Annotated in this window: 39 protein-coding genes (1 of these 39 only partly in view); 30 read left to right on the top strand and 9 right to left on the bottom strand. The window is 48.9% G+C overall.

Translation table 11 applies throughout. From position 1 onward, the window contains the following. The first annotated feature begins 536 nt into the window (after window positions 1-536). Both WJT86_RS11690 and WJT86_RS11685 read left to right on the top strand, forming a co-directional pair. The gene (locus WJT86_RS11690; protein ID WP_346337757.1) at window positions 537-2,558 is read left to right on the top strand and encodes a peptidoglycan DD-metalloendopeptidase family protein; all 2,022 of its coding nucleotides are present in this window, start codon (window positions 537-539) and stop codon (window positions 2,556-2,558) included. Window positions 2,559-2,638: 80 nt separating this feature from the next. Next, window positions 2,639-3,553, top strand: a complete 915-nt coding sequence (locus tag WJT86_RS11685; protein ID WP_346337756.1) for an AEC family transporter — start codon at window positions 2,639-2,641, stop codon at window positions 3,551-3,553. 12 nt (window positions 3,554-3,565) lie between these two features. On the opposite strand, the gene gluQRS is transcribed toward WJT86_RS11685, so the two are convergent. After that, entirely contained in the window at window positions 3,566-4,441 is an 876-nt protein-coding gene (gene gluQRS / locus WJT86_RS11680) for a tRNA glutamyl-Q(34) synthetase GluQRS (protein WP_346337755.1), read from the bottom strand. A gap of 98 nt (window positions 4,442-4,539) precedes the next feature. On the opposite strand from gluQRS, the gene WJT86_RS11675 reads away from it, so the two are divergent. The 11 genes from WJT86_RS11675 to WJT86_RS11625 all read left to right on the top strand — a co-directional run bounded on the left by WJT86_RS11675 (window position 4,540) and on the right by WJT86_RS11625 (window position 13,724). Next, entirely contained in the window at window positions 4,540-5,199 is a 660-nt protein-coding gene (locus tag WJT86_RS11675; protein ID WP_346337754.1) for a DNA-3-methyladenine glycosylase family protein, read from the top strand. An 80-nt stretch (window positions 5,200-5,279) separates the two neighbouring features. Continuing rightward, entirely contained in the window at window positions 5,280-5,960 is a 681-nt protein-coding gene (locus WJT86_RS11670) for an alpha/beta hydrolase (protein WP_346337753.1), read from the top strand. Between the two features lie 182 nt (window positions 5,961-6,142). Next, window positions 6,143-6,907 (top strand): phosphoribosylaminoimidazolesuccinocarboxamide synthase, encoded by a 765-nt coding sequence (gene purC, locus WJT86_RS11665; RefSeq protein ID WP_346337752.1) that lies wholly within the window; start codon window positions 6,143-6,145, stop codon window positions 6,905-6,907. A 131-nt stretch (window positions 6,908-7,038) separates the two neighbouring features. Next, a complete protein-coding gene (locus WJT86_RS11660; protein ID WP_346337751.1) occupies window positions 7,039-7,533 on the top strand; it encodes a hypothetical protein in 495 nt (164 codons plus the stop codon). Between the two features lie 152 nt (window positions 7,534-7,685). Beyond that, window positions 7,686-7,925: a phosphoribosylformylglycinamidine synthase subunit PurS gene (gene purS, locus WJT86_RS11655; protein WP_346337749.1), complete on the top strand. Its 240-nt coding sequence runs from the start codon at window positions 7,686-7,688 to the stop codon at window positions 7,923-7,925. Between the two features lie 63 nt (window positions 7,926-7,988). Beyond that, window positions 7,989-8,690, top strand: a complete 702-nt coding sequence (gene purQ, locus WJT86_RS11650; protein ID WP_346337748.1) for a phosphoribosylformylglycinamidine synthase subunit PurQ — start codon at window positions 7,989-7,991, stop codon at window positions 8,688-8,690. Between the two features lie 49 nt (window positions 8,691-8,739). Continuing rightward, window positions 8,740-10,947: a phosphoribosylformylglycinamidine synthase subunit PurL gene (gene purL, locus WJT86_RS11645; protein ID WP_346337747.1), complete on the top strand. Its 2,208-nt coding sequence runs from the start codon at window positions 8,740-8,742 to the stop codon at window positions 10,945-10,947. Between the two features lie 47 nt (window positions 10,948-10,994). After that, on the top strand, window positions 10,995-11,231 hold the full coding sequence (locus tag WJT86_RS11640) for a BolA family protein (protein ID WP_346337746.1): 237 nt from the start codon (window positions 10,995-10,997) through the stop codon (window positions 11,229-11,231). Window positions 11,232-11,284: 53 nt separating this feature from the next. Further along, complete coding sequence (grxD, locus tag WJT86_RS11635) at window positions 11,285-11,608, top strand: Grx4 family monothiol glutaredoxin (RefSeq protein WP_346337745.1); 324 nt, start codon at window positions 11,285-11,287, stop codon at window positions 11,606-11,608. Between the two features lie 341 nt (window positions 11,609-11,949). After that, entirely contained in the window at window positions 11,950-12,954 is a 1,005-nt protein-coding gene (gene kdgT / locus WJT86_RS11630) for a 2-keto-3-deoxygluconate transporter (protein ID WP_346337744.1), read from the top strand. A 227-nt stretch (window positions 12,955-13,181) separates the two neighbouring features. Next, complete coding sequence (locus WJT86_RS11625) at window positions 13,182-13,724, top strand: hypothetical protein (protein WP_346337743.1); 543 nt, start codon at window positions 13,182-13,184, stop codon at window positions 13,722-13,724. A gap of 18 nt (window positions 13,725-13,742) precedes the next feature. On the opposite strand, the gene tlpA is transcribed toward WJT86_RS11625, so the two are convergent. Beyond that, window positions 13,743-14,393, bottom strand: a complete 651-nt coding sequence (tlpA, locus tag WJT86_RS11620; RefSeq protein WP_346337742.1) for a thiol:disulfide interchange protein TlpA — start codon at window positions 14,391-14,393, stop codon at window positions 13,743-13,745. A gap of 192 nt (window positions 14,394-14,585) precedes the next feature. Here tlpA and lptM point away from each other — a divergent pair, with 192 nt between their 5' ends. From lptM to WJT86_RS11580, 8 genes are all read left to right on the top strand, one after another. Continuing rightward, a complete protein-coding gene (gene lptM, locus WJT86_RS11615) occupies window positions 14,586-14,828 on the top strand; it encodes an LPS translocon maturation chaperone LptM (protein WP_346337741.1) in 243 nt (80 codons plus the stop codon). A gap of 46 nt (window positions 14,829-14,874) precedes the next feature. Next, entirely contained in the window at window positions 14,875-16,140 is a 1,266-nt protein-coding gene (gene lysA, locus WJT86_RS11610) for a diaminopimelate decarboxylase (protein ID WP_346337740.1), read from the top strand. 56 nt (window positions 16,141-16,196) lie between these two features. Beyond that, window positions 16,197-18,587 carry a DUF4175 domain-containing protein gene (locus WJT86_RS11605; RefSeq protein ID WP_346337739.1) on the top strand — a complete coding sequence of 797 codons (2,391 nt, stop codon included), beginning with the start codon at window positions 16,197-16,199 and terminating at the stop codon, window positions 18,585-18,587. Window positions 18,588-18,605: 18 nt separating this feature from the next. Next, window positions 18,606-18,803, top strand: coding sequence for a twin transmembrane helix small protein (locus WJT86_RS11600; protein ID WP_346337738.1), 198 nt, complete (start codon window positions 18,606-18,608; stop codon window positions 18,801-18,803). Between the two features lie 66 nt (window positions 18,804-18,869). Further along, window positions 18,870-20,018: a glycosyltransferase family 4 protein gene (locus WJT86_RS11595; RefSeq protein ID WP_346337737.1), complete on the top strand. Its 1,149-nt coding sequence runs from the start codon at window positions 18,870-18,872 to the stop codon at window positions 20,016-20,018. Next, complete coding sequence (locus WJT86_RS11590; protein ID WP_346337736.1) at window positions 20,015-20,662, top strand: class I SAM-dependent methyltransferase; 648 nt, start codon at window positions 20,015-20,017, stop codon at window positions 20,660-20,662. The genes WJT86_RS11595 and WJT86_RS11590 overlap by 4 nt, the downstream gene beginning before the upstream one ends. Before the next feature lie 72 nt (window positions 20,663-20,734). Beyond that, the gene (locus WJT86_RS11585) at window positions 20,735-21,853 is read left to right on the top strand and encodes an OpgC family protein (protein WP_346337735.1); all 1,119 of its coding nucleotides are present in this window, start codon (window positions 20,735-20,737) and stop codon (window positions 21,851-21,853) included. A 121-nt stretch (window positions 21,854-21,974) separates the two neighbouring features. Beyond that, window positions 21,975-22,352 carry an antibiotic biosynthesis monooxygenase gene (locus WJT86_RS11580; protein ID WP_346337734.1) on the top strand — a complete coding sequence of 126 codons (378 nt, stop codon included), beginning with the start codon at window positions 21,975-21,977 and terminating at the stop codon, window positions 22,350-22,352. A 52-nt stretch (window positions 22,353-22,404) separates the two neighbouring features. Here the strand turns inward: WJT86_RS11580 and WJT86_RS11575 are convergent, their stop codons facing one another. From WJT86_RS11575 to WJT86_RS11565, 3 genes are read right to left on the bottom strand one after another with little or no spacing between them, the layout of a single operon-like run. Then, entirely contained in the window at window positions 22,405-23,181 is a 777-nt protein-coding gene (locus WJT86_RS11575) for an ABC transporter permease (RefSeq protein WP_346337733.1), read from the bottom strand. A gap of 1 nt (window position 23,182) precedes the next feature. Next, entirely contained in the window at window positions 23,183-23,953 is a 771-nt protein-coding gene (locus WJT86_RS11570; protein WP_346337732.1) for an ABC transporter ATP-binding protein, read from the bottom strand. A gap of 13 nt (window positions 23,954-23,966) precedes the next feature. Then, window positions 23,967-25,079: an ABC transporter substrate-binding protein gene (locus tag WJT86_RS11565; protein WP_346337731.1), complete on the bottom strand. Its 1,113-nt coding sequence runs from the start codon at window positions 25,077-25,079 to the stop codon at window positions 23,967-23,969. Between the two features lie 177 nt (window positions 25,080-25,256). Between WJT86_RS11565 and WJT86_RS11560 the strand changes: the two genes are divergently transcribed. The 3 genes from WJT86_RS11560 to WJT86_RS11550 all read left to right on the top strand — a co-directional run bounded on the left by WJT86_RS11560 (window position 25,257) and on the right by WJT86_RS11550 (window position 29,487). Further along, the gene (locus WJT86_RS11560) at window positions 25,257-25,841 is read left to right on the top strand and encodes a Fur family transcriptional regulator (RefSeq protein ID WP_346337730.1); all 585 of its coding nucleotides are present in this window, start codon (window positions 25,257-25,259) and stop codon (window positions 25,839-25,841) included. A 57-nt stretch (window positions 25,842-25,898) separates the two neighbouring features. Further along, the gene (gene ispG / locus WJT86_RS11555) at window positions 25,899-27,158 is read left to right on the top strand and encodes a flavodoxin-dependent (E)-4-hydroxy-3-methylbut-2-enyl-diphosphate synthase (protein WP_346337766.1); all 1,260 of its coding nucleotides are present in this window, start codon (window positions 25,899-25,901) and stop codon (window positions 27,156-27,158) included. Between the two features lie 418 nt (window positions 27,159-27,576). Further along, window positions 27,577-29,487, top strand: a complete 1,911-nt coding sequence (locus WJT86_RS11550; protein WP_346337765.1) for a potassium transporter Kup — start codon at window positions 27,577-27,579, stop codon at window positions 29,485-29,487. 40 nt (window positions 29,488-29,527) lie between these two features. Here the strand turns inward: WJT86_RS11550 and WJT86_RS11545 are convergent, their stop codons facing one another. Beyond that, window positions 29,528-30,469, bottom strand: a complete 942-nt coding sequence (locus WJT86_RS11545; protein ID WP_346337764.1) for a polyprenyl synthetase family protein — start codon at window positions 30,467-30,469, stop codon at window positions 29,528-29,530. A gap of 121 nt (window positions 30,470-30,590) precedes the next feature. Between WJT86_RS11545 and mtgA the strand changes: the two genes are divergently transcribed. The 3 genes from mtgA (at window position 30,591) to WJT86_RS11530 (ending at window position 33,557) form a co-directional block, all read left to right on the top strand. Next, on the top strand, window positions 30,591-31,310 hold the full coding sequence (gene mtgA, locus WJT86_RS11540) for a monofunctional biosynthetic peptidoglycan transglycosylase (RefSeq protein ID WP_346337729.1): 720 nt from the start codon (window positions 30,591-30,593) through the stop codon (window positions 31,308-31,310). 202 nt (window positions 31,311-31,512) lie between these two features. Continuing rightward, window positions 31,513-31,698, top strand: a complete 186-nt coding sequence (gene rpmF / locus WJT86_RS11535; RefSeq protein ID WP_346337728.1) for a 50S ribosomal protein L32 — start codon at window positions 31,513-31,515, stop codon at window positions 31,696-31,698. A gap of 146 nt (window positions 31,699-31,844) precedes the next feature. Then, window positions 31,845-33,557 (top strand): EAL domain-containing protein, encoded by a 1,713-nt coding sequence (locus tag WJT86_RS11530; RefSeq protein ID WP_346337727.1) that lies wholly within the window; start codon window positions 31,845-31,847, stop codon window positions 33,555-33,557. A gap of 78 nt (window positions 33,558-33,635) precedes the next feature. On the opposite strand, the gene WJT86_RS11525 is transcribed toward WJT86_RS11530, so the two are convergent. Together WJT86_RS11525 and gloB are read right to left on the bottom strand one after the other, a co-directional pair. After that, window positions 33,636-34,442, bottom strand: a complete 807-nt coding sequence (locus WJT86_RS11525; protein WP_346337726.1) for a GNAT family N-acetyltransferase — start codon at window positions 34,440-34,442, stop codon at window positions 33,636-33,638. An 8-nt stretch (window positions 34,443-34,450) separates the two neighbouring features. After that, window positions 34,451-35,215 carry a hydroxyacylglutathione hydrolase gene (gene gloB, locus WJT86_RS11520; RefSeq protein ID WP_346337725.1) on the bottom strand — a complete coding sequence of 255 codons (765 nt, stop codon included), beginning with the start codon at window positions 35,213-35,215 and terminating at the stop codon, window positions 34,451-34,453. A 152-nt stretch (window positions 35,216-35,367) separates the two neighbouring features. Between gloB and WJT86_RS11515 the strand changes: the two genes are divergently transcribed. The 3 genes from WJT86_RS11515 (at window position 35,368) to WJT86_RS11505 (ending at window position 38,382) form a co-directional block, all read left to right on the top strand. Further along, window positions 35,368-36,150: a class I SAM-dependent methyltransferase gene (locus tag WJT86_RS11515; protein ID WP_346337763.1), complete on the top strand. Its 783-nt coding sequence runs from the start codon at window positions 35,368-35,370 to the stop codon at window positions 36,148-36,150. 161 nt (window positions 36,151-36,311) lie between these two features. Next, window positions 36,312-37,265 (top strand): acetyl-CoA carboxylase carboxyltransferase subunit alpha, encoded by a 954-nt coding sequence (locus WJT86_RS11510; protein WP_346337762.1) that lies wholly within the window; start codon window positions 36,312-36,314, stop codon window positions 37,263-37,265. 145 nt (window positions 37,266-37,410) lie between these two features. Further along, entirely contained in the window at window positions 37,411-38,382 is a 972-nt protein-coding gene (locus WJT86_RS11505; protein WP_346337724.1) for a murein L,D-transpeptidase family protein, read from the top strand. Window positions 38,383-38,487: 105 nt separating this feature from the next. On the opposite strand, the gene secA is transcribed toward WJT86_RS11505, so the two are convergent. Then, window positions 38,488-40,618: the 3' portion of a preprotein translocase subunit SecA gene (gene secA / locus WJT86_RS11500; RefSeq protein WP_346337723.1), read on the bottom strand. 668 nt of this gene lie beyond the right edge of the window; 2,131 of the gene's 2,799 nt are visible here — the last part of the coding sequence; its start codon lies off the right edge, out of view; it ends in the stop codon at window positions 38,488-38,490.

The following is a 40,618-nucleotide window of genomic DNA, read 5'->3' as shown; positions in this document are numbered from 1 at the left end:
AATCTAAAAATGCAGAATTTAAATTCTTTTTTTAGACCGCCTCCGAAGAGACTGCCTAACAATCAAACGACCATCAGGCAAACAAAGACGCCGCAAAACAATTGCCCCGCGGCGCCGATGGACACCTTATGAAATACACACCCAAAAGAGTCAACAGGGCATATCTACTTTAAGCATCAATAATGCAAAAATATTTGCAAAAACATATTAACACACTGAAAAATATGAGTTTATTTTTTGGAAAAAGTTTAAGCCTGCCTTTGGAGAATTTGCAAAAGGCTTATTTCTAAAGACTTCTGCCACTTATCTTATGAATGATAAACCAAATCGGCGCTGCAAAGTTGCCATATTCATACGAATAGGCTTAGTTAAATGAAAGTGCACCGCTATGGCCAAGCACGCAGCCAACGCCTGTTCAAATCCAGATTGGGCTTAATGACATAATTTATGTATAGATATCTCCTTCGCGGGATATCTCATGTGTAGAAGATAAAGAGTAGCAGTTATATGATCGCAACAGGCAGGAAATATTGCCAATGCTGACAACAGGTGGAAACGCTCCTGATCTTGGCAATGAACCACCGCTTGATGCCGCTGGGTCAAATGCAGAGATTATTGACCGCCGCGAAGTTAACCTTCGCTGGCTGGGTGCGAGCATTCTCATCGGCATTACCGGCGGTGCCCTTATTGGTGCCTCTGTCTATATTGCTTTTCAAGGCCTGACCTCTCTTGTCGAACAGCCACGCAAAGCCAGATACATCCCCTATCAGGCATCAGCTCCTGATAACAGCTCAGCCACCCCTATTATCAAAGGCGATAAGCTTGTCCGCCAGAGTGCGGCTTCTGATAATAAGAATGGCGACGCTCTTCGAATACCGATCACAACAAAGATCGGGAATCGCGAGATTATCAAGGTCAGACAATTTATTCGTGTTGCGACACCTTTGTCGACAACCTCCGGGCTTTACGCAAGCAATATCCCTCCCTTTAACCCTATGAAGCTGATGGCTCAGGGAGATGATAACAATCAGACTGAAGAGCTGCCTGCTCCTCAACCTGAAATCACAGATGCGGATGTCTCTATTACCCGGGCTGATCTGACTCATATCGTATTTAAAGAGAATCAGCAGACGCTCAGTGACAGCGATGCTCTAGCTCAGCTGGAAACAGAACTGAGCCTGCTCAAAAGTCAGGGGCAGCGCAGTGGCTTGCCTATTACACCGCAGTTTCTTCTCTCACGCCCCCTTCAAAGCCTTGGGCAGCTGACAGATGTCATGGGCGGGACAAATACGGCTGATAATTTCTTTTCTGGAATTGAAGTTCGGGTGATTCCGGAAAACGTCACAAACATTACGAAAGACACAGCAGCTCAGCCGGACGATGGTGATAAAGAATATCAACTCAAAAAAGGGGAAACCCTAAAAGCCTTCTTACTAGATCAGAGAATCCCGGCAACAGAGGTTGATGAGATTATTCAGGTTCTCGGGAAAAGCGTAAAGGTCTCTTCTCTTGGAGAGGGGCAAACTATACGCATTCTCTACGGCGAGAATCCTCTGACAAACCGAACAGATGATGTTTTACGAGTCACGTTGGTTTCCGGAAAGAAGGAAACAGCGATTGCAGCCCTTTCTGATCGCGGTGAATTTGTCTCGGTTATGCCGATTGAGGATACATCATCCAGTAATACAGCCGTTGCCAGTGCCAAAGGCTCCTCTACTGAAGAAGAAGAGGAAGAGAAGAACGCCAAACTTGGCACCGCCCGCATTTATGAAAGTCTTTATGAGACGGCGGCTAAAAACAATATGCCAACTGACATGGTTCAGGAGCTCGTAAAGATATTTGGCAGCGATGTTGATTTCCAGCGTCGCGTATCGCCGGGTGATTCCATCGAGATTCTTTATTCCGTTGATGATGAAACTGGCGAAAAGCCTGAAATGCTGTTTGCCGCTTTCGTAACCAATGGTGAAGCACGCAAGCTGTATCGTTATCAATCAGATGATGGCAGTGTTGATTATCTGGATAGTGAAGGCCGTTCACTCAAACGCTTCCTGCTACGCAAACCGATTACAGACGGCATTTTAAGATCCGGGTTTGGAATGAGACGCCACCCTGTCCTGCGCTATTCCAAGATGCACACGGGTGTCGACTGGGCCAATAAGATTGGTACACCAATTCTTGCAGCTGGTAACGGCACGATTATTGTCGCAGGTTGGAAATCCGGTTACGGTATGCGTATCGAGATACAGCATGCCAATGGTTACGTAACTTCTTATTCTCACCAGTCACGCTTTGCTGAAGGTTCCACCGTTGGCGCCCGCGTCCGTCAGGGTCAAGTAATCGGGTATGTTGGAACAACCGGCTTGTCGACAGGCCCGCATTTGCATTATGAAGTTGAGGTAAACGGGCATCTTGTTGATCCTCTGAAAATACGTGTTCCACGTGGCAGAGAGCTGAATGGAACAAGTCTGGCAGACTTTGTCAGCCAACGTAAACAGATTGATATGATTCTCGATAAAGCTGGCTCGTCCATTGCGGTTGCCCGGGACAGCTCGGAATAATCCCACTCTGCTGGTGACTTTTTCCAGCAGGGTCTGAAAAATAAGAAGATGCAGTTACCGCTGCTGCAAGCGGGGTTAAAATGTTAACCGCCATCCTGATTGTTTTACCTGTCTTCGGACTAGTCATGGTTGGATATTCGGCAATCAGATTCAATCTGTTGTCAGAAAAAGCCGGGATCGGTATTTCGGAATTTGTTTTCAATCTGGGCATGCCTGCCCTGATGTTCCGTACATTGGTTCATGCCGAGTTCCCATCTAATCAGCCGTGGGGATACTGGATTTCCTATTTTGGCGGTGCCTTAGGTGTCTGGGTTATCTCAAGCCTGATTTCAGGAAAGATATTCAAACAGAATTCGACAGAAGGCGTTGTTGCTGGCTTTGCTGCCGGACAGTCCAACACCATGCTGATGGGTATCCCGATGATCATGCAGGCTTATGGCAAAGCCGCTGAAGTACCGTTGTTCATGCTGATTGCCATCCATCTGCCAATCATCATGACACTGGCAACCATTCTTGCCGAGGGCCGGAAGGCATCTGTTCTCACCCTCATTAAACGGCTTGTGACCCACCCAATTATGGCGGGCATTATTCTTGGTCTTATCATCCGGCCATTCGGCCATTATGTGCCTGAGTTTATCTGGAAGATTACTGACCCGGTGGCAACAGCTGCAGGCCCTTGCGCCCTGATTGCCATGGGTATCTCACTACATCGCTATGGGATTGAAGCTGGCTGGAAACAGCCTAGCATCATTTCATTCCTTAAGCTGATCATGCACCCACTTCTGGTTTACGTGCTGGCATCTTATGTCTTCACGATGCCACCCGTATGGATTGGTGTTGCGGTGCTGTTTGCAGCCTGCCCGACAGGCGTAAATGCCTATATTTTTGCAGCGCAATACCGTCAGGGTATTGGATTGGCTTCAACAACACTGACGCTATCAACAGCCCTATCCATTTTCACAATCGTAATGTGGCTGCGTGTTCTGGGTGTCTAGCACTTAATATATTTAATAGAAACCAAGCATACGCCGGATATCTTCCGGCGTATTTTCTTTTGCACGTAACTCAGCAAGCGATTCAGAGAACAGACTTTTAGAAAGCTTCTCCCCCTGCCCACCCCGTATGAGTTCATGATGATAATAAACGGGTGTCGGAAGACCTAAAAGTTTCTGAAGCAAAACATGCAGATCAGTGGCAGGTTCAAGGTCCCTCCCCCGCACCACCTGTGTCACACCCTGCTGCGCATCATCAACCACCACAGAAAGATGATAACTCGTTGGTGTCTCTTTCCTGACAATGATTGGATTACCCCAGCGCAGAGAATAGCATTCAAACGCTGAAATACTCTTGACAGCATTATTATTTTGATCCGGCTCAAACCGTTCATAAATCAGGGGTTCATCAATACACGCGAGAGCTTTTTCGACATCAAGCCGCCAGGCATGTTCATCACCCCGATTAATCCTACTGTGGACTTCAGCTAAGCTCAGGCCACGACAAGTGCCGGGATAAATCGGAGCTCCATCCGGATCCACTTCTTCAGTCATGTGGTCAGCAACTGCCTGAGCAATATCCTTGCGAGAACAGAAACACGGATAGACAACTCCCATATCCTTCAGACATGCAAATGCTTTGCCGTAGGCGTCAAAACGTTCTGACTGACGTAAGACAGGTTTTTCCCATTGAAGCCCGAGCCAGCCTAAATCCTCATAGATCGCATGCTCAAACTCAGGCTTGCAGCGTAAAATATCAATATCTTCAATACGCAGCAGCAAACGTCCCTTGCATGTCCTCGCCAGTCTCTCGTTCAGAAGAGCTGAGTAGGCATGTCCAAGATGCAAAAGGCCATTCGGGCTTGGAGCAAAGCGAAAAACGGGTTGCAAAAACAGATACTCTCACTGCAGATAGGTCTTTATTATTAGAATTGGTTTGAACCGTTTAGCAAGATATCAGACGGTGTAAACCTGAAAGGGTCCATTCTATGGCGCATAGTATTCAACGGATCGACACAGAGAATGACCTGAAAGCAGGGATTGAAGCGCTTTCACAGCAAGATCCCGTTATTGCCCGCCTAGTCGCAGAAGGCGCCATTCCACAAATGCGACTGCGTGAAGGTGGCTTCTCCGGACTCTGCTGGATAATTACAGGCCAGCAACTTTCAACGGCCAGTGCCAATGCAATCTGGCAAAGACTTGTCAGCCATCTGGGAGAAGTCAGCCATGAGCAGTTTATATCATCACCCGAAGAGGATTTAAGAAAACTCGGCCTTTCTCAAGGCAAAATTAAAACCATGCGCGCAGTGGCGGAAGCGGTCATTGAGAATCGGCTTCCCATCGAACAATTAGCCCAAATAGAAGCTCAAGAGGCACATAACCTGATGACAGCAATCCATGGCATCGGCCCATGGACGGCCGACCTGTATTTGCTATCCTGCATCGGACATACTGATGTCTTCCCAGCAGGAGACCTTGCCTTACAGGAAGCCTATAGGATTGCCTATGGCTACCCCCATCGCCCCTCTGCAAAAGAGATTACGGAGCTTTCCCTCAAATGGCGGCCATGGCGCGCAGTTGCAGCCCGTATCCTGTGGGCCTACTATCGGCAGGTTAAGGCACGTGATGGGGTTATGAGCACCAACTAAAGCCACTTATCTTGCTGCTTTAGCCATGATCAGTTATCGCTGATTGACATATTCTTTAACACACTCCAGCGGAGCCTTTTATGTCTACAACGCTTGACGGTCCTCGTATTGCCCCCGCCTCCGGAACAGCCACACAACTGGTTGTCTTTCTGCACGGGTATGGCGCCGATGGGAATGATCTGATTGACCTCGGAGCACAATGGCAACGCTGGATGCCAGATACAGCATTTGTTTCACCCAATGCGCCAGAGCCTTGCGGTATGTCGCCAATGGGTCGGCAATGGTTTGATTTGACTTTCCAGAACCCGAATGAACGCTGGGTCGGCGTTAATCATGCTGCCCCAGTATTAAACGCTTTTCTGGATAGTGAACTGGCACGTTATAACCTCAAGCCTGCCCAGCTTGCCCTTGTTGGATTCAGTCAGGGAACGATGATGGCCCTTCATGTCGGCCTGCGCCGTCCTGAGCAGATTGGTGCAATCCTTGGATATTCAGGGATCATCGTTTTTGATGAGGCACGTGGCCCTGAAAGTCTTGCAGACGATATCACCTCGAAACCACCTGTTATGCTTATACATGGCGATCAGGATCAGGTTATCCCTCCTCAGGCCCTGCCAATATCAAAACAAATCCTTGATGATCTTGGCGTCCCGACACAAGCTCACATCTCACGCGGACTAGCCCATGGTATTGATGGCGAAGGTTTCCAGCGCGGTGGGGCATTCCTTCTCAATAGTTTTGGAATTCCGCTTCCGAAGTGATATTCTACGGAATGATTTAAAACCGTCCGTTGTATATTGTAGCGTGATGGTTTAGGTTCCCAGCATCGGTCCGAAGCGTAGCCTTGGCCGCGTGAAGGTCCGTAACCCAGAGCAGGCCGTTATCCTGTAAGTAAAGGCCCAACGGCTTGACTATCTATCATTTCGAACCACGGTATACCCCCATGAACCGCCGCCGCCGTATATATGAAGGCAAGGCGAAAGTCCTTTACGAAGGACCTGAGCCGGGAACGCTTATCCAGCACTTCAAAGATGATGCCACCGCATTCAACGCCAAGAAACATGCCGTTATCGACGGTAAAGGCGTTCTGAATAACCGGATTTCAGAATTCATCTTTCAGGCTTTAAACGAAATCGGTGTTCCAACCCATTTCATCAAACGCCTGAATATGCGCGAACAGCTGATTCGATCTGTAGAGATCATTCCGCTTGAGGTCGTCGTCAGAAACGTTGCCGCTGGTTCAATTGCAACACGCCTCGGTCTTGAGGAAGGGACACCTCTTCCCCGTTCCATCATCGAGTTCTATTACAAGAACGATGAGCTGAACGACCCGATGGTATCGGAAGAGCATATCTCAGCTTTTGGCTGGGCTTCCCCGCAGGAACTGGATGAAATGATGATGCTGGCAATGCGCATCAACGACTTCCTGACAGGTATGTTCCTGGCTGCCGGTATCAAGCTTGTTGACTTCAAGATTGAAATGGGCCGCCTGTGGGATAACGACATGTCACGCGTTATTCTGGCAGATGAAATATCCCCCGATTCCTGCCGTCTGTGGGATGCAAAATCCAAGGATAAGCTTGATAAAGACCGGTTCCGTCGCGACATGGGCGGGCTGATTGAAGCTTATACGGAAGTTGCGCGCCGCCTTGGCATCGTCACCGAGAACGAACAGTCGGCCGGAAGCGGCCCGCGCCTCGTACAATAATCAAAAAATAACGGAGTGCGTTCACAGACCACTCCGTTTTTTCATTCTGTTTCTGAATGCCCGGCCCTTTCAAAAAATCACTGGCAGTCGCATCTGTCCTGCTTCTTGTAAGCTGCTACCCGGCTGGCAAAATGATTTCTGGCATAGAGAATGCCGGACAATGGTTCTCCCTTCCCTTTCATAAGTTTCTTCACGAAGGTGAGATTGAGCCTAAGGCAATATCCTTTTGCGAAATTCCAAAATGCAGTAGCAGACTGGTTGTCGGTATTTTTTCCGCCAAGGGAGAAACAGCTGATAGACTGATGCAGATACTGGATAACCCAAAGCGACTTTTAACAGAGCTTGAGGCCAGAAAACGCAAGGCATTAGTTGCTCTCAGCAAGAACAAATCCGCAAAACCTGTTTCCAGCCAGAGTTTCATCACCCCACTGGTCAAAGACGGCATTCATGGTTTCGCACTCAGCATGAAGCGTAAGGACGGGAAAGCAGAAGTCGAGAGCACGGTTTTTGGCTGGAAAAAAGATAATGTTCTCCAGATTATCATTGTTGTCGGAACGGAAAGAGAAATCGTCGATAAAACGGCAATCGGCGTATTAGCACGCCGCAATCAGTCTGCATTTGACTGAACAAAGAAAAATATACTTCAACATATCTTGAACAACCCGTATTTTTTTACGCTCATAGCCCTATGATTGGTTGTTAATCGTGTGAGAAACGCGTATTCCACTAGTCTACGCCGGAAGCAGCCGGTCCGATCTCCTAGCCATCGGGAAATGACATGAAAGCTCGCGTTACAGTTACCTTGAAAAATGGTGTTCTCGACCCTCAGGGCAAAGCAATTGAAGGTGCTTTGAAATCCCTCGACGTCAATGGCATTGGCAGTGTCCGTCAGGGCAAGGTTTTCGATATCGAAGTTGCGACTTCTGATGCATCCGAAGCCAAAGCCATTCTTGAAGCAGCCTGCACAAAGCTGCTCGCTAATACTGTCATCGAGAATTTTCAGATCGATATCATCTGATATCACGCTGCATATTCTATCAGCCCGGATGATATCAGGGCTTGGCTCAAGGGAGCAAAGGCTATGAAAGCTGCGATCATTGTTTTTCCAGGTTCTAACCGTGAGGGCGATGTCGCTCGTGCTCTGGTACAGGCTGGCTCAAAAGTTGAGAAGGTTTGGCACGCAGAAACATCTCTTCCAGCAGGAACGGATCTTGTTGTTCTGCCCGGCGGGTTTTCATACGGTGACTATCTTCGTTGCGGTGCCATAGCCGGGCGCGCCAATATTATGGATGCGGTAAGAGATCATGCTGCACGCGGTGGCCTTGTTCTTGGCATCTGCAATGGCTTCCAGATTTTATGTGAATCCGGTCTGTTACCGGGTATCCTGATGCGTAATGCGAACCTGCGCTTCATCTGCCATCGTCAGTTCCTCAAAGTTGAGCGAACAGATACAGCTTTTACCAATGCATATAAAACAGGCCAGGCAATTGATGTCTGTGTTGCGCATGGTGAAGGTAACTATACAGCAGATACTGAAACCCTGAAGCGTCTTGAAGGTGATGGTCTCGTAGCCTTCCGTTATTGCAATGAGCAGGGCGCAGTCACCGGTGACGCAAACCGCAATGGTTCGATGAATTCGATCGCCGGTATCTATTCCGACAATCTCAACGTCCTTGGCATGATGCCTCACCCGGAAAACCTGATTGATGATCTGGTTGGCGGCACTGATGGGCGCGGAATGTTTACAAGCCTCATCAACTCTTTCACCAGCAAGGCTGCCTGAAGCGGCATTCACCCATAACTCTACTTCTGGCAGGAATACGAGACGAGAGATGATCAATAACGATACTCCTATTACCCCGGAACTGGTCAAGGAACACGGGCTCACACCTGATGAATACAAGCGCTTCTGTGATCTGATCGGGCGTGAACCAACCATCACGGAACTCGGCATTGTCTCGGCAATGTGGAATGAGCACTGCTCGTATAAATCATCCCGTCTTCATCTGAAGGGTCTGCCTACGGAAGCCCCATGGGTTATTCAGGGCCCAGGTGAAAATGCCGGTATCATTGATATTGGGGATGGTCTGGCCTGTGCATTCAAGATGGAAAGCCATAACCACCCATCATTCATTGAACCCTATCAGGGCGCGACAACGGGTGTTGGCGGTATCCTGCGTGATGTATTCACCATGGGTGCCCGCCCAATTGCAGCACTGAATGCCTTACGCTTTGGCGAGCCATCCCACCCCAAAACCCGCCATCTGATTTCCGGCGTTGTTGCAGGTGTTGGTGGCTACGGTAACTCATTTGGCGTTCCTACCGTTGGCGGCCAGTTTGGTTTCCATCCTTGCTACAATGGCAACAACCTTGTGAATGCCATGGCTGTTGGCCTCGTGAAAACAGACGAGATTTTCTACGCAGCAGCAACAGGTGTTGGTAATCCTATCGTTTATCTCGGTTCCAAAACAGGCCGTGACGGCATTCATGGTGCAACCATGGCTTCTGCCGAGTTCGATGATAAATCTGACGAGAAACGTCCAACCGTTCAGGTTGGCGACCCCTTTGCTGAAAAGCTGCTTCTCGAAGCCTGTCTCGAACTGATGCAGAGTGATTCCGTCATTGCAATTCAGGATATGGGGGCTGCTGGCCTCACCTGCTCTGCCGTTGAAATGGGCGCTAAAGGCAACCTCGGTGTTGAGCTTGATCTTGATAAGGTTCCTTGCCGTGAAGAAGGCATGACAGCTTATGAAATGATGCTGTCTGAAAGCCAGGAGCGTATGCTCATGGTTCTGAAGCCTGAAAAGGAAAAGGAAGCTGAAGCCATCTTTATTAAATGGGGGCTGGACTTTGCAATTATCGGCAAGACCACCGAGAAATTACGCTTTGTCGTAAAGCACCATGGTAAGGTTATGGCTGATCTGCCCATCAAGGAATTGGGTGATGAGGCACCGATCTATGATCGTCCGCATGTCCCGACACCGAAGCAGCCTGTTATTACGCCAGAGTCTATTTCCCCACCTGTCACCAATCGTGATGCGCTCATAAAGCTGATCGGATCTCCTGATCAATGCTCCAAGCGCTGGGTTTGGGAACAGTATGATCATCTGATCCTTGGCAATACGGTTCAGGCACCGGGAGGTGATTCTGCCCTTGTCCGCGTTCAGGATGGACCAAAGGCCCTTGCCCTGACAGCAGACGTCACACCACGCTATTGCGGTGCAGACCCGGTTGAAGGTGGCAAGCAGGCCGTTGCTGAAGCATGGCGGAATATCACCGCTGTTGGCGGTACACCACTTGCTATCACCGATAACCTGAACTTCGGAAATCCAGAGCGTCCTCATGTGATGGGTCAGCTGGTTGGTTGCCTTAAAGGTATTGGTGACGCCTGCCGGGAACTCTCCTTCCCCGTCGTTTCAGGCAACGTTTCGCTTTACAATGAGACCAACGGTGAGGGTATTCTGCCAACCCCAACCATCGGTGGTGTTGGTTTGCTTGACGATGTCATGCGCTCTGCAAGTGTTGCTTTCAAGCGTGAGAATGATGCCGTCATTCTCATTGGCGATACCGCTGGCTGGCTTGGTCAGTCCATCTATCTTGCCGATATCTGCGGCCGTGAAGAGGGAGCTCCTCCTCCGGTTGATCTGGCAGTTGAGAAGTGCAACGGCGATTTTGTCCGTGGCCTAATCCGCGATGGATTGGTTGATACTGTCCATGACTGTTCAGAAGGTGGCATTGCTCTTGCTGTTGCTGAAATGGCAATTGCCAAGGGTATTGGCATGACCTTCAGCAACCCACCGACCAAGCTCCCACTTCATGCCCTGCTGTTTGGTGAAGATCAGGCCCGTTATGTGCTGAGCGTTCCGGCACAGCAGGCACAGGATATTCTTGAAAAAGCCAAATCAGCTGGCGTCCCTGCTTTCTGGATTGGGATGACAGGCGGGACATCATTGCATTTACCGCAAGAACTTCCCATATCTGTCAATGAACTGAAACAAGCCCATGAATCCTGGCTGCCTGATTATATGGCAAGTCATTAATATTGGCCTGTTACTAAATATACGGTTTTAAAAAGCGAGTTTGTTAAATGGCTATGCAGGCCCATGAAATTGAGCAGTTCATTAAAGCTGCCCTACCAGATTCCCAGATTGAGATTCGTGATCTGGCAGGAGATGGAAACCATTATCAGGCAACCGTCTCCTCAGCAGCCTTTAAAGGTAAGTCCAGAGTTCAGCAGCATCAGATGGTTTATGCCTCACTGAAAGGCAGAATGGGCGGTGAGCTGCATGCCCTTGCATTGACAACCATTGCCCTTGAGAACTGATAGACAAAATATAACGACATAGATATGTCAGGAATTGAGCAGGAGTTTCCGATATGGCTGATGCCCAGCAGATTATTGATAATGAAGTAAAATCAAATGATGTTGTCCTCTTCATGAAAGGGACACCTGATTTTCCAATGTGTGGGTTCTCTGGTCAGGTTGTCCAGATTCTGAATCACATTGGTATTCCATACAAAGGCATTAATGTCCTTGAGAATGATGATATCAGACAGGGTATCAAGGACTATTCAAGCTGGCCGACAATTCCGCAGCTTTATGTCAAAGGCGAGTTTATTGGCGGTTGTGACATTACCCGTGAAATGTTCCAGTCCGGTGAACTAGAGAAGCTTTTTGAAGACAAAGGCATTTCTGCCTGAAGATTTACTCTTCAATTCAACATACAGAGGGGGTTACTAACCCCCTCTTTTTTTATGCCACTTGTCTAAACTTGATGCTGTTCCAGTTAATGAGAACGTAGAGCTTCATTCCTATTTCCATCTTAAATTTTCAGCATTTCACTTCTAGCTTGCGACAGTTCATCCTAATTTTCGTTATAGATTTTTTCGGTAAACTGTTATAAATATATCAGTAACGTAACTATCTACGTTAAAAGGAAAAATTAAAACAAGAGGTAATTCAATATATTAGTACCAAGTCTCGTCTCCTGAATAGGCACGTTTGAGGTTGGGTAACCCTACGTGTTCCAGCAAAGGGTTGTATGATGAAGATTAAAGACGCAATTGATAAGATCCCCGGCGGCCTTATGCTCGTGCCGCTTTTCCTCGGAGCACTCTGCAAGACCTTCATCCCTTGGGCACCGGATTATTTCGCCGGCTTTACAAAAGGCATGATGACAGGCGTTATCCCGATCCTTGCCGTTTGGTTCTTCTGTATGGGTGCTTCAATTAAGCTGAATGCAGCTGGCACTGTTCTTCGTAAATCCGGTACAATCGTCCTTACAAAACTTCTGGCAGCATGGGCTATTACAATAGTCGCTGCCATGTTCATCCCTGCTGAAGGTATTCAGACAGGCTTCTTTGCTGGTCTTTCTATTCTTGCAATCGTCTGTGCGATGGATATGACCAACGGTGGTCTTTATGCTTCTTTGATGCAGACTTACGGCACAAAGGAAGAAGCTGGCGCCTTCGTTCTGACATCCATCGAATCCGGCCCACTGATGAGCATGATCATCCTTGGAGCCTCAGGAGCAGCAACCTTCGAGCCACAGATTTATGTCGGTGCAGTCCTGCCATTCATCATTGGCTTTGTACTCGGTAATCTTGATCCAAAGCTGCGGGAATTCTTCTCACCCGGCGGCATGCTGATGATTCCGTTCTTCGCATTTGCTCTTGGTAATACAATTGACCTGAATACCCTGATATCTCCATTGGCCTTCCTTGGTATCTTCCTGGCTATCATGGTGATCATCCTGACAGGTATCCCGCTTATCCTTGCTGATAAATATATTGGTGGTGGTACGGGAACAGCTGGCCTTGCCGCATCCAGTACAGCGGGTGCTGCAGCTGCAAACCCGGTGGCCATTGCAGCAGTTGCTCCTCAATTTACCGAGGTTGCAAAAACAGCAACGACGCTCGTTGCAATCTGCGTCATCGTTACCTCTATTCTTGTGCCGATCCTGACAGGTATCTGGTACAAAAAATTTGGTAAGGGCAAAGCAGAAGCGAAAGACGTCCCTCTTTCTTCAAAAGCTGCTGCCCATTAAGACACATTCCTAATACAGAAAGGCGCCAAATAGGCGCCTTTTTAATACAATTTATGAGCCAAATTGCACTTTACAGCTTAAACAAACTACCTTACCCCTGCCCGATAATTAAAATTACTTTGCAACGGCAGGGCTCAACAGACATGATCATTCGACGCATCTTAGCAAGCATCCTGATGCTTATTTCACTATCAGTGGTTCTCAATGCGTCAGCCAACGCTGAATCAATGAGTAAAGTGAATGATCTGCTGAATGCTCCCGGTCCCATCAATTACGATTCAATTGATTACCATCTGGCTTGGACCGCTGAAAATCCAAACTATTACAAACATGAATATGTACCTTCAGGTGAAACTGTTGAGCGATACAAATCCATGCTGCTTCTGGAATTATTAACCGGCAATGCTTCGGTTAAGGATGCTGCAGCATCACAGGCGTGGCTGATCTCCAAACGCAAGAAAACAGACCCGGTCGCAAATATGTCCCTAAGCGCCAAGAATGATAGCGAAGAGCTTCTTCTTGATTTTGTAATGAGCGCAAGGGATGCCAAAGGCGAGCTCATTGTTGAATGGAATGCTTACCGCTATCTGCCATATACAGGGCCAGATGGTGAAAAAGGCGTTTTGCTGTTTGCTATCAGTCGCCGTGCCTATGGCGATACGGATACCATGGCCTTTATGAAACAGCTCAAGGAAATACGATCGCATAATCTGAAGGCTCTGGTTAAAACCCCTGTTCCTGTTGTTTCATTAAATAAGGCAAAGAAATAAGGGCCAGGTTTGATAAACCTACAGAGCACCCCTGATGAGATTAAACGCATCCTCACTGGCCCATTCAGCCCCACCTTTCAGAATACCGGCCTGACAGCCAGCAGTATCCAGAAGAATAGTTGTTGGCAGACCCACAACATGGCCGGATTTTTGAAGGGTTTTCAGGATGGTGCCGCTGTCATCTGCATAAAAAGCAAGATTCTTGATATTATTATCTTCAAGCCATTGCTTTGGTTTTTCTGCACTTGATGTATCGAGGCTGACAGCAACAACTTCAAACTTGTCACTGCCTAATTCGGCCTGAAGCTTATCCAGTGACGGCATTTCTTTCCGGCATGGAACGCACCATGTTGCCCATAGATTCAGTAAAACCGTTTTTCCTTTGAATGATGACAGTGTTTTCTCATTGCCATCCTTGTCTTTGAAACTCAGATCTGGAAAAGCCTCAGGCCGAAGAGAAGAGGTAAAAGCTGCAACCTCACCTTTTGATAACTCACGCAGTTTACCAAGAGCAGGATTAGCCGGGCAATCCATACGCAGATTTGGCTTTATTCCCCCCGGCCCTCCGAGGAAAACAGCACCAGCTGCCAAAAATAAAACTGCCACAACACTTGTGTAGACCTTCTTACGGCTAAAATGGGTTGCTGTATTTTTTTCAGATTGACTCATGTCGGAACCAGTTATGACCTTCAAAACAATGGATGGAATTATGCATCTATTTGCCGTTAAATCGACCCCAAAACAGACAATAGTTTGTCACAGTTATATAAATTCTGAAATTCTGTAGCTGTGAAAACTGTAATTCTCTCTCGCATCTAAGCCAAGTTGCGGGTATGGTGGGCCAAATTTTCGGAGTTTTAGATGTTACTGCGTCGATACAATGCTGTGCTTTCCGCTGTTGGAATTATCGCTCTTACCCTTGCAGCCTGCGGCCGCGCTGGCCCGTTGGAACCACCACCTCGTCCAGGTGAAGTAGCGCAACAGGGTATGTCAGCAGATGACAATACCGGCAATATGGCCTCTCCATTGCCAACACCGCAGAAGTCGACCAAACGTCCGGTAACCATTCCCAATGAACCATTTTTCCTTGATCCCATTCTCTAACAGTTAAGAGACACGATCAGTATTATCATTGCCTGAAAGCTGGGCCATGCATCATTTTTCCTATCGCAACGGCGTGCTTCATGCAGAAGATGTAAGCATTCCATCCATTGCCGATCAAATCGGCACACCTTTCTATTGCTATTCAACAGCAACGCTTGAGCGTCACTACAAGGTTTTCTCCGAAGCCTTCCGTGATCAGGATGCACTTGTCTGTTTTGCAATCAAGGCAAACAGCAATCAGGCTGTTCTTAAACTCCTCGGCAATCTTGGTGCCGGTATGGATATTGTCTCAGAAGGTGAACTGCGTCGCGCGATGGCTGCCGGTGTTCCGGGTGAGCGGATTGTTTTTTCGGGTGTTGGTAAAACCCGTGATGAAATCGCTCTCGCTCTTGAAGCCGGAATCCTATGTTTCAATGTCGAATCTGAGCCTGAACTTGCCGTTATCTCAGAGGTCGCCACTTCAAAAGGTCAAACGGCTCATATCTCTATCCGCGTTAATCCGGATATTGACGCAAAGACACACGCCAAGATTTCGACCGGAAAATCCCAAAACAAGTTTGGCATTCCAATTTCACGGGCCCGTGACGTCTATAAATATGCTGCATCATTACCCGGCATTCAGGTCACGGGTATCGATATGCATATCGGCAGTCAGATTGTAGAACTTGGGCCTTTTGATGCCGCCAGTAAGGTTCTGGCCTCATTTGCTCAGGAGCTCATGGCTGATGGTCACAAACTGCAGCATATCGATTTTGGCGGCGGTCTTGGTATTCCCTATTTTAATAATAACCATGTGCCACCTGACCCGCAGGCCTATGCCGAAATCATCAAGAAGAATGCCAGCCATCTGGGTCTGAAATTCATCTTTGAGATGGGGCGGATGATTGCTGGTAATGCCGGTATTCTTGTTGCCAAGGTTATTTATGTAAAGCAGGGCGAAAATAAAACATTCGTCATTATTGATGCCGCCATGAATGATCTGATTCGTCCGACACTTTATGAGGCCTACCACGATATTATTCCGGTAAAGGAAGCGCTGCCCGCTGCTGAACGACAGAATGTTGATATCGTTGGCCCGGTTTGCGAAACAGGTGATTATTTCGCCCTTGATCGTTCGATGCCAGACCTGAAACCGGGTGATCTGATTTCGGTCATGACAGCCGGTGCTTATGGTGCGGTACAATCATGCACCTACAACACAAGGCGTTTAATCCCGGAAGTTCTGGTCAATGGAACCAAATCTTCAGTTGTCAGACCACGTCAAAGCTACGATGAACTGATCGGGTTAGACCGAATTCCCGACTGGATGTAAGATGCCTTGGCAGCCTAGCCAATCGTATTCGCCCAAAGCGCAGGAGCGGTACAGGAGTGCCAGAGGAACAAGATAAGCAATATGCAAAGTCGATTGCACGACTGAACAGGCTGGCCGGGCTGGCCTGGCTTGCAATCGGTATTGAGCGCTTATGGCAAAACCTCTGGCCACCAGTTGGTGTTGCTCTTATATTCCTTGGTTTCTCATGGATTGGTGGCTGGCAGATATTGCCGGGCTGGGCGCATGTTATCCTGCTCGGCATATTTGCTGCAGGTTTTCTGTATAGCTGCAAATCCCTACTTAAGCTTCGCTCTCCAACATTAAATGATGCCCTGCAAAGAGTTGACCGCGATAGCCAACTGCCCCACGGGCAAGCCGAGAGCATGAATGATCTTCTGGCAGTGGGAAGAGGCAGCGCCCTCACCCGTACCCTCTGGCTCATGCATCGTAAACAGGCCAGCCAGACAATACCTGACATGCGCGTGGCCTTCCCTAACCCTGAGATGCCAACCCATGACCGTTATGCGTTACGTTCGGTTGCCATATTGCTAGCCATCGCAGGGGCTTTTGTTGCAGGCCCGGATAAGCTTGACCGGCTGACGGATGCATTTAAACCCGCTCTCAAATCCTCATCAGATGAAACGCAAGGATTGCAGGTCACAGGCTGGATTACGCCACCTGCCTATACGGGTATTGCGCCAATAACGCTGGACTTCAGCACAACCAATCAGGTTTTGCGCGTCCCGGTTAACAGTCGGCTGATATTAAAAGCCTCAAGTGAGACCTCCGCAAAACTCAGTATTGTGCCTCTCCCGGCACAACAGCAGGGTAAAACGGATAACCAGCTCGCAGAATATGATACTCTCCTGACTGAGAAAACCGATGTCACTTTGAAAACAGGCTGGTTCAATCAACTAACGCAGCAGATTGAACTTATCCCTGATACACCTCCTTCTATTGAACTCGACAACAAGATGGATGTTAACAGGAGGGGCACATTCGGTATTTCATTCAGGGGTTACGATGATTATGGCATTACAGATGCCAAGGCCCTGTTTACGCTGAACCCGCAATACCGCTCCCTCGTCCCGGCGCCTGAGATTACGATCAATCTGCCAGCGGGATACAAAGACGGAAAAACACTCAACCAGACACTGAACCTTGGCGATCATCCATGGGCAGGCCTGCCCGTCACCATGAGGCTGGCTGTCAGTGATGGCGCCGGCCAAAAAGCGCAGAGCCAGGCTTATCAGCTAACATTGCCCCAGCGCCCATTCACTGTACCACTTGCAATCAAGCTGGCAGAAATCAGACGTATTCTGGTTGTTGAATCGGACAGAAAGAGAGAGGCCATCAAGGCAATTCGTGATCTCCTGACCATTACAGCAGATGCGCCTTTAACATCAGCACAGTTCCTTGGATTGCGACATGCCTATTACCTAACCCGCTCCCTCACAACCGATCAGGATCAGCTGGAACTGGCAGCGATGCTATGGGATATGGCCATTCAAATTGAAGATGCCATGTTCTCAGATGCAGAAAAGCAGCTCAGATCCGCTCAGGATAAATTACAGGAAGCAATCTCACGTGGGGCCTCCCCTGCGGAAATTGAACGCCTCTCACAGGAATTGCGGGATGCAATGGGGAAATACCTACAGGAACTGACAGCAAGAGCGGCCCAATCGGGAGATCAACAACAGATCACGACCCCAATGGGCCAACCGATGGGTACAGATCAATTATCTCAACTGATTGATCAATTTGAAAATCTGATGCAGCAGGGAAAAGTTGAAGAAGCACAGAAGGTCCTGGAACAGATACGGAATATTTTTGACAATCTCCAGATTTCAAAAACGAACCCAGAAATGGATGCCAGAACTGCGGCCGCTATTCAGGCCATGTCATCAGCCAAAAATTTATTACAGACACAGCAAACGCTGAATGACGATACCTATGATCACATCCGCAAGCAGCTCATGTATCCGGATGAGAAACCTGCATCTGACACCAAGTTTAATGAGCTGCAAAAACGTCAGGGTTCCTTAAAGCAGCAGCTTCAATCTCTTGGAAAAGAAGCTCAGGAAGCCGGCATTGAAACTGACGATAATCTGAAAGAGGCCAGGGAGGCTATGCAGCAGGCTGAAGATGCCCTCGGCTCTCAGGATAGCGAGTTAGCCATAGATGCACAGACCCGGGCTCTGGAAGCCCTTAAAAGAGGGGCTGAGAATATGATGCAGCAAGCGCAGAGCATGATGCAGAATAATATGCTGCTCATGCCACAAGGCGGACAGCAGGGTAATAACCCCAACCCATTTCAGGGTAAGGCCAATATCAAAGATACCCGCCAGCACCTTCGCGAAGTTATCGAGCAGCTCAGAAACAAACTGAGCGACCCGACACGTCCAAAAGACGAACTTGATTATTTCGAACGTCTGTTACGTGATTAAGCATCAGGAGAACCCAGAATGCTGGACGATTTCGGAAATACAATTGTCTTACTTGCCGTCGGTCTTGTTGCCATTGTTCTCCTGCTTGGCCTCGCCAATATGCTGCGTGGAGGCTCTCCAAACCGTTCACAGACATTGATGCGCTGGCGTGTTGTTTTACAATTCATCGCCATTGTTATCATTATGCTTGTTGTTTGGGGGCGCGGCTTCGTTTGAAGAATTTGCCCTTCCTGTAAAATAGTATAGAAAACGGCAAACAGTCATTACCTGCCGGATATCATTATGCCTCAATCAGAAGCCCAGCTGAGCGGCCGAAAGCTTGCCTTCATTGTTACAGAAGACTGGTTTTTCTGTTCGCACTTCCTGCCCATGGCAAGGGCTGCGCGTGAGCTTGGCCTTGATGTCACAGTTATCTGCCGCATCCGCGACCATAAGCAGATCATTGAGCAGACTGGCGCAAAGGTCATCTCACTTGAGGCAGAACGCAAAAGCCTGAACCCATTTGCAGCAGCACGTGCCACATGGCAGCTTTCACGCATTTTAAAAGCTGAACAGGCTGACATCATCCATTGCATCGCACTGAGATCTATTCTTGTCGGCGGTGCGGCAGCCATGCTCGCAGGTCTGAAAAAACGCATTTATGCCCTGACAGGTCTGGGCTTCCTAGGGGCACGGCAGGATAAAACGGGACAAGTCGCACGCTTTATTGTTCGCACACTGATCCGCTGCCTGACCAGCCGGGAAACACGCTTTCTTTTTGAAAATACGGATGACCCAAAGATGCTCGGGTTAGACCCGAATGATCATGATCGTGTCACCATCGTGGGAGGCGCTGGTGTTGATCCGGATAAACTGACAGTTTCCCCCCAACCCTCCTTCCCTCCACTTCGCATCGCCGTAATTGCACGGATGTTGTGGTCAAAGGGTATTGATCTGGCAGTTGAGGCAACAACAAAAGCGCGTGAACGCGGAGCCGATATTGAGCTCTCACTTTACGGTGCACCTGATCCTTCCAACCCTAAAGCCGTCCCGGAAGAAACTCTAAACAGCTGGAGCCAGTGCGAGGGCATCAAATGGCATGGCCCGACAAGAGATATTATCTCTGTCTGGAAAGACCACCACGTCTGCTGCCTTCCATCCCGTGGAGGAGAGGGTTTGCCACGCACCCTGCTTGAAGGCGCATGTTGTGGGCGGGCCATTGTCACGACAGCTGTTCCGGGTTGTAAGGATCTCGTTCGCAATGGCATCGATGGTTTTGTCATTCCATCAGACGATGTCAGAGCATTAACGGAAGCCTTCTTGGCACTGGCTGCGGATCAAGAACTTGTCATTCAAATGGGACACTCAGCACGCGAGCGTATCCTGAACGGCTATACCGAGCGTGATGTGATGAATGGTGTAAAAGCACTTTATACGCGGAGCCTTACATGATCCTTGATCGGCAGGCCTTCATCAGAACACACACACGGCTGACACCGGCTCCACATACACCAGCTATTCGTATTCATGTTGCTGATGAAGCCACGGAACTCTGGCAGAAGACAGAAGATGAGCTCGGTGAAATTGGCCTCCCTCCACCCTTCTGGGCCTTTGCATGGGCAGGTGGTCAGGCTTTAGCACGTTATATTCTTGATAATCCCGACATTGTTCGGGGCAAAAGGGTTCTGGATTTTGCATCAGGCTCTGGAATTGTTGGCATCGCTGCTGCCATATCAGGTGCCTCTCATGTCGAGGCTTGCGATATTGATGCCTTCTCTATTGATGCCATTCATCTGAATGCAGAAGCCAACGGTGTCACGCTTATCCCCAAACAAGAAGACCTGATTGGTACGGATTGCCAATGGGATATTATTCTTGCAGGTGATATTTGTTACGAACGTGATACAGCAGATCGTGTCATTAACTGGCTATTGGATATGACCAATAAGGGAAAGACGGTTTTGATCGGCGATCCCGGACGTAGCTATCTACCAAAAGACAGACTGCTTTCTCTTGCAACCTATGAAGTACCGGTAACAAAAAGTCTGGAAGATTCAGAAGTTAAGAAAACATCTGTATGGCGTTTCAAGGATTAATGGAAGCTGTTCATCTTCCATTAAAATAACAAAGTCCACTTATTTGGCAGGGTCGTTTAAAAGGATACGTTATTGGAACGTGTAAAAGCCAAAATCGCACGCGTTGATTCTATTGATTTCTGGCGTGGTATCATTCTGGTTTCGATATTCATCAACCACATTCCCGGGAATGTATTCGAAAGCTATACTCATAAGAACATAGGCTATTCGGATGCAACGGAAGCGTTTGTCTTCCTCTCGGGTCTCTCGGTTGCACTGGCTTATGGCCGTCGCTTTATCAGCGGCGAGATTACATTACCTTTTCAGGCAATCCGACGTCGTATCCTGACAATCTACAGCGTACAGTTCTTTCTTTCGCTGGCTGCCATTGCACTGTTTCTGGCTGCTGCATTTTTGTTTGATGACGATGGTTTATTTGCTGAGCATGGCCGGGATATCATTCTGGATAAGCCGATAAAAGCACTGCTGGCCATTGCTGGCCTGAGCCATCAAATCGGGTATTTCAATATTCTGCCTTTGTATATTGTTCTCCTCGTTGCCACACCGGCAATGCTGGCATTGGCGCGACAGAACATGTCCTTGATGCTCGGAGTTTCCTTTGCCATCTATATTCTGGCCCGTCTCTTCGATATCAACCTGCCGACATGGCCTGTTGAAGGGCAATGGTTCTTCAATCCATTTACATGGCAGCTGCTGTACTGTCTTGGCCTGTATATTGGCCTGCAGATGCACAGAATTAATGACTTCCGTAATTCATCATTCTTTATCGTCGCTCTTGTCACAATGGTGCTTTCATTCATTCTGGTGACCGGCGTTTTCTCAACAGCACCGGAGCTGAAAATAGCCTCTGAGGGTTTGCTCGACCTGTCTAAAACTAATCTTGGTCTGGCCCGCTTCATCCACTTCATGGCTCTGACTTATGTTATCTTCTACCTGTCATTACATAAGTTTCTAAAAGTCCAGCCCATCTATGACGCACTCTGCCTGATTGGGCGGCATAGTCTTCCCGTATTTGCAGCCGGCTCCCTACTCAGCTCTGTCGGCCAGATCATGATGCAGACAGCCAGTATCCATCTGGCCCTGTGGGACGAGTTTATTCTGGTGGGTGCAGGGATTGCTATTCTCTATCTCGTTGCCAGAACATCAGCATTCCGCAGACAGCAAAGCCGTATGACGCAAAAGACTGCCTAACCTTTCGCTTAATATCCAAAAGTCGCCAAATGGGCTACTTATAGCTAAGCTTAAAAAGTCGGGGCAATATACAGCATTGTATGTTGCAAAGTCCGGCAGCCAAATGGAACGGAGCTTTGCCATGAACAGACGTACTTTCGCAACGATACTGGCTGCAACTGCTGCTTTAACTCTCACACCGGCAACCAGCTTGGCCAAGCCAAAGAAAGCCACAATTGTCATGCCGATTTCGGTTGTTGCCGGTAAAACCCATGAAGAAGTTATGCCTGCCCTCAAAAAGCTTGTCGCTGAGATCAGAAATCAGCCTGGGCTGATTGATGAAGATATGATGGCCGGAAAGTTTGAACGTCCGAACTTTGTTTACGTGACAGTGTGGGAAAAGCAGTCAAACTGGGAAGCCATGTTTGGCAATGAAGAGTTCTTGAAAACTCTTGAAGACATTAGCCCTGTCATCTCACTCCAAACAGCAGACGTTTATCGTCCGATGAAGATGGAATGATAACGTAACTTGCATTGAAAAGGCCCCTTGAAGGGGCCTTTTTATTGTCTCATCACCGAGTTGCTGCCCAGAAAATAACTTTCCGCCGGATACAGGCGATGATGCAGTGCATCGACATACCAATAATTGCCAGAACAATCAGCACGGCAAACATATCAGCAATTTTCATTGTATCATTGAATTGCAGGATCATCTTGCCGAGTCCACTGGCACCGCCAACAAATTCTGCAACGATCGCACCAACCAGAGCAAATACCGCACCTAAATTTAGGCCTGCAAACAGATAAGGCATGGCATTCGGAACCCGAACTTTCAGCAGTATCTGCATACTGGACGCACCAAATGAGCGCAACATTTCAATCTGTTCACTGTTCGATGCCTGCAGGCCCACGATCACATTCACCAAAATCGGGAAGAATGAAATAATCGCCGCCATAACAATTTTGGAGGTAAGGCCATAACCAAACCAGTGCAGGAATATCGGTGCCAGAGCAATACTAGGTATGGTCTGAAAAGCCACCACATATGGCATCAGACTTTGTTCAAGAATTCTGAGCTGCGAAATGGCAACCCCCAGAATAACCGCAATTACAATTCCAAGAGCGTAACCCGCCAGCACTTCATACATGGTAACGCCAAAATTCCCCCAGAAAGCTGTTGTATGAAGCAGGGCGACAAAGCGCTCTCCTATTTTCAGCGGACCGGGGAGAATAAGTTCGGAAATCTCTTTTGCGCGAACAGCCCATTCCCAGAAACCCGTTGCGAGAATGAAGACCAGAATAACCAGAAAAACCTGTTTCAGTTTAGGATGGGAAACTTTGCGAGGCATTTTAAATCACCCTCGCATTACTGAAGTGACTGCGAATATGGCTCATAATTTCGCCAGTACTTTCATGAGCCATATCACTGAGCTGGCGCGGCCTTGGCAAGTTAACCGGGACAATTTCACTAATCTTTCCTGGTCGGGGGCTCATGATCACGACGCGATCTGCAAGAAATACTGCTTCTGGAATTGAGTGGGTCACAAACAGAATTGTCTTACCACTATCCAGCCAAATGCGTTGGAGCTCTTCATTCATAAACTCACGTGTCATGGCATCAAGACTACCAAAAGGCTCATCCATCAGCAGGACCTTGGGGTCGCGTACGAGCGCCCGGCAGATACCGGCGCGCTGGCGCATGCCGCCGGAAAGTTCTTTCGGGTATTTGTTCTCAAAACCCGCAAGCCCGGTCATTGCCATCAGATCAAGTGCCCTGTCGCGATAAACCTTCATATCAAGGTTGACCAGCTCAACGGGCAAGAGGATGTTTTCCAGAATTGTCCGCCATGGCAAAAGGGTTGGCTCCTGAAACACAAAGCCAACTTCTGAAGAGGGCTTCCTTACAGGTTTGCCGTTGAGTAAAACCTCACCTCGGTACTCACCAACAAGGCCTGCCAGAATCTTTAACAATGTTGTCTTGCCACATCCGGAAGGTCCGACCAGTGCAACAAACTCTCCCGGTGCAACATCAAGATCGACAAGGCTGAGCGCCGCAGTGATGTCACCACCTTTGGTACTGTAGTTCTTGCTCAGCTTGCGTATCTGGATAAGCGGGGACATTTCTTCCGTCATATTATAGCTTCTCAACAATGGCTTTCGTATCGAAGCTATAGATTTCAGGCATCAGCCTGTTATCCCAGATACTTCCCACATCCAGTTTCTTTTCGGTTTGCTTTGTATCAAAGGCAAACTGCAATAATGCATCCCACCTCGATGCCGGGATATCAAGCCAATGGCCCCATTTTTCTGGCATTACATCTGTTGCAGGGATTGAGTCTGCCAAAGCAATTTTCATGGCTTCTGCGGTATTCTGTGCATCTTTGCTCTGAATATCAGCACTTCCCGAGAGCTCTGGAAATTCTTTGAATGACAGCTGCAAGGCACTTTCAGGGAAACGGTAGGTATAGATGATCCCCTTATAGGCAGCACGCGCAAAAGCCGCCAGCTGTTCAGGTTCCTCCTGCAGCTTCTTTATGCTGGTTACCATCGTCACACTGAAGAGCTTATTCATCTCGGCGGGACGCGGCAATAATGTCAGCTCAATACCGTTTTGTTTCATTACGGTGAATGAATCTGAATAGCTGTCAATCGCATCAACCTGACCGCTCTTGAGAGCAGCAGCGGCCCGTGCTCCCGCACCAACAGGGACAATACTTACATCTTCTTCCGAGAGGCCCGCGATCTTCAGATTGGCCTGCAAATCAGCATATGATGCCGAAGCCAAACTGATAACACCAACCTTCTTGCCCTTCAGATCAGAGATCTTTTTGATGGGTGACCCCGGCGGTACACCAATAAAATAAGGCCATTGAACCGTAATACCTGCAAAAGCCCTGAGCTGTGCACCCTTATCAATCGCAGCAGCAATACTGGCAGAAGAGGCATAGGCAACATCAGCGCTGCCACTGACGAGCGCCTGCAGGGCAGCGGTTGAACCACTGGTCTGAAGAATTGAAACTTCCAGTCCTTCCTGGCTGAAATATCCAAGTTGTTTGGGAACCGCATAGGTAAAGGTTTCTTCCGCAGCAGTAATTGTATTGCGCGCTAAGGCAAGCCGGAGGTGCCCTTCCTCCGCATGTACCGTTGATCCCAGACATGCAACAATCAGTGCACATATTCTGGCTATCGACGAGACTTTGAACATATAGGCTTTCCCCCGCATCCGGATACGGAAACTTTCGTTCATTGCAATATTGGAACCAGTATTATTTGCAAGTCCAAATTTCAGAATAATTCTAATATTCAATCACAAGATAGTCATCTGTTATTCTAATTTCCTAGATAGACGCCCAATTCAGACCCACAATTTAAATATGGGGTGGGCCTCATCTCACATTAGTGATATGAAGCGCTAGATATCCAGATGGATATCAGCTTTGTAGAAACGGTATTGGCACGCGTGAAATTGGAACATTCCCATAATCATACCCATGCCCATAATCATACCCATGACGGTTGTGAATGTGCACATGCCCATGACCAGTCTGAACGGGCCGCTTCTGCCATCAAAAATGCAGAGAAAGTCTGCCAGCAGCGCGGTGTACGCCTGACCAAGATCAGATATCAGGTTTTACAAGCCCTTTACACAACCCATCGCCCGCTCGGCGCTTATGATATTGCCGATATTCTTTCTCGTGATGAAAGCCACGACGGTAAGCGTTATCTTGCACCCGTCACCATTTATCGCGCGCTCAATTTCCTTTTGGAACAGGGCTTTGTTCACCGACTGACAAGCCGGAATGCCTTTGTGGCCTGCCCGCATGGTCATCGCCCTGAAGATCTCGTTGTTTTCCTGATCTGCGATAATTGTGGAGGTGTTGATGAACTTTGTTCCTCACAGCTATCCGCAACCGTTAGCTCACTGCTCGACCAGGAAAAATTCAAACCTCAATCGCAGGTTATGGAGATAACGGGATTATGTGCACACTGCCGAAACAATAGCCGCTAATCCAAATTGCAAGATCAATCGGACACCACTATGGATCAGAAGACAACACCATCTGATATGGCAAATATGAATAGCTGCACTTTTGATAATTCAGTCTTCGCTGGTCCAAAAGCCCGCCACAAAACTGTTGGCGTCATGGTTGGCAATGTTCAGGTTGGAGGCGGAGCCCCCATCGTTGTCCAGTCAATGACAAATACTGATACAGCAGATATTGATTCAACCGTCGCTCAGGTTGCAGCCCTAGCCAAGGCAGGCTCCGAACTTGTTCGCATCACGGTTGACCGCGATGAGGCTGCCGCTGCCGTTCCAAAGATCAGAGAACGTCTTGATCGTCTTGGAATTGACGTCCCGCTTGTGGGTGACTTTCATTACATTGGTCATCAGTTGCTGGCCAACCATCCGGCCTGTGCAGAGGCTCTTGCCAAATACCGTATCAATCCGGGCAATGTCGGCTTCAAAGACAAGAAAGACAAGCAGTTTTCCTCCATTATTGAATGCGCAATTCAATATGACAAACCAGTCCGTATCGGTGCGAACTGGGGTTCATTAGATCAAGAGCTCCTGACTGCTCTGATGGATGAGAACGCACGTTCTGCACAGCCTCTTGATACTAGGGCAATCACACGGGAGGCGATGGTCCAGTCAGCATTAAGCTCAGCTGAACGCGCTGAAGAGCTTGGACTTGCCCGTAACCGTATCATTCTCTCTGCTAAGGTTTCTGCCGTACAGGATCTGATTACAGTCTATCAAATGCTGGCAAGCCGCTCTGATTACGCCATTCATTTAGGTCTGACAGAGGCAGGAATGGGCACGAAGGGTATCGTTGCATCATCCGCAGCGATGGGCATTTTGTTACAGGATGGTATCGGTGATACCATCAGGTATTCCCTGACCCCTGAGCCCGGTGGCGACAGAACTCTGGAAGTCAGAACGGCACAAGAGCTTCTGCAGACAATGGGTTTCCGGACATTTGTTCCACTCATTGCCGCTTGCCCCGGATGTGGGCGCACAACCTCAACTGTATTCCAGCATCTCGCTCAGGATATTCAGGCATGGATTATCGCCTCAATGCCAGAGTGGAAGAAAATCTATCCGGGTGTCGAGAATCTTAATGTTGCAGTTATGGGCTGTATTGTGAATGGCCCTGGGGAATCCAAACATGCCGATATCGGCATTTCTCTTCCCGGTACCGGTGAGCAACCTGCCGCTCCCGTATTCATTGATGGCAAAAAGGTTCAAACTTTGCGTGGCCCGAATCTCCATCAGGAGTTTCAGATGATCGTACAGGATTATATTGAGAAACGTTTCAAAGCATAAATCTCTTTAATCAGAACAGGTTATCTTTATACTCCTTTTATCTTCCAGATAATATTGCATTGTGAGGTTCCATGTCCTGTGCCCCTGTGCTAGAGAGCGTTCCCACAATCGGAGTTGATATGAGCTCCAATGAGGTATTGAGAAATATTTTTTCAAAAGCAGGAACATAGCTCCCTGACACCAGTTCTTAGAGATAGAACCTTTTGATTTTTCCAGAAACAAAACGGAGAGCGCACACCTTAAGGACAATGCTTGTCATCCAATAGGAAATGCGACTCATGGTAATGCAATGGCCCAAGAAAAACAGCCTGACAATCTGACAGAAAACTCCTCTGGAGATAAAACTCAGCCAGATGGGCAAAAGGATATTCCGGAATCGGAAAAACCGGCCACACCAAAATCTGAGAACAACACACCTATGACCAGCGTGAGCGAAGACGCTGCCGCTGAATTTGAGGAAGAGACCGGCCACGCCAAAACGGGCTTTATGGCTCTCGTCATCGGCTCAATTGGTGTCGTATTTGGCGATATCGGGACTTCCCCGCTCTACGCACTGAAAGAAACAGCAGCCGCTGCTGCTGAAGGTGGCCCACTGACACGCGAGATCATTCTTGGTGTTCTCTCCCTCATTGTCTGGGCCCTTATCCTCGTTGTAACAATCAAATACGTTGTCATTCTTCTCAAGGCTGACAACAAAGGCGAAGGCGGAACCCTGACCCTTGTCGCTCTGGCACAACGTGCGCTGGGTAAGCGGCGAGGCGTTGTTCTGCTCCTTGGTATCTTGGGAGCCGGTCTGTTTTATGGCGACTCACTGTTGACACCCGCCATTTCAGTTCTTTCCGCTGTAGAAGGTCTCAAGCTTATCGCACCAGACTTCTCAACCTATGTTGTGCCGCTGACGATTGCGATTGTCATCTTGCTGTTTTCCTTCCAAAGACACGGCACTGGTAAGGTCGGTATTTTCTTTGGTCCGATTATGGTGCTCTGGTTTGCAACCCTTGCGGTTACCGGCATCATCAATATCGTGAAGGATCCAACGATCCTGTTTGCCATCAGCCCGCATTACAGCATCATGTTCTTTATCGAGCATCCGCATCTTGGCGTGATTGTCATGGGCGCCGTCTGCCTTGCAGTTACGGGTGCCGAAGCTCTTTACGCAGACTTGGGGCACTTCGGACGTTCACCTATTCGGACAGCCTGGCTGTGCTTTATTTTCCCGGCTCTTGTGCTGAACTACTTTGGACAGGGAGCTCTGGTCCTCTCCAATCCAAAGGCTATTGAGCATCCCATCTTCTTCCTTGTGCCTGAATGGGCACTGCCTGCGATGATCGTTCTGGCAATGGCTGCAACAGTTATCGCCAGTCAATCGGTTATTACAGGGGCTTTCTCCATGACACGTCAGGCCATTCAGCTCGGCCTGCTGCCACGCATGGAGATTCAGTTTACCTCTGAATCACATCAGGGACAGATATTCCTGCCACGCGTCAATATTCTTTTGATGTGCGGTATTATTGCTCTCATTCTGGCATTCCAGTCTTCCAGCAACCTATCTCATGCCTATGGTATCTCGGTGTTTGGTGCGATGTCGGTCGACGCCATTCTGGCTATCGTCGTCATCTGGAAAGGCTGGCGCTGGTCGCTTGGCCTGACCCTTGCCATGATGCTGCCCTTCCTGTTCCTCGATCTGGTTTTCGTTGGTACAAACGTCCCGAAAATCATGACCGGTGGTTATGTCCCGATCATTCTGGGTATGGTTCTCATTACCATCATGTGGACATGGGTTAAGGGAACAACCATTCTTTTCGACAAGACGCGCAAATCTGACGTGCCATTGGCTGAGTTGGTTGCCATGCTCAAAAAGAGCCCACCACACACAGTTAAGGGCACAGCGGTCTTCCTGACGAGTGACCCGGACACCTCACCTTCTGCCCTGCTGCACAACCTCAAGCACAATAAGGTTCTGCATGAAAAGAATGTGATTCTCACTGTTAAGACCGTTGATACACCACGTGTCAGAAACAGTGAGCGCGTTACGCTCGAGCAGATCAGTGATGCTTTCTGGCGCGTGAAGATGACTTACGGCTACATGGAAACACCGAATATTCCACGCGGTCTCGCAATCCTGCGCAAGTTTGGCTTCAAGTTTGATATCATGGCGACATCATTCTTCCTGTCCCGCCGGTCTATTCGCCCGGCAGTCCAGTCGAGCATGCCGTTATGGCAGGATCGTCTCTACATCGGACTTGCCAAGTCTTCGACCGATGCGACAGACTTCTTCCAGATTCCAACAGGACGTGTGGTGGAAGTCGGTACCCAGGTTACCATCTAAAAAAGAAAGCCCCCATTTCGGGGGCTTTTTCATGTCTGGTTTAAACACGCCGTTCAATTACAAAACGGGCAGCATCACGTAGCATATCCGCTTTACTCCCAAAGCCATCCAGAGCATCCAAAGCCTGTTCAAGCAGACGCTTGCATTCATTTCGGGCAGCTTCAACACCGATACGTTCTACAAGCGTAATCTTGCCACGTGCCACATCCTTACCGGTCGCTTTGCCGAGTTCAGCCGCAGTCCCGTCAAGATCAAGCAGATCATCCGCAATCTGGAATGCAACCCCTAACGCATCACCATAAATCCGAAGTTTAGTCCGAAGAGGCTCATCCGCACTTGCGATAATTGCACCCGCATCAACGGAATAACTTATCAGGGCACCAGTCTTCATGGCCTGCATGATCTTGATATCATCAACAGATGGGTCAACAGCTCCATAACGCCCCTCTTGAGCCAGATCGAGCAGCTGCCCGCCAACCATACCGCCTATGCCGGAAGCCTGCGCCAGTCCCAAAACCAGTTCAGAGCGAATATGAGCATCCGGACAATGGCGTTCATCCGCAAGCTCGGCAAAGGCTAGAGCTTGCAATGCATCACCCGCAAGAATAGCCGTCGCTTCATCATAAGCCTTGTGCAGAGTTGGCTTCCCGCGACGCAGATCATCATCATCCATGGACGGCAGATCGTCATGCACAAGAGAATAGCAGTGTATCAACTCAGTGGCAGAGGCCGCCCAGAATGCCTGTTTCTTTAGATCATCACTCATCTCTGCAGACAGAAGACGGGTAACCTCAATCGTCAGAAATGGTCGTAACCGTTTGCCACCGGCCAGCACAGCATAGCGCATAGCCTCCACCAGTCGACGTGGGCGGGCAACTTCCCGGCCTGTGGTGTTATTGGTAAGAAGCTCAGCCAGATACAACTCGACCTCGGTTGCGACTTGCGTGAGATGCTCACTAAACAAACTATTCTGGGAAACCATCACACCACCAAAAATTCCTTGTATTCAAATGCTGTATTATGGATGTAAGTAGACAGCAACTATTGAAATCAATTTATTATGGCCCCCCTTGGCCGGGAATAACAAAACACTTACTGAATTAATGAGCGAGCAGGATCAAAAGCAGACACCCCGAAAGACAAAACTGAAACGCATCACGCTTCAGGTTGCGGGCTTTTGTGCGCGTCTGCTCATGTACTGGTCTGTCATCGTTATTTTTCTAGGGGTGATCTACTGGGTTGCCCCCCCGGTTTCCACACTCATGATCGGAGATTGGTTCCGTGGGCAGAATGTCTCCAGAACCTATGTTTCTCTGGATGAAATATCTCCTTACCTTCCACGCGCCGTTATCGCGTCAGAAGACGCATCCTATTGCCGGCATTCCGGCATAGACTGGGAGGCGCTTAATGATGTGATTAAAGCAGCTATAAAACGTGGCCCTAGCCGGGGAGCATCAACAATCGCGATGCAAACCGCCAAAAACCTGTTCATGGTATCCAGCCGTTCCTACATCAGAAAAGGCCTGGAGATACCCGTTGCGATGTATCTTGATCTGATATGGTCCAAGCGCAAGATGATTGAGATTTATCTTAACATTGCAGAATGGGGCAATGGCATCTACGGTGCAGAAGCTGCCGCACAACATTACTTCAGGAAAAGTGCCAAGAACCTGACACGCCAGGAAGCGGCATTACTGGCCGTTGCCCTCCCCAATCCAATCCAGAGGAATGCCGGCAGACCTAACAATTTTCACAGGGTTCTTGCAGGACAGCTCCTCCAACGCATGAATCTTGAAGGTGATGTCGATTTTTGCTTCCGTTAAAGCCCAAAACGGGTTATGAGGGGTGCAGATTGATAAAAGCGCCGGGAGCAGAGCTTCCCGTCGAAGGGGATTGGCATTCAATTTTCCTCAAAATGCTCTAGCCTTTTCTTTTAAAGGCATGTATAAGGCCGCTCTTATTGAGATTATGTTTTTGAGCGTTCCTCTTTCTCGGGCGCTCTGCCTTTGACCGGAGAACGTTAAAATGGCCGTTCCTAAACGGAAAACATCGCCGATGAAGCGCGGATTTCGTCGCTCCGCTGATGCGATTAAGTCCCCTACATACATCGAAGACAAGGATTCTGGCGAGCTGCGCCGTCCGCACCACATTGACCTGAAGACCGGTATGTACCGTGGCCGTCAGGTTCTGAAGGTAAAGACAGAAGCTTAATCTCTCGCGAGATATCTACGAATTAATCGGCGCTTTAGGCGCCGATTTTTTTGTGCAGAAATTTCACACACAAGTTCTGCCTTTTACGTCCTCTTAACGTTAATCATCCATAGTAGCCGGATTGTATTGCGTATCGAGGAAGTACTATGAGTGCCAGTAAGCCCAAGCTGCTGAAGAAAATCCGCACATCCACAAGCAAAAAGCGAAGTGTTGATACTTCCCACGCCTTGGAACATTTCAAGTCGGCTTTGTATACTTGGACCCTTGATGATGACTGCATCAAATGGTCATCCAATGCAAAAGACATTCTGTCATTTCAAAAGACAAGCCTGCCTATGACAGGTCGTCACTATGCTGCAATTACGGAGCCCGGCTGTGGTATGGGCCGTGCTGAAGCCATTGCAGCAGACGCGGTCATAAGTCATCCACGCGGGATGCCTTACCATTTGCATTATGCCCTGCGACTGAACGACGACACCATTGTCATGGTCATAGATTCCGGACGGTGGTTTGCTGATCATAACGGGCATCCAAGCGTTGCCCATGGCAGCCTGACCGTTACAGGTTTAGCTGACCCCGGTCTTCTGCCTGCACAAACCAAAGCACGTTCAGAATTCCTGTCAATCATGACCCGCAACTGCCGGACACGTGGTGGCCTGAAGAACATCAGCGTTCTCGCATTTGCAATTGATTGCGATTTCGGCAATGGTACAGGCATATATCACAGCATCCATGATCACCCGCACGGCTTGGAAATTCTGGATGAGGTAATCACAAGAATACAGTCATCCATCCGTCGCAATGACAGCTTCTTCCTGCAATCTGATGGTACAATTGCTCTGGCTCTGATGAGCTGCTCTTCCTATGACCTTGAGCTGGCAGCATGCCATCTTCAGGGAAAGATTGCAGCAGAGCCAATCGCAACCAAAGATGGTGATATTCGCCTCACCTTAAGGATTGGTGGCGCCTGCGCTCCGGATCATGCCACAACATCCCTGCAACTTCTTAATCACGCTGTGGAAGCTTTACAGAATACAAAAACAGGTTCTGCTGAAATCAAGATATTCGACGGCCTTGCCCGTACATATGCCGAGATGGATAAAGCTCTGGGCACATTCCTTGGAACAGCTGAACTCTTAAGCGAGAGCTCACTTCACAATAATCTGGTTCTCGCACGCCGTCCTTTACACGATGCCTATTCACGCCTCCCTGCCCTGCATCTTGTTGGAGCCGGGCATCGTAATCGTAATTGTCAGGTTGATTGGGCCGAGCATCTTCATCATGCTGCTGATATTGCCAATCTGTCTGCAAGACTCGATCAGCACCTGATGGAGCTGGCATGTTCAGAACTGGCTGATGATACAGACAAACGCTTTATTCTACCGGTTTCTGCCCAGACCCTGGCTGAAAAAGATTGGCCTGTGCATCTTGCCAATTATCTGGGATCACACTCCGGTATTGCTTCACGCCTGCTAATCGGTATTTCAGAAACCCTGGTGGCCGATGATCTTGCCCTCATGAAACGACGGATCGACAGTATTAAGGCACTTGGTATTGGTGTTGCTCTCCTTGATTTCGGCAATGGCCTGACATCTCCAGAACTGCTGGAAAGACTGGCCGTTGATATGGTCCTGCTTGATGGTGCCCTTATCCAGAATATCGCCAGTGCAACAGATAATCGCTTCTATGTCCGGAACCTGATGGATATGGCTCAGGGTAAGGATACAGCTGTTGCAGCCACCTGGATTGAAGATGAGCGAACAGTCACCCTACTGAGTGACTGGGGTGTTCAGTATCTTGAAGGACGTATCAAGACGAATACACCTGCGATGGAAGAGCAGGAACGGCGCATCGCCTGACAGATCTTGATTTGATATCAAAAATGCCCCGCCTGAGACATCAGAGCGGGGCATTTTTTTAGGTGGCCTCAGAGCTCTTTAACCGACCAGTGGCAGACTCTTTTCTGCAGCTGCCTCTTCATCATCCACAACAGCGACTTCAAGCTCTTTAAGACGATAATGATATCGGTATGCATCTGTAAAACCAATGGAAGCATACAATGAACGGGCAATTTCATTCGCTTCAGTCACTTGCAGATAGGCATGCTGGGCGCCACGTTCCCGACCCCAGGCCATCAAGCCACACAGGACTCTCTTGCCAAGCCCCAGACCTCTCAGATCAGGCTGGACAACAACATCATATAACCCGATATACCCACGCTCGATAACGCCGAGACCCCAGGCAACAGGCTGGTCATCCATAACAAGTGTTGCAAAGCCATGGTTTTGACGAATGCGCGAGACAATACTGCGCGTGATATTCACCGTCTCCTCAGTCTTTTCCTGAGATTTCAGTGAACTTGCCAACCATTCTTCCGTCAGCTCAGAGCTGATTGTAATGCTGTCTTCTGTTTCAAACTGGCTCAAATCACTGTGAAGCATGCAATATGAAGGATCTTTTTCAACAAAGCCCTTTGCAGCCAGAAGTTCATCAGTCCCGGCTTTCTCAAGACCGGTAAGGCGAAAGATTGGTGACTGGCCAACAGCGATATACTGCTCACTGATATACTCAATCAGCGCATCATCCAGAGCAGCATCCGGACAGATCGGAGAAGCAGAGTTTGCCCTCTTCGTATATTTATCGGCAAAACGTGCTGCCCATCCTTCATAGAACTGACATTCAAGGGACGGCCAGGCATTCAGAAGCCGATACTCAAGGGTTTCTGTTAATTTTAAATCAGACATAGCACTCTTCAGAACTTATTTTTCCACTCACGCAACGCTTTGAACACTTCAAATGGCGCAGCACCTTCCATATTCACTGAACGTGATACTTCCGGAACCTCCACCCGAAGGAAAGGGTTCGTAGCCTTTTCATCAACCAATGCAAATGGAACCATAAAACGGTTTTCAGCAGCCAGTTTTTCAGCCTCTGCAAACCGTTCTTTCAATCTATGGTTATCGGGTTCAACAGCAAGGGCAAAGCGACCATTGGATAAGGTATAATCATGCCCACAGAATATCTGGATATCATCGGGGAGATTACGCAGGCGCTCAATTGAGTCCCACATGTCCTGATAATCACCGAACACCCGGCCACAACCAAGTGTGAATAAAACATCGCCGACAAACGCGATACCATGGCTTTGCACGATATATGCAACATGGTCATCACAATGACCGGGGGTTTCAATGACGTCAATTTCCAGCTCCCCAAGCGAAATCAGGTCACCTTCTGAAACAAATGCATCTGCCTCAGGGATGATATCCTCTGCCTTGAGGGGCGCTGTTACAAAGCAACCATATTTGTCTTTTAGGGCAGCAATTCCCTGTACATGATCGGTATGGCTATGCGTCACCAGAATATCTGTGAGCTGCCAGTCAGAATCATCCAGATGTTTGATAATGGTATCTGAATCTGGCGCATCAACAGCAATGCAAAGCCCTGCATCTGCATCCCGAACAAGCACACCGATGTTATCCGAAAGACACCGGAAAACCTTTATCTCTAATGGCATTAGAAATGCCTCCCCAGAAATGTAACAACCCCGTTTCAAGCACCATCACGAAATCAACTATCACTAGATGCTTTCCTGTTATACTCTAAATTAGCTATACACCCTGCGTGACCATAACGGAATGTCGAATATTCCGTCGAGAAGGCTGAATGATGAGCGTTGATGTTATTGATCTGAGCGCATTTTATAATAGCGCACTAGGGCATGTCGCCCAGCGATACATTGAACGCGCGATAGAACAGTTTCTTCCGGAAACAAAAGGTTTACGTGTACTCGGCCTTGGATATGCCATCCCATACATGGAGCGTTTCCGGAAAGAAGCCGCCAGTCTTGTCGCACTGATGCCCGCAGCACAGGGTGTCGTCAATTGGCCGCAGGGGCAGCAATCCGCAACGGCTCTTGTTGATCCACTTGCTCTTCCCCTGCCCGACAGTTCTATTGATCGTGTGGTTTTGGTTCACGCGCTTGAGACGGTCAATAACCCTACAGATTTCCTTAAAGAGATATGGCGCATTCTCACCCCGGGTGGCCGCCTGATCATGGTAACACCCAACCGTCGCGGCCTCTGGGCCCGTATGGATACAACCCCTTTCGGGCAAGGCCAGCCTTTCAGTCGCAGCCAGCTGCGCTCTCTTATGCGGGAAGCTCTCTTCTCCACAGATAACTGGGCTGAAATCCTCTATGTCCCCCCTGTGGACAATCACCTGTTACTGAAAACTGTCAAAATATGGGAAACGCTGGGTGGCAGTTTTTCCCTGCCATTTTCTGTCGCGGGTTTACATGTGGTTGATGCCAGCAAACAGCTCTACAGACTTATTCCTGCGGGCCAGAAACAAAGGAAACAGAGGCTTGGACGACTGCTTGTTCCAGCGGCCTCACCTTCTACCATCAATAGTAAAAACACTTCTCTTGCGAACTCAGAACATAAAAACTAGGCATTCACCGTCTACTCGTGGTAGAGCACCTCTGTGGTTCTTGACACAATGCCTATCGCGCACCACTGTCATCCCGCTTCCCTGATCCGGAAAGATTAAGGGAATTGGCAGGCTCCGGCCTCCAACTTGTTAGTTATTTATGCTGAAAGATGTCGAATTCTATGCGTAGCTATCTCGATTTCGAGAAATCCGTCGCTGAACTGGAAGCAAAAGTTGAAGAGCTCCGGTCTCTTGGCTCTGACGGGGAATCCATCTCCATTGCCGACGATATCACACGTCTCGAAGACAAGGCTGAGCAGGCTCTGAAGGAGCTCTACTCAACACTGACACCGTGGCAAAAAACACAAGTGGCGCGCCACCCTGAGCGCCCACATTATGTCAATTATCTCGAGACACTGATTGACGAGTTCACGCCTCTGGCTGGTGATCGTCTGTTCGCTGACGACAACGCCATTATTGGTGGCATGGGTCGTTTCCGGGGTCAGCCGGTTTGCGTCATCGGACAGGAAAAAGGCTCCACAACAGCTTCCCGTCTGCAGCATAACTTTGGCATGGCCCGTCCTGAAGGCTACCGCAAAGCCGTCCGGCTGATGGAACTCGCTGACAGATTTGATGTTCCGGTCATTTCATTCGTTGATACGGCTGGTGCTTATCCGGGTATTGATGCAGAGCAGCGCGGTCAGGCTGAGGCTATTGCCCGCTCAACACAGGCACAGCTTGCCCTTGGTGTTGCGAACGTTGCCCTGATCATCGGTGAAGGTGGTTCCGGTGGTGCGATTGCCATTGCAACCGCCAATAAGGTCCTGATGATGGAACACGCCATTTACAGCGTGATTTCACCGGAAGGTGCTGCCTCAATCCTGTGGCGTGACCCAACCAAAGCTCAGGAAGCGGCAACCAATATGAAAATTACCGCTCAGGATCTTCTGCGCCTCAAAGTGATTGATGCGATTGTTCCGGAACCTGTCGGCGGGGCCCATCGTGATCCACAGGCAGCTCTGACCGCTGCCGGTGACGCCATTGCAAAAGCTCTGAAAGACCTTCAGGGCATGAGCAGCAAGGAAATTCGCGCCCAACGCGCTAAGAAATTCCTTGAGATTGGCCGTAATCTCTGACAATTTTGGCACCATCCGTAACCGTTTATTAACCATGTTAGCTACGAATAATTGCGGATGGTAACCATTGAGTAACGCTGATAGAAGTAATAATCAGAAACGATACCAATACAGGTATCACTGATTTTCTAACGGGGTTTTCCTGATGTTGAAACCTGCTGTCGCTGTTTTAGGTACTGCACTTCTTCTGGCTGGATGTCAGGATGGAGGTGGCTCAGCACGAAGCCGTGCACCTATTCCAACTGCTACTCTGGATCTTATGCAAAGCAAGGGCATGAGCCAGCGCGACCCAATCCTGATCCGTTCCTATAAAAAGGAATCAGAGATGGAAGTCTGGAAGATGGGTTCTAACGGCCGCTATACTCTGCTGAAGACTTATCCAATCTGCCGTTGGTCTGGACAGCTTGGCCCCAAGGTTCGTGAAGGTGATCGTCAGGCTCCGGAAGGATTCTATTCAGTCACTCCATCACTGATGAATCCCAATTCATCCTATTACCTGTCGTTTGACACAGGCTTCCCGAATGCCTTTGACCGTTCAAAGGGCCGCACGGGTTCAAACCTGATGGTTCATGGTTCCTGCTCTTCCCGCGGGTGCTTTGCCATGACGGACGAAGCCATTGCCGAGATTTATGCAATTGCTCGCGAAGCTTTTGCAGGCGGACAGCGTAGTTTCCAGTTCCAGTCATATCCATTCCGTATGACAGCCAAGAATATGGCTCTCCACAGAGCTGACCCGAATATCGGCTTCTGGAAAAATCTCAAGGAAGGTTCTGACTACTTCGAAGTCAAACATCAGGAGCCAAAGGTTGCTGTCTGTGCCGGCCGTTATTCATTTAATTCCAGTGGCACATGCTCCAATGCATTTGATGCTGCCGTTGCACAAAAATCTGCGTCTGATGAGCGCGAAATTGCCTCTCTCGTCAACAGCGGTACCAAAGCTGTTAACCTGGTCTATGGCGATGGTAGTCAGCACTCTTCATTCCGTGGCTTCTTTGCGAAGTCTACAGGCCCTGAAGTCAGCCGCCCTGAATTACTCGCTTCCGGCCCACGTGAAGTTGTCGTAACAGATGGCCCATCAACAACAGCTTCTCTGAAAAAGGATGATCAGGATAACTGATCTTTCCCCAGAGGAAAGTTTCAAAGCCCGGGATCATCTGATACCCGGGTTTTTTATTACCTGTCATGGAGCAAATAAAAAGCCCCCGAAACGGGGGCTTTTAAATTATGCCAGCTTACCGTGGCAGTGTTTATACTTCTTACCAGAACCACAAGGGCAAGGCTCGTTGCGGCCAACACGTCCCCATGTTGCAGGGTTATTCGGGTCGCGCTCAGACGGTGCAACACGCTGAGCCAGTGAGGCTCCACCAAGAGGTGGGGACAGCCCCAGCAGACCCATTTCATTCTCACCTGTTGCCGGGTCGATATGCTCTGCTGTCATTTCAGGCAGCTGTGGTGCATCCGGTTCCTGGAACACAACTTCAATGCGCATCATCTGACCCGTGACCTGCTCACGCAGGCGACGGACAAGCACGTTGAACAGCTCGAAAGCTTCTGACTTATATTCGTTCAGCGGATCACGCTGGGCATAACCACGCCAGCCAATAACCTGACGCAGGTGATCAAGCGTCACAAGATGTTCGCGCCACAGATGGTCAAGCGTCTGCAGAAGAACCTGCTTTTCAATGTAGGTCATAACCTCAGCAGAGTTCAGCTCAATGCGCTTGCCGTAGGCTTCATCAGCCAGTTTCAGTACACGCTCACGAATTTCCTCATCCGCAATGCCTTCTTCCTTGGCCCATTCTTCGACAGGCAGGTCGAGGTTGAGGAAATGGGCAATCCCTTCTTTCAGTTCGGGGATATTCCACTGCTCAGCATAGGCATTTTCAGGAATGTTGCGGTTAACGAGATCGTCGACGACACCAAGGCGCATTTCATCAATGATTTCGCGAACGCTTTCTTCAGCCATGAACTCGCGGCGCTGTTCAAAGACAACCTTACGCTGATCGTTCATGACGTTATCGTACTTCAGAATGTTCTTACGAACATCGAAGTTGCGTGCTTCAACCTTGGCCTGAGCCTTTTCAATGGCCTTGTTGATCCATGGGTGAATGATGGCCTCACCCTCTTTCAGACCAAGCTTTGTCAGCATGCCATCCATACGGTCAGAACCGAAGATGCGCATCAGGTCATCCTGAAGAGACAGATAGAACTTGGAACGACCCGGATCACCCTGACGGCCAGAGCGGCCACGCAGCTGGTTATCAATACGGCGGGATTCGTGACGCTCGGTACCGATAACGTAGAGACCACCAGCTTCCAGTGCTTTCGCCTTGAAGGCTGCAACTTCATCACGGATGGCAAGCTCAGCTTTCTTACGGGCTTCACCTTCCAGATTATCCGGCACTTCCTGAGCTAGGCGAATATCAAGGTTACCACCAAGCTGAATATCAGTACCACGACCAGCCATATTGGTTGCGATGGTAATCGCACCCGGTGCACCAGCCTGAGACACAATCACGGCTTCCTGTTCGTGGAAGCGGGCGTTCAGAACGGCAAAGTGCTGATTTGGCTGATTATTACGGGCTGCATTGAAGATGGGTTCAAAGCGCTTTGGATCTTCAAGATCAATCTGCTTCAAGCCACTTTTCTTCAGAAGTTCAGCCAGCAACTCAGATTTTTCAATCGATGTCGTACCAACAAGAATTGGCTGTCCACGGCGGGATGCCTCATGAATTTCCTTGATGATACCGGCGTATTTTTCTTCAACAGTACGATAGACTTCATCGTCTTCGTCAATACGGGAAACCGGACGGTTTGTTGGAATCTCAACAACTTCAAGGTTGTAGATTTCCTGAAACTCGTCAGCCTCGGTTGCTGCCGTACCTGTCATACCGCCCAGTTTGTTATACAGGCGGAAGTAGTTCTGGAAGGTAATAGAGGCCAGTGTCTGGTTCTCAGGCTGAATCTGAACCTTTTCCTTCGCTTCCAAAGCCTGATGCAGCCCTTCAGAATAGCGGCGGCCTGGCATCATACGGCCTGTGAACTCATCAATGATGACAACTTCATCATTGCGAACGATGTAATCTTTATCACGCTGGAAAAGAGCATGCGCACGCAGTGCCTGATTGACGTGATGCACCAGCGTGATGTTCTGGGAGTCGTAAAGATCACCCTCAGTCAGAAGGCCAGCTTCACGCAGCATAACCTCAACAGTTTCGTTACCCTGTTCGTTCAGGGCAACTGAGCGCTGCTTTTCATCAAGATCATAATCAGCCGGTGTCAGTCGCGGAATAAACTGGTCAATCTTCAGATAAAGATCAGAACGGTCTTCCAGAGGACCAGAGATAATCAAT

Origin of the sequence: Hohaiivirga grylli, assembly GCF_039655745.1 — a bacterium.
In the GTDB taxonomy this organism is placed as follows: domain Bacteria; phylum Pseudomonadota; class Alphaproteobacteria; order Rhizobiales; family Beijerinckiaceae; genus Hohaiivirga; species Hohaiivirga grylli.
This window is presented reverse-complemented; position numbering and strand designations above follow the sequence as displayed.

Excerpts from the sequence above, each read along its gene's own strand:
- WJT86_RS11690 (WP_346337757.1), top strand. The coding sequence starts at position 537 with ATGCTGACAACAGGTGGAAACGCTCCTGATCTTGGCAATGAACCACCG.
- WJT86_RS11685 (WP_346337756.1), top strand. The coding sequence starts at position 2,639 with ATGTTAACCGCCATCCTGATTGTTTTACCTGTCTTCGGACTAGTCATG.
- WJT86_RS11675 (WP_346337754.1), top strand. The coding sequence starts at position 4,540 with ATGGCGCATAGTATTCAACGGATCGACACAGAGAATGACCTGAAAGCA.
- WJT86_RS11670 (WP_346337753.1), top strand. The coding sequence starts at position 5,280 with ATGTCTACAACGCTTGACGGTCCTCGTATTGCCCCCGCCTCCGGAACA.
- purC (WP_346337752.1), top strand. The coding sequence starts at position 6,143 with ATGAACCGCCGCCGCCGTATATATGAAGGCAAGGCGAAAGTCCTTTAC.
- WJT86_RS11660 (WP_346337751.1), top strand. The coding sequence starts at position 7,039 with ATGATTTCTGGCATAGAGAATGCCGGACAATGGTTCTCCCTTCCCTTT.
- purS (WP_346337749.1), top strand. The coding sequence starts at position 7,686 with ATGAAAGCTCGCGTTACAGTTACCTTGAAAAATGGTGTTCTCGACCCT.
- purQ (WP_346337748.1), top strand. The coding sequence starts at position 7,989 with ATGAAAGCTGCGATCATTGTTTTTCCAGGTTCTAACCGTGAGGGCGAT.
- purL (WP_346337747.1), top strand. The coding sequence starts at position 8,740 with ATGATCAATAACGATACTCCTATTACCCCGGAACTGGTCAAGGAACAC.
- WJT86_RS11640 (WP_346337746.1), top strand. The coding sequence starts at position 10,995 with ATGGCTATGCAGGCCCATGAAATTGAGCAGTTCATTAAAGCTGCCCTA.
- grxD (WP_346337745.1), top strand. The coding sequence starts at position 11,285 with ATGGCTGATGCCCAGCAGATTATTGATAATGAAGTAAAATCAAATGAT.
- kdgT (WP_346337744.1), top strand. The coding sequence starts at position 11,950 with ATGATGAAGATTAAAGACGCAATTGATAAGATCCCCGGCGGCCTTATG.
- WJT86_RS11625 (WP_346337743.1), top strand. The coding sequence starts at position 13,182 with ATGAGTAAAGTGAATGATCTGCTGAATGCTCCCGGTCCCATCAATTAC.
- tlpA (WP_346337742.1), bottom strand. The coding sequence starts at position 14,393 with ATGAGTCAATCTGAAAAAAATACAGCAACCCATTTTAGCCGTAAGAAG.
- lptM (WP_346337741.1), top strand. The coding sequence starts at position 14,586 with ATGTTACTGCGTCGATACAATGCTGTGCTTTCCGCTGTTGGAATTATC.
- lysA (WP_346337740.1), top strand. The coding sequence starts at position 14,875 with ATGCATCATTTTTCCTATCGCAACGGCGTGCTTCATGCAGAAGATGTA.
- WJT86_RS11600 (WP_346337738.1), top strand. The coding sequence starts at position 18,606 with ATGCTGGACGATTTCGGAAATACAATTGTCTTACTTGCCGTCGGTCTT.
- WJT86_RS11595 (WP_346337737.1), top strand. The coding sequence starts at position 18,870 with ATGCCTCAATCAGAAGCCCAGCTGAGCGGCCGAAAGCTTGCCTTCATT.
- WJT86_RS11590 (WP_346337736.1), top strand. The coding sequence starts at position 20,015 with ATGATCCTTGATCGGCAGGCCTTCATCAGAACACACACACGGCTGACA.
- WJT86_RS11580 (WP_346337734.1), top strand. The coding sequence starts at position 21,975 with ATGAACAGACGTACTTTCGCAACGATACTGGCTGCAACTGCTGCTTTA.
- WJT86_RS11575 (WP_346337733.1), bottom strand. The coding sequence starts at position 23,181 with ATGCCTCGCAAAGTTTCCCATCCTAAACTGAAACAGGTTTTTCTGGTT.
- WJT86_RS11570 (WP_346337732.1), bottom strand. The coding sequence starts at position 23,953 with ATGTCCCCGCTTATCCAGATACGCAAGCTGAGCAAGAACTACAGTACC.
- WJT86_RS11565 (WP_346337731.1), bottom strand. The coding sequence starts at position 25,079 with ATGAACGAAAGTTTCCGTATCCGGATGCGGGGGAAAGCCTATATGTTC.
- WJT86_RS11560 (WP_346337730.1), top strand. The coding sequence starts at position 25,257 with ATGGATATCAGCTTTGTAGAAACGGTATTGGCACGCGTGAAATTGGAA.
- ispG (WP_346337766.1), top strand. The coding sequence starts at position 25,899 with ATGGCAAATATGAATAGCTGCACTTTTGATAATTCAGTCTTCGCTGGT.
- WJT86_RS11550 (WP_346337765.1), top strand. The coding sequence starts at position 27,577 with ATGACCAGCGTGAGCGAAGACGCTGCCGCTGAATTTGAGGAAGAGACC.
- WJT86_RS11545 (WP_346337764.1), bottom strand. The coding sequence starts at position 30,469 with ATGGTTTCCCAGAATAGTTTGTTTAGTGAGCATCTCACGCAAGTCGCA.
- mtgA (WP_346337729.1), top strand. The coding sequence starts at position 30,591 with ATGAGCGAGCAGGATCAAAAGCAGACACCCCGAAAGACAAAACTGAAA.
- rpmF (WP_346337728.1), top strand. The coding sequence starts at position 31,513 with ATGGCCGTTCCTAAACGGAAAACATCGCCGATGAAGCGCGGATTTCGT.
- WJT86_RS11530 (WP_346337727.1), top strand. The coding sequence starts at position 31,845 with ATGAGTGCCAGTAAGCCCAAGCTGCTGAAGAAAATCCGCACATCCACA.
- WJT86_RS11525 (WP_346337726.1), bottom strand. The coding sequence starts at position 34,442 with ATGTCTGATTTAAAATTAACAGAAACCCTTGAGTATCGGCTTCTGAAT.
- gloB (WP_346337725.1), bottom strand. The coding sequence starts at position 35,215 with ATGCCATTAGAGATAAAGGTTTTCCGGTGTCTTTCGGATAACATCGGT.
- WJT86_RS11515 (WP_346337763.1), top strand. The coding sequence starts at position 35,368 with ATGAGCGTTGATGTTATTGATCTGAGCGCATTTTATAATAGCGCACTA.
- WJT86_RS11510 (WP_346337762.1), top strand. The coding sequence starts at position 36,312 with ATGCGTAGCTATCTCGATTTCGAGAAATCCGTCGCTGAACTGGAAGCA.
- WJT86_RS11505 (WP_346337724.1), top strand. The coding sequence starts at position 37,411 with ATGTTGAAACCTGCTGTCGCTGTTTTAGGTACTGCACTTCTTCTGGCT.